The organism is Paenibacillus sp. SAFN-054, assembly GCF_051966755.1.
GTDB lineage: Bacteria > Bacillota > Bacilli > Paenibacillales > Paenibacillaceae > Paenibacillus_AQ.
Map to the genome: position 1 here is coordinate 631,611 of NZ_JBQCKS010000001.1, position 57,671 is coordinate 689,281.

Here is a 57,671-nt window from a genome sequence, read left to right on the forward strand (position 1 = left end):
GGCTCGGATGAACATGATTTTTCAAAAAAAATGACAGACGTTATAAATTGTTTAGAATTGCCCTCTAAGATCAATGGCAGGAGGGGATTGGACAATGAAAGTACTGGAAATCGAACATATTAGCAAAAAGGCAGGACGGCGCACGCTAATCGGCGACATGTCCTTCGATATTTTGAAAGGGGATGTCTGCGGCTTTGTCGGACCGAACGGTGCGGGGAAAACGACGCTGATTCGCATGATAACGGGACTCATCAGACCAGAGGAAGGAAGCATTCGTATCGAAGGGTTTGACGTGCAGCGGGATCGTATGAAGGCGCTTGGCCAGGTCGGAGCAATCGTGGAGTCGCCCATCTTTTTTCCATACATGTCCGGCAGGGATAACCTGCTGAATCTGGTTAAGCTGCATGCGAACATTCCGAAAAGCGAACGCCATTCGCGCGTTGATGAAGTCCTTCGGATCGTGGGTCTGGATGCTCGCGGCAAGGATAAAGTGAAGACATATTCGCTTGGCATGAAGCAGCGCCTTGGCATCGCTCAGGCTCTTCTGGGCGATCCGAAGCTGATTATATTGGATGAGCCGGCCAATGGACTGGATCCGATGGGAATCCGCGAGCTGCGGAATCTGATTCTGGAGCTGAACGAGAAGCATGGCATCACGTTTTTCGTATCCAGCCACTTGCTGGATGAATTGCAGCGGATATGCAGCCGCTTCGTCATCATCAAGGAAGGAAGACTGGTATGGCAGGGAACGCAGGAAGAATGGCAGGAAATTGCCGGCACCAGCAGTCTCGAAGATCATTTTGTGGAGATGATGACCTCATGATGAACCTGCTGCATAGTGAATGGGAACGTTTATGGAAACGGAAAATCGCATGGCTGGTCCTGATCGCCATACCATTGATCATTATAGCCACGGCTAAATATTACACAGGGCATAATTTGGCGGTCCCGGTGGGGAGCCCCGAGCATACGACCGCGGAGAATTTTCCGGTCATGGCCATGATCGAGCAGCTGATCATTGTGTTTAACGTGGTTGCGCTGATTCTGCTGACCTTGTCTTTTACAGAGGAATACCGGTCGGGACAGCTTCGCATGGTGATGCTGCGGGCATACAGCAGCAGCCAGCTGTTCTGGGCCAAGTGGCTGGCATTCGCGCTCATGATGGCGCTGTTCTTCATTGTGTATCTGCTCATGGCGGTTGCGGCCGGGTATCTGTTCTTTCCATCGTCGCCTCAGCAAATGCTGTTTTATTACGATCATGCCGTACCGAGCAAGGATATGATTGTATACACGCTCGGTTACTATGGGATGGCCTATACTTCGATCATCGCGATGGGTTCCGTGTTCATTGGAATCGGCGTGCTGTCTCGCTCATCGACCGCAGCTATCGGCCTTGGCATGGGGTTCCTGCTCTGCTCGCTCGGGTTTCCACTGGTGTTCGATCTGTCGAACCGCGTGCTGGGACTTGGTCTGCCGGGCATGCTGAAATATTTGTCGCTCTCCGAAATCCAGTTCAGCGGCATTGCCGTCATGATGTCGAGCGCGGATAAGCTGAAGGACATGCATGCCGGCGCATGGATGATCGGCGCCATAGCCGGTTACACGGCGATATTCTTGGCAGGCTCCCGTCTGCTTTTTACCAAATCAGATCGCTACACTTAAAAGGAGGACACAATAACATGCTACAGCTTATGCAAAGCGATTGGCAGCGGATGTGGAAGCGCAAGAAGACGCTTGTCAGCCTGCTGATCTTCGTCGGCATCGTTTTACTCGATTGTTTGTTTTTGAATATGCAGCACCTGGGGGCGTTCGATAACGTATCGACGGTTCCGCTGACAGCTCAAAACTTTTCACTGTTTTTGTTGAAGGAAGTGTCCTTTTTCCTTGTGCTGATTATCGGCCCGATTCTAATGATTGACAGCTTTAACGGCGAATACCATGCAGGACAGCTTCGCCTGGTTCTGATCAGACCGATTTCGGTCATGCGGATGCTCGCTGCCAAATGGATCAATTTGGCGATCGTGATGGCCTTGTTTCTCCTCGTGACCTTTGCGGTCGGCGAAATCTTCGGCCATTTGTTCAAGCCAAGCGTGGACACAGTCGTATTCTTGAATCCGGACCGTTCTTATGACCCGGCTGGAGCCTTCCTGTACTGCTTGGAATCTTACGGATTGTTCATGCTGATTATGCTGGCCCAGCTTAGTCTGACGGGGCTCATCTGTACGGCGCTGCCAAGTCCGATCATCTGCTATCTTGGCTGGGTCGGAATTGCAGTCGGCTCGATGTACGTGTCGGATACGTTCAGCTTCCTGCTGTTCGGCATATCGACGGTCTTTGAGTGGATGGCGGGAAGCTATGCTCATGCCTTTGTGCTGCCGGTGATGATTTGTATGATTCTGGGGTTTGCCGTTACAATGTTGTGGTGGCACCGTAGAAACTGGGTGAAGTAATGCCCGGATAGCAGGAGAGTGGGTTATGCAGGAGAAAATTTTGATCGTAGACGACGAGGCTGATATCGTATCTCTGCTTGAGCAGGCGATGACGGCGGAGGGGTACGAGGTATGGACCGCTTCGGATGGGCAGCAAGCGCTGAATTTGCTGTCCAAGGCGCCGGATTTGATCATCCTTGATGTGATGATGCCGGGAATGAATGGCTTTGAGCTCTGCCAAATGATCCGGGACGAGGTCCATTGTCCGATTCTGTTCGTGAGTGCAAGACAGACGGAGGCGGACCGCATTCAGGGCTTGTCCATTGGCGGGGATGATTATATTACGAAGCCCTTCAGCCTGCGTGAGCTTAAAGCCCGGGTGGGCGCACATTTGAGAGGCAGCCGGAGGGGCCGGGATCACGCGCAGGATCGTTCCCTGCTTCGTTATGGCGTGCTTCGGATCGACCTTAAGGGACGGGAAGTGCATGTGAATCATGCGGTCGTGCCTCTGGCGGCAAAGGAATTCGATATCGTGGAAATGCTGGCGCTTCATCCGGGGCAGGTATTCTCCAAAGAGCAAATTTACGACCGGATCTGGGGACTCGAAGCCTGCGGCGATACCAGCACGGTCACGGAGCATATCAAGAAAATCCGTGCCAAGCTGGGCAGCCATGATCCGGGAAGCAGCTATATTTCAACGTTATGGGGGGTCGGCTACAAATGGGAAAGATCGGATTCATAGAACGACTCCCCCTGAAAAGGCAGCTGATTCTAACATTCATCTGGACGATGGTGCTGAGCGTCATCTGTTCGGTGATCACGATTGGGTTCGGATTATGGGGGCTGTCCAGAATAAGCTGGCTCCAGCCCGCGAACGCCTATGAAAATAAGCTTCCCCATATCGTGAATTACGCCCGCTCGCAGCATGAAGCGCTCATGGAGCCTGACAGCCGGGCGGAGCTTGAGCAGCGAATTCCACTTGAAGGAATCAAGTATCAGGTCGTGGATTTGGACGGCAAACCGGTGTATGGAACGTTACGCGAGCAGAAAATTCCAAACCGCTCAGCCCTGATGGATAAGCTGAACAAAACGGTATCCGTAGGCGGTTCCTTGCGTTTTGGAGGGCAGTATTTGCGTGTGGCCCCGATCATTTCAGCAAAAGGGGATTTGCTAGGCGCCCTCCTGCTTCAATATAAGCTGGAGGTTTCGGGTAAGCATACCTCAGCGTTTAATTGGGTCAACGTAGGGATGATATTGATTTTCCTGGTATCCCCGTTTATGTACATAGCGATTTTCACTTATTTATTCGCGGCGAGGTTCGGCAGAAGAATTGCCAGGCCGGTGCATGAGCTTATCGAGGCTTCCCAGCGGATTCGCGACCAGGATCTTGACTTTACGGTCAGTTATAAGGCCGATAACGAGCTTGGACTGCTGACGGAATCCTTTGAAAATATGCGGAGCGCGCTCAAGGACTCTTTGCTAAGAGAGTGGAAGCTGGAGCAGGAGCGCAGGGACATGATGGATGCGATTGCCCATGATTTCCGGACACCGATGACGGTGATCCAGGGAAACGTCGAAATGCTGGCTGACACGCCGGGCATGCCGCGGGATAAGGCCGAAGCCCATCTCAAGGTCACCCTAGACAATATCCAGCGCGTCAATCGTCTGATCCAAGATGTGCAGGTAGCATCCGAGAAAGACATGGAGTACTTCCCGCTCAGAGCCGCGAGGGTATCTTTGGCGGATTTTCTGCAGGACAAGGAACGCGAGATCGGTTATGTCTGCAGCTCTCAGCAGGCTGCTTTTTCATTTCAATATGAGGACGAGTCGCCGGATTATGGTCAACATCTATTCATGGATGTGCAGAGAATCAGTCAGGTACTGGACAATCTGATTTCGAACAGCGTCCGCTATCTTCCGGCCCGTAAAGGCTGGATCGGGGTCCATATCAGACGGCAGGCCGCATATCTGGTATTCGAGGTTTGCGACAACGGCACGGGCTTCCAAGCCAAGGATGTGCCTTATCTTTTTAACAAGTTTTACAGGGGGAATCAGGGGCAGTCCGGACTGGGACTTTATACCGCCAAGATGATCGCTCAGAAGCACGGAGGAAAGATTCACGCATTCAACCGGCAAGGAGGCGGAGCCTGTATCCGGTTTACGATTCGCACGGACGGTGCGGAAGCAAATCATGTGGAATTTTAAACCAAAACGTAACCGGCATGTAACCTTCAACCGTGATGATTCTACTAAAATGGAACTGTAAATAAATAACAGAGGTCCGTTAGGAGAATAGGAACGATGAAAAAAAGAAGCAAAATCATCATTGCGGCCGTTGCCGCATTCTCGCTGTTATCCGGTTCCGCTTTGGCCGTAACGGCAGGTCCCCGGCTTTATATCGATAAGGAAGAGTTCGCGAGCAGTTATTTGAAGCTGAAGATGGAAGACGGCACCGCTATGGTATCGCTACGTGCAATGATGGAACTGATCAAGGGGGAAGTCACTTATAAAGACGGCAGCCTCTACGTTTCCATGCCTGAAGCCACCGAGCTGGCAAGGCAGGTTCACAGCCTGCAGCAAGCGCTGAAGGCCAATACCCCTGAAGAAGCGGCCGAGTTCTGGATTCGCGGCATCCAGACAAGAAGTGGTTCACTGCAATATGCGGTGATGACGCCAGCCATGCAGGAGCGAACCAAACAGGAATTCTCCGATAACTACTGGGTTACGGGTGGCTCCAGTCCGCATATGGGTACGGTGACGCAGATGCAAAAACAAATCCTGTCAGCGGATAAAGTTCAAATCTCGTTTGACTATCCGCTGATCGTTTCCGGCGCAGTATACGATACGGGCAGAGCCAGTCTGGTGATTGAGAAGGAGAGCGGGGGAGCCCATGATATTTGGGCCATTTCGGAAATTTCGCTCCTTGATCCAGGCGATACAGGCTTGATGGTCGGTGCCAAGAAAATGGATACCAAGAAATAAGTATGCAGCTCAGAAAGGAAGCCAGGATGACAGCATCCCGGCTTTTTGTCATTTTATGATCGGTATCGCATCACATGGGATCAGGCTCGGTAGCGCTGGCGCCGATGCGCTTTGCGGAATAACCGCAAAGGGATGGCATACCACTTCCCCTTTATCGCCTTGCGTTCAATCGCTTGATATATAAGCAGCTTCTCCTGTTCCCTTTGGATGGTTACGGCGTTCTTACGGTCGGCTTGATCATATTCCAGCAGCTTTTCTACAGTAAAATACTCCAGCATACGTTTCTCCCTCGTTTCGTTCTATTTGTTTCCAATTATGAGCTATCCAAAAGGGACTAAAAAGTGTATACTTGCGAAAATGATTTTCCCCTTTTAGGCATTAAAGCTATCGAAGGAGGGTGAAGACGAATGCTGTTGAAGGAGCAATACCTGATGCTGTACAGCCGGTTTGCCGGCGGAAACGAAGCGGGAACTGCGGTTAAAGTCACATTAGAGGAGCTGGCGGATGCGTTATGTTGCACCGTGCGAAACGCAAAGCTCATTCTGAAAAAGCTTGTGGAGGAACAGCTGATTGAGTGGCTCCCGGGGCGGGGGCGAGGCCATTATTCGCAAATTACGTTTCAAGAAGGCAAGGAGGGCTTCCTCTATCAGCTTTCCATCGGGCTGGCCAAGAGCGGGGACTATAAGCAGGCCTTTGAGATGCTAAGCAATTATGGAATCGGAACTCAGGCCAAAGAGAGATTTATCGACTGGCTGAACGGGCATTTCGGGTATAAAAAGGAAGAAGGGAGCGAAGGGCTGCCCGGCAGCGATACGCTGATCTTCCCCGTTCTCCTTTCTCCCAAGACGCTGGATCCGGCGGAAGCCAATTATGCGTTTGATTCGCACTTGCAGCGGCAAATTTTCGACCGGCTGCTGTCATTCGATGAGCAGCTTGAACGGATCGTTCCAGGGATCGCCCATCACTGGAGGTCAGATAAGGATGCCACCGAGTGGACTTTTTACCTGCGCAAGGGCATCCGGTTCCATAATGGACAGGAGCTGACATCCAAAGACGTCACCTATACGTTCGAACGCTTGAAAAAAGGAGCTCAAAATGAGTGGATTCTGCGTGAGGTGGAGGCGATTGAAGCGTTAGGCCCGCGCGTGCTGCGCATCCGATTACGGAAACCAAACCGGATCTTCGACCGCTTTATGTGCTCAGTGGGTGCCTCGATACTTCCTTTTGAACTGGCCGGGATAGAAGAAAATTCCTTTTGGCTGCTGCCGATCGGCACCGGACCGTTCCGGGTCATATCGTATACGAAGCACCGGATCGAGCTCGCGGCGCATACTGCATACCATGATGGCAGGCCATATCTGGACGGCGTGGATATTGTCATTATGCCCGAAGATTGCAATCCGGAGTCCATCGGTTACCCAGCTGTCCTGCATACATGGGGGGAGTTCCGGCAAGAAGGAGCGGATGAGCAGGACTACAGCCGGAACAATCCCGGGAAGCTGAGGCAGGCCTGCACGTTACTGTCCTGGAATTTAAACCGGGATGGCGCGCAGCAATCCGAAGCCTTCCGCAGAGCGGTGCGCATGATTATCCAGCCGGGAGAAATGATCGCTGAGCTGGGCGGAGCTCGCATTCTTCCTGCCTTCGGCTTCCGGCCGGACGACAGTCACGCGCACGTCATTGATCCGCTTCGTCCGGAACGCGTTCGGGCTGCCTTGAAGGAAGCCGCATACAACGGGGAAACGATTCGAATTTCGATATACGATAAATACAAGGAAGATGCGGAGTGGATCCGGAAACGTCTGTCGGAATGGGGAATAAGCACGGAAATGGTGGATTACAAGTCATGGCATGTCGCCGACCTGACCATGTCAAGCATTGTGCTCGCCGAGGATGAGGTTTGCGAGATCGAAACCTATGAGAACCGGAGCAGCGTACTGAAGAAGTATCTGAATGAGGAGCGCATGAGCTGGATTCAGGCGAGAATCGATGATGCGCTGAGTGCAGGAAACGTTGAGACAAGACGGATGATTCTACGCGAAGTCGAACAGTATTTGCGGGACGAAGCGTCGGTGATCTTCCTCCACCACCGCCAGCTGAATACGTTTTTACATCCATTCGTACGCGGCATCAGCCTGAACGCCCTGGGCTTTATCGATTTTAAGGATGTTTGGCTTGAGAAGCATGATTAATTAAATGTAGAGTCATCCTCTTCACCTGCTGCCTGCATAGGCGGCTTTTTTTGTGCGGAATTTCATGCACATGCGTGGATGTCGACGATCACGCATCCGGCCGCGCCATATGGATACATAGAAGAAACCGAAGCTTCTGATGCTGTTGGAACAGCGGATTCAGAGTAGCGTTGATGTGGAAAGGAGCTGGGGAAATGATCATTTTTATACTAGGAGCAGACCGCACAACCGATGCGGGGCTGACTGTGGATTCAATCTCGCTGTTGCTGCCGCTCCACCGCGTCGTGCCGGTGCCGGCCGGCTCCGTGCATATAGCGAATGAAGCGCTCGAAGGCGCCTCGGATTCGGCATGCATGACGATTCGGGCGGGCAGCATCATTCATGAAGGCATGGAAGGAAGCATGGAGCAGTTCGCTGTGCAGCTGGAGCGGGACACGCTCCCATGGGTACACCTGTTGACTGATGAGGAGGCATCCGTTTTAAAGTCCAAATTCCGGCCTGGAGAGGCTGGGCCCATCCTATGGAATCTGCGTATGATGAAAGAAATGGGACTCTCATTTCTTTGTGGTTCACCTTATCCATTTGACGGTCTAATGGAATGGCAGCTGATGCATCTTATGTCGAGGACCACTGCCGGGCGCTCCGTTCGTTCCAAGGCATGGGCTCCTCCAAGACGCAAATTCAAGGACTGGCAGCGCAAGGAGCTGGAGTGGGTTAAGCTCGCGCCCTTCTTCAAGCCTTTAGACAATGCATTGAATCCCTTCGAGAATGCTGCTATTCCCAAGGTTTCCATCGTTCTTGCCGTATACAACGAGGCTGATTACTTCCGCTGGGCTGCGCAAAGCGTTATAAGCCAAACCTCTGCAAGTTGGCAGCTGCTGCTGATTGATGACGGATCGACCGATGACACGCCGGCATGGATGGAGCAGCTGGCAGCCGAAGAACCGGAGCGCATTCACTACGTGAGGCTCGCCCGTAACGTAGGCAAGGCGGCTGCCTTAAATGCAGCTCTCCCTCATGTTCGCGCCCCGTGGCTGCTGGAGCTGGACGCTGACGATTGGCTTGACGCCGATTGCGTGGAAAAATGGAACAAAATCGCATCAGTCTTGAACCGCGACACGGTGCTTGTCTATGGAAATCATGCGGAGTGGAGGCAGGATATCACCAGGAACCTGTCGTATCGGGGGACATATTCAAGTCCGGAGCGGCTGAACGGGAGCGAGCTGCTTCAAGCGGGGGTCCCGCTCGCTCCCAGGCTGATGCGGACCGAGACGCTGCGCATGCTGGGAGGCTGGCGCACGGATGATCCGGTTGCAGGACGCCTATATGAAGACATGCATATGATTCTCCGGCTGCTTCAAGCAGGGGGTGCATTTTGTTGGAACGAATGCGTCTATAATCGCCGAATCCGGTTCAACAGCATTACCCGAAAGAACCAGGAGCAATATGCAAAGTGGTGTGCATGGGCTCGAACGACGTATCTTATCTGATCGAAACTGATGACATTGAAGATAAAAGACATAGTGTAAAATACTTCACAAAATAGACGAATAAGTGTATACTTTCGTTGTAATCGATTACAACATTTCAGCAAGAATCATAGAGAGGAAGAGGATACATGGGACGACTAACAGGTAAAGTAGCCATCATTACAGGTGCAGCGAACGGCATGGGGGCGGCGGAAGCCAAATTGTTTGCAAGCGAAGGGGCGAAGGTGGTCGCCACCGATCTGAATGAAGCTGCACTGCAAGCGGTTGTGGATGAAATCAAACAGGCAGGCGGCGAGGCTGTCGGCATGAAGCATAACGTGGCGACCGAGGCAGAATGGAAGCATGTCGTGGAGGAGACGGTAAGACGTTATGGCAAGGTGGATGTACTCGTCAATAATGCAGGAATATCCACGACCATGACGATTGCCAATCTGGAGATGGAGCAGTGGAACAAGGTGCTGGATATCAATCTGAACGGATGCATGCTGGGGATGAAATACGCGATTCCGGAAATGCAGAAGAACCGCTCCGGCTCGGTCATCAATATTTCCTCGATCGGGGGCATCGTTGGAATGGCAGGCTCCAGTGCCTACACTGCGGCCAAAGGCGCGCTTCGTGCGATCACCAAAGGGGCAGCCGTGGAGTTTGCCAAAGAAAGCGTGCGGGTAAACTCCGTACATCCGGGCATCATTGAAACGCCGATGACTGCGCCAAGCTTCCAGGATGCCACTCCGTATTACAAAACGTTCACTCAGCTCCCTTACTTTGGCAAACCTGAAGACGTCGCCTATGGCGTGCTTTTCCTCGCATCGGATGAGTCCCGTTTCATGACGGGGGCCGAGCTTGTGATCGACGGCGGCTGGACAGCCTTGTAATCTTAACAATCCAGCTCAGATGTGCCCGAAAGCTGGAGCGGCAACATTCCATTGTCGGCTTCGGGTTAACGCAGAACATCCCTGAACGGATATCCATCCGTCAGGGATGTTATATTATGGCTGCATAATTCCATCGGGGCGCATACGATAGGGACCCATGATCGATAAATTCATGAGCATCTCGGCCATTTCCTCTTCCGGGTAGGGCATTTGATTCTCCACCCACCAGATGATGATCTCGAGGAATGCGGATTCGACATACTTGATAACGACATCCCTTCTTGCGGACAAATTAGAGTCATCGGGCTCCGTCCTATTGATGCCTTCCGATATGAAATGATGCAGCACGTCCAGAAGGCCTGCGGAGAACGCAGGGATGCGGTTATTCACGAGCAGTGCCTGATACTGGCAAAAATGCGCACTGACATGCTGAAACATCCGGATGAAGATCGGGTGGGCTTTCCCGCTGTGGAAATCGAAGGGCAAGTCGTCTTGCTGATTCAAGATGGATTCGCTGAGCTCGTTCAGCAGTTCTGCAATGCATTGCTGGACAAGATCTTGTTTATCACTATAGTGTAGATAGAACGTCGCCCGTTTGACCGTCGCTTGATCTGCGATGTTCTGGACGGTAACCTGTTCGTATTCCCGTTCCTCCAAAAGATCGAAAAGAGCATTTTTCAGCAGCCGCTGCGTTCTTATGACCCGGGGATCCATTCGTTGTTGGGAAGCCATTGATCCATACCTCCAAAATCCTGCTGGAATAAAAGGAACGAAAGCCCCTGGGGACTTTCGTTCAATTTCGTGTGAAGTGTCTATTCATCATATAACGGAATGGTAAACGGTTCAATAAGGGCGAAGGACCCAGGACTGCGTTATGCGGGAAATTTAGAATTTAAAAATCTGAATGGTTTTCTGTAGCTGGAACACAGCTTCTCTCATTGCTTCGGTTTCCTCCACGACAGCCTCGATGGACTTCATCTGTTCGTTCATGGAAGCCGATACTTGCTCGGTACCCGCGGAAGATTCCTCCGTAATGGCTGAAATATTCTGGATGGCACCGGAGATTTTCTGGGCGCTTTCGAGCATCATATCGCTTTCATTGGAGAGGGCAGTGATCTGCTCGGTTATGTATTGAACGCTTTCCACGATATTCGAGAAAATCTGCTCCGCTTCACGAATCATTTCATTCTGCAGGCGGACGACTTCCTCGTTGACTTGAATATTCTCGATGGCTTGATGTATGCCGAGCTCTATGCTCTTTACGAGCCCGAACACTTCCTGCGTTGAAGCTGTCGATTCCTCGGCCAGCTTGCGTACTTCCTGTGCGACAACGGCAAAACCTCTGCCATGTTCGCCGGCTCTGGCCGCCTCAATCGATGCGTTCAGAGACAGGAGGTTGGTTTGCTCTGCCAACTCGGAGATCGTTTTGGTAATCTTGTTGATGCCGTATGCATTCTTGGAGAGCGCATCGATGGTTTTGGCTACCTTTTCTGTCGCTTCCACGTTTTTGCGCATGCCGTCGGCCTGTCTTTCGACGGACTGGCGTCCTTTCTCGACGAAGCCCAGCGTCAAATCGGACTGCTTTTTCATTTCCTTGGTGGAGTGGACATAGTTGCCGACCTTGAGCTCGATATCCTGAATCGATTCGGTCATGCCGGAGACGTCTTCCGAGATTTCGCCTGCACCGATGGCAAGCTCGTTGGAAGCGGAGGCAACGGAAGCCATGACGGTTTTGAGCTCCTGGTTCTTGTCGGCAATGCCGCGGCTTGCTTCGATGACCTTACGTGTGATGCCGGATGCGTCGGTCAAAATTTTCTTGAGCTTGTCCACCATGCTGTTGAAGGAACGGCTGACGTCACCCATCGAGCCGGATTCGTCCACACGGTTGGTAAAGTCGCCCTTGGCGATCCCGGCCGTTACATTGGCAATGTTCTCAAATGAAGATGTAAGCGTTCTCTCGACAAACCGGGCAAGCGGGTATGTCAGCGCTGCCAACACAACCACGAAAATCAAACCGATGAGTATTTTGCCGATCAAGATAAAGATCACAAGGGCGGGTATGGCGAACAAAGCCGCAACCAGATAGCACCCCGCGATCACTCTCTGGGACAGCGGAAGATTTTGCAACCACGACATAGGAAAAAGGACCTCCTTAGTATGTACTAATTCTACCATATTATAGCACTCACCCGGATCAATGGTCTATAAACGTTTACAAAATAAGCTAAAATGTATAAATCTTTTGACATGATTCGATATACCTCTAGGCAGGTCATGAAAAAAGCTGACGCAAAATGCGGCAGCTTAAACAAAAGTAATGGACCGGAGAAGTGTGTTTCCTTTCTATAGATATATCAGGCACGCACATAACGGCGTCTTCCGATCCGGGAGGCAATCGCGCCTTCCTGTATGAATGCCTGGTGCAGCAGGTCGGGGTTCAGGCCTGAACCGCCTGCTTCGAACTGGGACAGATACAGGAAATCCGGGTGGATGACCTGGTCGGTCTGATAGGCGGATACCATACTCCCCGGTATGCGGTGCCGGTTCAGCTTGGTTATGATCGCCTGGGAAGGGACGATGCCGATCCCGTGTCCATAATACAGATCTTCCTCAATCTTGATTGTGTTCTCTCCTTGCCATTCAATTTGGGCCGGGTTGACGTCCGGATTTTTGAAATACAGCACATCTCCCGGCAACGATTGGGAAGCCCCATATTTCTCAATAAGCCGCAAGTCGCTGTCGTAATGCCAGTCGTAGAGCAGCAGGTCTGCAAACATCCGGTTAAAGTCACTTTCCTGAATGGAGTCCAGCACTCCCTTGTATAGAACAATGACTATCGCAGTTGCGCACTCGAAACCGTAAAGGGTTCCATTCGCGAAAATATCCCGGATGCCCTCCGCCGGAGTTACGTCCCGCCTCAGTTCAAATCCGCCCCTGCTGTTCAAATTCCAGTACTGCCCATTACAGTGGGAATGCTCGAAGTCTTCGAACTGGGCGCCGCTTCGTTTGAGCGCTTTGGCCGCTTCCACGATGGCCGTCCTGAGTCTCAGCTCGAATAACAGGTGGGAGAGCGAGACATAACGGTACACTTCAGGGCTGTTTTTCTTGGAAAGGTAAATTTTTTGCCATAATGCCGGCCAGTTTCCGACCTCCAGCACGGCTTCCTGATTACCGATCAGAATCAAAACCGCTTCACGCTCCTTTCTGCAGCCTAAGTAGAGCATATGATGCGGACAAACGTATAAATGTCATATTGGCGCATATTTTTGCGGCCGGGGTTATGACAGAAGCGGCATCCAAGGTTGCTATACTCCGGTTTCTACTATAATATTTTGTAAGGCAAGAACGATTATATGGAACAGACTGGAGCAACCCTAATGAAAAGATTCAAAAAGTTTTACGTTGAGCTGACCAGCCGCTGCAATCTGGCATGCACTTTCTGCCCGCCTACGCACAGGGCGACCAACTATATCACGATCGAACAATTTACCCATACGCTGGACGAGATCAAGCCTTATACCGACTATATTTATTTTCACGTCAAGGGTGAACCGCTGCTGCATCCCCATATCGATCAGCTGCTGGATATCGCCCATGAGAAGGGCTTTAAAGTTAACATCACTTCCAATGGAACCCTGCTGCATAAAGCGGGACCCAAGCTGATGAATAAGCCGGCACTTCGGCAGATGAACTTTTCGCTTCACAGCTTTGACGGCCATGAAGGCTCCAAGGACAAGGATTTGTACATCGCCAAGGTACTGAATTTCGTCAAGGAGGCGGTAACGGGTTCGAATCTGATCGTATCGCTGCGCCTGTGGAATCTGGATATGGACAACGCGACGAATCTGGAGAAGAGCCGCAACCGTGAAATGCTGGAATATATCGAACGGGAATTTAATCTGAATTACAGAATCGACGAGAAGGTTGAGCCGGGAAAAGGGATCAAAATTGCCGACCGCATCTACATCAATATGGATCACGAGTTTGAATGGCCCGATTTGCAAGCGGAGGAGGACTTCGGTCCGGGGTTCTGTCACGGTCTTCGCAATCAGGCAGGCGTTCTGGTCGATGGCACCGTCATTCCTTGCTGTCTGGACGGAGAAGGCGTGATTAACCTGGGTAACATTTATAAGGATGACTTTCACAATATTATTGAAGGCGAGCGCGCAAGGAACATTGTGGATGGTTTTTCCCGCCGCGAGGTCGTGGAGGAGCTATGCCGCAAATGCGGCTACCGGAAACGGTTCAATCATAAGGCGAACGGATTCGCCGACGATGCAGACAAGGAAGCAGTAACGGTCTGACAGCGATGAGTCGAAAGGGGAGAATGAATCCAACATGAACCATTCGTTTCTATTGAAAGCGGAGTGGGACGGCGGACGCAACAGCGAGGGAAGAATTGAAGCTGGGCAGCTGAAGACGGCTATATCCATACCGAAAGAAATGGGAGGTCCCGGCATCGGGACCAATCCGGACGAAATGCTGCTCGGCGCCGCAGCGACCTGTTACTTAATCACGCTTGCGGCAGTGATGGAGAGGGGCGGACTGCCGGTGGACAAGCTGAGCTTGGAATCGGAAGGGATTGTGGACGTGACGAACAACATCTTCACGTATGTCAGTATCACGCATAAACCTCATGTACTGCTAAAGGGCGAAGCATCGGAGAAGGACATCGAGCATGCGCGCCGGCTGGCGCTAAAAGCGGAAAGCTCCTGCATGATTTCGCGTGCAGTAGCCGGTAATGTGGCAATCAACACGGAGCCGCGCATTGAGAAAAATCCGGTATAGCTGAGTGTACAAGGCAAGGCAGCTTTAAACGTGACCGGTGAATGACAAATCCGGCAATGCCCGCCCAGAGCTGTTCGAGCTGGTTCGAGGCGAAGGAGCACAGGTTGTATGCGCGGCCGCGCAGATGCACAGCTTATAGATAGGACGTCCCAGAGTTCGTCTACGGACCTGAGGGCGTCCTTTTTGCATGGTTTCCATGCCGTACCACAAGAGGCGGCAAAACGCATCCCTGTGGCTCTTTCTTCTGCTGCGGGATTATGCAAAGATTAGCTATGGAGGGATGGCATGATGTTCACCGATTTTAAGATCATTGAAGGCCGGCCGCTTACGGTGCAGGTCAAAGAATATTTGAAGCAGTGGATTACCAAAGGCAAGGGCAGGGTCGACCAGAAGCTTCCGTCCACGAGGGAGCTGAGCACGATGCTGGGAATCAGCCGCAATACGCTGGTGACCGTATATTCGGAGCTTGAGGAAGAGGGATTCATCTATACGGTTCATTCCAAGGGAAGCTTCGTGTCCAAGGTGGGCATCGCTTCCGTACCTTCGTGGTCGCTCGATTGGGCCCAGAAGCTGAACGGAAGGACGAGACAGGCGGTAGAGAATGATCTGATGAAGCGCGACTTGCGCGGCGAAAAGGGTATGATTAATTTCGCGAGCATCGCGCCGGATGAGAAGCTGTTCGATCTGGCCAGCGTCAAACGGGCATTTCTGGACCGCATGTCGCTGGAAGGAGAGATTCTGCTTAACTACGGCTATGCCAAAGGCTACAAGCCTTTGATCGAATACCTGACCGGATACATGGAAGCGAAGGGCGTCGACATGGAGGGCAAGGACATTCTCATTACGAATGGCTTCACCGAAGCATACGACATGATCGTCTCTTCCCTGGAAGTGCCCCGGAAGCACATCCTGTGCGAGAATCCGACGCACCATACCGCGATCAAAATTTCCCGGCTTCACGGATACGAAGTTACGGGCATTCCCATGGATCAGGACGGCGTGCGGATGGACCTGTTCCAGAAAGCGCTGGAGGAGCAGGAATTCGGACTGGCGTATCTCACGCCTTCGTACCATAATCCGACAGGTGTCGTCATGTCGGCGGAGAAAAGGGTGGAGGTGCTGCGGCTGCTTGCCAAGCATCGGATTCCACTGATCGAGGACGGGTTCAATGAAGAGCTGCGGTATTCGGGCTCCCACATGGCGCCGCTTGCAGCCTTCGGCGGCGAAGGGAACAGCGTCATTTATTTGGGGAGCTTCTCGAAGATTTTATTCCCCGGCATCCGCATCGGCTGGATTGCGGCGGACCGTGAGCTGGTTGACGCGCTCGTGAGCGTGAAAAGGGCACGGAACATTCATACGTCCACGCTCGATCAGGCGGTGCTGTACCAGTATTTTCATAACGGCAATTTCGAGAAGTACTTGAAACGGGCAAAATCGGAATACAAGCGCAAACATGAGCTGGCGGTTGCCTACTGCACCGAGTTCATTCCCCATAAGCGCCTGACGGGATCGGGTGGGCTGCATTTGTTCATTGAGCTTGAGGAGGGGATGGATGCGCGTGAACTTCTTGCCGACTGTTACCGGCAGGGGGTCGTCTATACCGCCGGGGACGTTTTTTTCACGGATGGAGGCGGCTCGAACACGCTTCGGCTCGGTTTTTCAAGGGTAACCGACGACGAGCTTCGGCGGGGCATCGAAATCATCGGCCAAGCGGTCAAACAACGAATGGAGGCATAAGCATGAAAGTAGGAGTCATCATGGGCGGCGTTTCATCGGAAAGGGAAGTTTCGCTCGCCACCGGTAAAGAAATGCTGGAGCATCTTGATCAAAACAAATATGAAGCCGTTCCGATCGACATCAAGACCAAGCAGGATCTGCTTGAGAAGGCCCAGGGAATCGACATCGCGCTCCTTGCACTGCATGGCAGCTTCGGCGAAGACGGAACGATACAGGGCACCCTTGAAACGATGGGAATACCCTATACGGGCTGCTCGCTTCTCTCGTCAGCGATCTGCATGGATAAGGACTTGAGCAAACGCCTGCTTCGCTATGGAGGACTCGAAACACCGGACTGGACCGTTTTGCGTACGTTGGATGACGTGAATGACGGGCGTTTGGCTGCCTTGGACTATCCCCTGGTGATTAAGCCGAACGCAGGCGGCTCCAGTATCGGAGTGACGCTTGTGCGGAATGAGGAGAGCCTGCTGACGGCGCTGCGGACCGCCTTTTCTTACGGCGAAGAAGTGCTGGTTGAAGCTTATATTCAGGGCGAAGAGATCACCTGCGGTATTTTGAACGGTAAAACTCTTCCGATTGTGTCGATCAAACCTAACTCCGAATTTTTTGATTATGCGTCCAAGTATGAGCCGGGACAATGTGACGAGCAGGTCGCGACATTCGGAGAAGAACTCGATAAGCGCATCAGACAGGCGGCGGAAGCAAGTTATGCGGCCATGAAATGCAGCGTTTATGCCCGCATCGACATGATGCTGAAGAACGGCGTTCCCTATATCCTCGAGGTGAATACGCTGCCGGGCATGACAAAGACCAGCCTGCTGCCGCGCAGCGCCTTGGCTGCCGGGATCTCCTTCCCCGGATTGCTGGATGCCATTATTGAAGGCTCCCTGAACGAAAGAAAACCGTCCCCCTCAATGCCTGCCGCGAACGTTCCTCGATTTGCGTGACCTGGGAATGGCGCCAGGCGGCTGCTTGCGGATCCAGCGGATAAAAGCTTTCATGGCCGCATCCTGCTGAAGAGCGGCGACGGTAGTGAGACCGAGGTCGACGATCTGCTTGTTCGTATATAAATGATGAATCTGTTTATGGCAGGGAATGCACAACTGCGCCGTAGGCAGCTGCGCACCGCCCCTTTCCTTCGGGGTCAGATGGTGGACCGTCGTAACCACGCCTTCCCTTCCGCAGCACTCGCATTTACCATTGTCCTTCATTCAACGGATCACCGCTCCTTTCCTTATAAAATAACCCAAAACGCGCTACCTTAGCATCCCGTAAAAAAAGAGGACCTCTTTTAGTAAAAGAAGTCCTCCGTTAGCTTATACACTACAGAATCACATTAGTCCTTGTAACCCAGCTCTTTGGCAATCAAATCCGCAAGAGCTTTGCCCCCTTGAGGTTTCAAGTGAACCCCGTCCGGCTCGAAATACGATTTGCCTTTGCTAGCCGCATGCCAGTCGAGAAGCTTCGTATTCGGATAGGAAGCGGCGGCTTTTTTGAGCGCAGCATTCACGGAGCCTTCCCAGCTCCGCGGCACGCGGGCATTCACCAGCACGATGGTGCGCACGTCCTGAAGCGAACGAAGAAGCGAGCCCAGCTGCTTGCTGCTGAAAGGACCGTTCGTGCCCAGCTCGATGACGACCAGATCCCCCAGCTTCCCTTCCGAGCGCAGGTCGCTGATCAGCATCTCCGCATCAGCCATCTGCCTGCCGATTTTGCCGTCGATGACAGCCCCCGGAATCAGCTTGCTCAAATGGGACTGGGCATCCAGCAGGATTGAATCGCCGATGGCCGTGACGGGAATGGATGCTTTCCCATCCTTGGCGGCAGGTACGGATGCACCGCTTGGCTGTGATGGTGTAGAATCATGCCCGCTGCCGCCCGCTTTAACCGGGGTCTCCGATGTCACGGGGGTGCTTGCCTTCTGCGAATCCGAACGGCCGGCTTCAACCGAATGGGGCTGCTCGGCTGCTGCGCCTTCCCCGGGACTTACCTCCGAAGCGGCTGCAGTCGCATGTTCGCCTTGGGTTTGATCGGAGCTTCCGTCCTGCAGGTTTGTATCGGATGAAGGTGCCTGCACGGCGCTGACCGGGGCTGCCTCCTGCGGAATCATAGACGCATTCACCTGCGTATGAAGCGCGAATCCCGTGCAGGATATTACGATGAGCAGCAGTACCGAGGCCGATGTTATCCACCCTTTGAGCGGTACGAGTGTCAGGCTTGCCTGCCCCTTTCGGATTCTGTTCCAAGCCCTGCCGATCAAGCCGCCGCGTATCGGTTCCTCTATATATTTGTAGGAGATCGAGGCCAGGAAGACGCATGCTGCGGATTGCAGAAGCGCACGCCATATTTCGGGTTCCGTATTTGTCTTAGACGTAAGTATGATGACGGGGTAATGCCATATGTAAATGCTGTATGTCCTGACGCCAAGCCATCGCAGCGGCTTCATGCCGAGCAGCTTACCAACAAGGCTCGCAGGATGGGAGGCAGATGCGATAATAAGCGCAGCCAGCATCGAAAGAATCCACAATCCTGCAGGGTACAGGAAGGCGGCATATTCATTCGTTGTCCATACCATGATGAACACGGCTGCAAGAGCCGCGAGACCGAGGCCATCCAGCACCAAGCGGGATTTAAGCGGAATTGTTGCAGACAGCTTGCGGCTCGGCCACACGATGCTGAGCGCGGCTCCGATCAGAAGCGAAAAAGCTCGCGTATCGGTTCCGTAGTATACCCGGCTCGGATCGTTTCCCGGATCGTAGAGGAACAGCATCAGCAGCGCAGATATCGCGGCAGCCGCCAGAATGGCGAGGAATAACGGTCCGCGGCGTTTCAGCAGCTTCATGCCGAGCAGCAGCAGGAGCGGCCAGACCAGGTAGAACTGTTCCTCTACCGCCAGGGACCACATATGCCCGAGCGGGGAGATCGGACCAAACTTTTCGAAATAAGATACTTGATGAAAAATAAGATACCAATTGTTTGCATAGAGCAGCGATGAAACGGCATCTCCGCGCAGGACGGACATCTGCGAGGGTTTAAACAGCGTTACCCAAGCGCAGACCGCCGCCAGCATGACGAACATGGCCGGAAGCAGCCTTCTGCAGCGCCTCAGCCAAAATACCTTCAGATGAATGGTCTGGCTGCGGCTCCATTCCGAGGTTAACAAATCTGTAATCAGGTAACCGGATAAGACGAAAAAGATACTGACGCCGAGCAATCCCCCAGGCGCCCAATCGACGTTCAAATGATATAAAACGACAAAAAACACTGCTAATGTTCGGAGTCCGTCCAATCCGGGCATATAACGTTTATCCGATTTATTCTGATTATACATATGGACAAACCCCGTTTTGTGAGCGGAAAACGCCACGTGTATAAGCTGATATGTATGCAATGCGGTTCCTTCTTCTGATGTTCATGTCTTGATGCCCTCCGTATGTTATGGTGAAAGTCCTTATTCACAGGTACTAACTTTATCATATGGATATGGGGTTTAAGTTACAAAATGATTGCTTTCACTTCACATTTTATTCATTATGAAAGTGTTACCAATTATTCCTTGTACGGGGGGCGATCACAATGGAAATCAGGAATTTTACGGATTTTACGGCCGGAGAACTTACTCAGCTGTGGAATGAAGGTTTTAAAGGATATGCGTCTGACATGACGATGGATGTGGACATGTTTATGAAAAGAATTCCGGAGAACCACCTTTCTCTGGAATCATCTATAGCCCTTTGCGATGAAGGCAGGCCGATCGGTTTCGTCATGAATGGCTTCCGGAACGTAGACGGACGCCTGACAGCCTGGAACGGGGGAACGGGCATCATTCCCGAATACAGAGGCAGAGGCTGCGGCAGTCAGCTGATCGGCGCAGCTTTGGATTTATACCGGGAAAAGGGTGCAGGTGTAGCCCTTCTTGAGGCGATAAGCACGAATGAGCCTGCCATCAAGCTGTACTCCAAGATGGGGTATCAGCTCATCGATCAATTAAGATATTACGAACTGAAGGAGGGGCTGAGTCCAGGCGTTTTTGCAGTTGAAGCTGAGCAGCCATACCGGTTTTACACGGGACTGCCTCAAGACATTCAGCATTTTGCCCTCCCGGTAGGTGAAATGCCTTGGCAGACGCATTGGCAGAACATTATGAACGGGCAATCGGTCATTGCATTAAATGACCACGGACAGGTAGCCGGTTATGCATTGTTCAAGAGGACCTTCGATGCGCAGGGGGAGCATAGCGCGACGAATCTGTATCAATGCCGTACGGTTGATGTTTCTGACGAGGAAGCACCAGGGCTGCTGAAAGCGCTGCTGTCTCAAGTCTATGCGCCTTTGGATAAAAAAGTAGTACGGCGCACGGTGAATTTACCGTTATCCCAACAGCCACTCGTACGTATTCTGGAAGAGGCCGGCTTTAGGCCGTGGATTGACCAGGTCCATATGAAATGGTCGCTGAAGGAGACACCATAAACAGTCGGTTAAAGCAGCATGATGTCGAAGAAGAAAGTCGAAATATGTAAAATTTGCAAGAACACAAGCCATGGATGTATCATTGTCCATGGCTTTCTTATTTTTACACGATGACGGAAGATTAATCGAAGAAAGAAGGTGCCCGAGCTGGAACTGTATTTTAGAGATAACTTCTTCAACGCCGGCTATACGGAAATCGTGGATGCGGATCAGAAACCTGCCGGAAGTCTTGACCTTAAAAGTGCCTTTGGCTCATCGCTTGATGTGAATGGTGCTCATGGAGAACGGGTGTGCAGCGGCAAATTCCGGTTATTCTCGAATAAATGGGAGATTTCAGATAACGATGACCGGATTCTAGGTGTGTTGAGACATCGTCTGAGCTTTTTGTCCAAAAAATTCGAATACGAAACGGACAGCAGGGGAGCATATGAGATTTTCTCTCCCGCATTCTCCAAGGAATATACCATCACGGATGAATCCGGAAGGGCGGTGGCCCATTTTGCCAAAATCAACGGGTGGTTCGAATCGGGGGCATTTTGCCTTCGCAATGAATCTGAAAGCCTGGATAGCTACGAACTGATCGCCGTCATTATGGGCGTTCATGAAACGAATAAGAGGGAATCGAATGCCCACCACGCCAACATGCCATAACCTGCGGTAAGTATGCAGAAGTTAGCGGCAAAGGGAGTACGGACTTCAGACGCTTGTTTTGAAGTCCGCTGCCTGTTATGATTATGTCCGTATTGTAATCGGTTACAAAAGGAATCAAACCATAATAGGGGGAAGTCACATGGCGAACACAAGTATCATTTTGCGCGTTGAACTCAATCATGAAAAAGCCACCTTCGGAGATGTGGCAGCCGCGATCAGCAAATCGGGCGGCGACATCACGTCCATCGACGTCATCCGTCCGGGCAAGGACTTTTCTGTTCGTGACATCACCGTAGAAGTGGTGGATACGGAGGAGAGCAAGGTGGTCGAATCGCTCAAGCAGCGTGAAGGCATCAAGCTGATCAACGTGTCGGACCGTACGTTCCTTGTTCATCTGGGCGGAAAAATCAAGATTCAACCGACATTGCCGATTAAAAACCGGGATGACTTGTCCCGCGTATATACGCCTGGGGTTGCCAAGGTCTGCACCGCTATTCATGAGAATCCGGAAAAGGCCTATTCGCTTACCATTAAACGGAATACCGTTGCCGTGGTCAGCGATGGTACGGCGGTGCTCGGGCTGGGGGATATCGGCCCTTATGCGGCCGCTCCTGTTATGGAAGGCAAAGCCATGCTGTTCAAGCAGCTAGCCGGTGTGGATGCGTTTCCGATCTGCCTGGATACGCATGATACGGAGGAGCTGATCCGGACGATCAAGGCCATGAGCCCCATATTCGGGGGCATTAACCTGGAGGACATCAGCTCACCGCGCTGCTTCGAGATCGAAAGAAGGCTGACGGAAGAGCTTGAGATTCCGGTCTTCCATGATGATCAGCACGGCACGGCCGTCGTTGTCATTGCAGGCCTGCTGAATGCCTTGAAGGTCGTGAACAAACGCATCGAGAACATCCGCGTGGTTGTCAACGGGATTGGCGCCGCGGGTGTCTCCATTTGCAAAATGCTGCTCAGCGCAGGCGTGACCAAGCTTGTCCCAGTTGACCGGGATGGAGCGATTGTGAGAGGCGGAAGCTATTCGCACCCGATGTGGCAATGGCTTGCCGACCAGCCTCAGGTTGAGGCGAATGAAGGCTCGCTTAAGGAAGTGATCAAGGGCGCGGACGTATTCATCGGCGTATCCCGCGGCAACCTGCTGAATGGTGAGGATATCCGCGGCATGGGACCGGATCCGATCGTATTCGCGATGGCGAATCCTGTTCCCGAGGTATCGCCTGAAGAGGCGCTTCCCCATGCCAGAGTATACGCGACGGGCCGCAGCGATTATCCGAACCAGATTAACAATGTGCTGGTGTTCCCCGGGCTGTTCCGGGGTGCGCTGGACTGCAGGGCGCGCTGTATCAACGAACCGATGAAGCTCGCAGCCGCGCGTGCGATCGCGTCGGTCGTTACCGGTGGCGAGTTGAACGAGCTGTATATTATTCCGAGCATATTTAATGAGCAGGTCGTGATCGAAGTGCGTAAAGCCGTGGTACAGGCTGCTATTTTGACCGGTGTGGCCCGAAGAATACCTAAGGATTTCCGTTAATCCGGTGTATCTATGTCGGACATAAAGAATCCCCCTCTCTCATTAAGGATGAGAAAAGGGGGATTTTTTAGTGCCGATTAAGGAAGCAGGAGCGCCTTCGGATCGATCGGAGGTACCAGGCCTTCTTCGGCTGCTCGTGTAAGCAGGGAGGAGATCGCTGCGTAGCCATCCTCCCCCAAACTGGCGGTGAAGTCGTTCACGTATAATTGAATGTGGGCATCCGCTACTTCCGGGTCCATCTCCTGCGCATGCGCAAGCACGTACTCCCGGGACTCTTCCGGATGAGCCCATGCATACTCGACGGAGGCTCGGGCCCATTGCGAGATAGCCTTCAGATCAAGCGTCCGTTTGGCAATGATGGCGCCGAGCGGGATCGGAAGTCCGGTATCTTGTTCCCACCAGTTTCCTAGATCGGTCATTAACGTGAGGCCGTAATCGGGATATGTAAACCTGGCTTCATGAATGACCAGGCCTGCATCGATCTGGCCGTCCCGAACGGCTGGCATGATTTGATCGAATGGCATGACCACGATCTCACCTACGCCGCCCGGAACATTCTGGGCCGCCCATAACCGGAACAGCAGGTAAGCTGTTGAGCGTTCGCTTGGAACGGCAACGCGGCGTCCGGCCAAAGCGGCAGGGTCTGCATTGGCTTGCCCGCCGCCCGAAGTCAGAACGAGCGGACCGCACCCTCTTCCGAGAGCGCCTCCGCAAGGGAGGAGGGCATACCGGTCGAGAACCCAAGGCAGCGCAGCATATGAAATCTTGAGGACGTCATAATCGCTGTCCTCCTGGGCTGCCAAATGGTTCGTGATGTCGATATCGGCATAAGTCACATCGAGTTCCGGGGCACCGGGAATCCGTCCGTGCGTCCAGGCATGAAATACGAACGTGTCATTGGGACACGGGGAGAACGCTATCTTCATTCTGTCAATAACCTCCTTAGATGCGCGCCTGCGATTTCAAGCGCTTCAAAAGCCTCTTTCATGCGCCAGGCCGACCGATCCCTCGGACCGACGGCATTCGATATGGCGCGTACCTCAAGCACAGGCAAATTCCATAGGCCGGCTGCTGTAGCCACGCCGAATCCTTCCATGCCTTCCGCTGCCGCCTCGCTGATTCGGGCAGTCAGTGCGGCCGTTCTTTCTGCCGATCCCGTTCCTGTTGTCACGGTCAGTATCGGTCCGCTGTGGACGGAAATGCCGGCCGACCTCATCTGATCGGTTAAAGCCTGCACGAGAACGGGCTCGGGAATCGCCACGGAGCTCCCGAATCCAAGCTCGTCCACGCTGAGGAAACCATCAGGCGTTTCTGCGCCTAAATCCGCCGCGATGATCCGGTCGGCGACGACGATGGTGCCGATATCCGCTTTGCCGGGAAATCCGCCCGCGATGCCGGCGCTGATGACAAGACCGTATTGGGAGCAAGGGAGCGCGGCTGCTGTTCGCGCTGCGGCCGAAGCCGGCCCGAAACCCGCAAGCTTTACGTCAAAGATTGCGGAATCGCCGATGCCGCGGAGCACGGCCTGACGCTCTGCTTCGACGGCGGTCATGATGAGGATCCGTCCGGAATGCAGAGCCGCCCGACTCTGCTCTGAGACCTTTTCCAGGCTATTCATATTTGGTTTCAAGCTGGAACCTCCTTTCCTGTCATGCGGTAATAAGTATCTATGTCTCAATGCCAGTCAACATAAGACCACAAATATTACCTTAGCGCGATCCGGACGTCATGTAAAGCGGATCAGCCATTCCAGACACGAAGGTGGGACAGGCGTTTGACACCCCATGACTGGAGGTGAATAATGAAATGGTACATGTATCAACGTCATATCCAACTCATTCATGTCTCAAAGGAGGAAACCGCATGCTAACGGAACAGCAGATCAAATCAGCGATGCAATCGTATATGGACTGCTTTAACCAGGATGATTTGGAGGGGGTGCTTTCTCTCTTTGCGGAGGAAGCTTCCATCGAGGATCCCGTCGGGACGGCACCGATCCGAGGGAAGGCTGCCATTGCGGAATTTTACGGAAGAGTGGTCAACGGAAAAACCCGAATCCGCAGGGACGAGCCCATTCGGGGCTCGCACGGGAATTCGGGCGCGATGGCCATTCGTATCGAGAGTCAAACCGCGGATGCGATTATGCTCTTTCATGTCATTGAAGTCATGACTTTTGACGAAGAAGGGCACATCACCAGCATGAAAGCATACTGGGGACAAAGCGACATGGATCAAAAATAACCGGATTATGTTACATTTTATACGTGTTGGAATGGTCGATCTTTACCGTAACCTTGACATTCCCGATATCGATTGCCGGAAGCAGCGGACCTTCGCTGCTTTTTTGTTTCCACAACTTGTAATGGTGACGGTACAGCCATTCTTCAAAGCCATAGAGATCGGCCCCTTTTTGCTTGGCGTTTGCGAAATTTTCTATAATATCCCTCTGCAGAATCTGCTCTGCTTTGTTCTTCATTTGATGTTCGTCCATTCCTTTTTTCCACGCGGACTCTATTATACTGGCATGGACTGTGACTTTGACATCGACAGCGACCTTGCGGTTTCGGGTATTTAACCGAAAGTCAGAATGAGTATGCTGCATGATAAGCGTCGAAGGGGAGCCTCGGGTTGCATCCAAGTTGAGCGGATAACGTCTCATATGCCTGAAACTGATTATTCTGGCTCCGCTGAGCTCTTCTTCGCTGATCCAGCCTTTTTTCACTCCCCGTTGTATAACGAACGCACCTTTCAGTTCCAGCATCGGATCTTCCTTTTTGTTGGTTTTCCAATGCTTTGTCGTTAAGGATATGTCGGGTAACAGCATGGCTGCGGCAGGCTCGCGGATCCCGTCCATCAGCTTATGCAGACGGATGGGCTCGACGGCGGAGTGCTGCTTGTATACTTCCCGGGGTTCGAATATTTCCAGCATCAGGGGAGATTGGTTAAACGTCGTTTCTGTATTTAAAATTTCTTCGACAGGTTTGCGGGTTCCGAAAACCCAAGGGGTGTAACGAAGATCCCTTGATCTGAGCAATTCTTCGAAAATATCGGTTAAGTTCCCCAAGGCGGATTCGGTCAATACGATGGCTTTGACGTGGGTCCATAACGTTTGGTGCTGCGAGGATGCATATAAGTCATTAAAAGCCATCGACACGGTTGCTCCCTCGCCCCTGCCTACCCATGATGGGGAGGGGGTGGGACTGCTGCCTCCGCCGCTATCGCTGTTTGCAACCGCGCTGAAATCAGTCAGCTTTCCATATATCACGTAGTGGTCTTTCACATAATCGATCCCGACGGCCGTAATGATATTCATATCCTGTACAGCCTTCTGATCCCAGCAGCCGGTAAGTACGATCGAACAAAGCAGCAGCATGACCATGGCTCTCAAAGCACGATCACCGTCCTTTCCGGGTAGGATCCTGTGTGCGCAGTACTTTTGGACGTCGGAACATGTCCCTTACCGGCTTGCGCATCAAGCCCTCCCATACGTCGCGGCTGACGTATGGCGAAATCGGGGCGAGATAGGGAACGCCGTAGCATTCCAGCGTGGCGAGATGCAGAACGAGCGAGAACAAGGCAATGAAGAAGCCGAACATGCCAAGCAAAGAAGAGAGTGTTAATACATATAGCCGCACGATCGAGGTCGTCCCCGCCAACACCTGATTGACCAGCGTGAAGGTGGCGATAATGGTGACCGCAACCATGACTACCATGGTGGGGGAAGTGATGCCGGCACGTATGGCTGAATCCCCGACGATCAGGCCGCCGACCACAGTGATGGTTTGTCCGACGGACTTCGGAAGCCGGATGCCTGCTTCATGGAAAACTTCAAACAGAAACAGCATCATGAAGGCTTCAAGCGGTATGGATAATGGCAGCCCTGTTCTGGAATTCATAATGGTGGCAAGCAGCGGCGTCGGAAGCTGTTCAATATTGTAGCTGGTGAGGGCAATATAGAACCCGGGCAGAAAGATTGCAATCAGAAGTCCTGCCAGACGCATCGTCCGCTGGATGGTGACAATGTGAAAGGGCATGTTGGTATCTTCCGGCGACTTGATCAGGGATGTCAGGGTAATGGGAGCAATGATCGCCATGGGTGAACCGTCGAACAGCACCGCAAATCTGCCGCTCAGGATGCTGTCTGCCACATAATCCGGCCGTCCGACGTAATCGGTAAGCGGAAAGATGCTCCTCAGGCTTCCTTGGACTAGGTCTTCGATTTGCGACGTGCCGATAATGGCATCTCCATCGAAGTTCTCCAGGCGGCTGCGTATATCCGTAATGATATCCTCATTAATAATATCTTTGATGTAAAGAAGGGATACCTTCGTTTGGCCGCGCTCGGATAGCACGAAATGTTCTACGCTGAAGGACTGCGTTTTAAGGCGTTTGCGAACCAAAGCCACGTTGGTGGAAAGCGACTCGGTAAAACCGTCGTGAGGACCTTTAATGGAGGCTTCGGTGGAAGATTCCTCAGGTGAACGATTAGGCTGGTTGCTGACATCCATCGTGAAAAAGGCATGAAGCTCCTGAAAAAATACGACGAGCATGCCTCCGAAAACCTGGATGTCCAGTTCCTTCAGGAGCTGGTCGGTTTGGATTCGGCTGAGAGGGATATATTGGCAATCCTCAATGTCTTCCACCGCCGAAAAGCCAGTCTTTCCATACATTTTTTCAAGTCGGGGCAGCACGAACTGATTGATTTGCTCGGCATTCGTCATGCCATCGCAATAAATCAGCAGGATAGTCTGCTTATTTTCCTGCGTGCCTACATAAAACGGATGCAGGATCACATCCTGACACTTGGCATAGTATTGTTCAAGGAATGCTTTATCGATGGATTGATTGTTGTTAGCGAACGGATAAGGAGGGTTAACCGGATCCATGGTCCTGATGCGCCTTCTTTCTGGATGAGATATGAGCCAAGATGAACAAGATGCAAGTCAATAGACCCAACAAAACAAAAGATGCCGGGAAATAATAGTTTTTCAAAAACCTCAGGAAATGGATATCGTCCGGACCATAATGGTTCAGGCAATAGAGTACGATAACCAGTGACAAATAAGTTAAAATCCGGGTTCTCTTCTTGTTAATATCCCAAATATCCACCATTAAATACAGCGCAAGGGAAATACGGATAAACGCTCCGGACAGCCATTGGTAGATCGAGAAGAAATCCGTTTGTGAAATGTATTTGCCCAAGGTCGCGATTCTCCACTCTTCGTAAGCCGGATACCTCTGCCTTTCCGCCTCGAACGGGTCGAATATGGTTATAGCGCCAATCAGCGGTCCCAGGGTCAGGCCGACCAGCACCAGTGCAAGGATCAGAAGCTGCCAGCTCTTGGCGGGCTTACTCAGCTTGGGCTGTAGAAAAAGGTAAACGAATATTTCAAAGGATCCGGAGCAGGCATAAATGATTCCTGTGCCGACCGGTTTCCAGCCGTTTTCGAGAACGGGCAGCAGCTGGGAATAGTCCTTGTACTGCACGTTGACGATCATAATGAAAATGCCAAGCACAACGACAATCGGCAGCAGAATTCCCGAAGCCGTAGCAATCGCCTTAAAGCCTTTGACGACGGCATAAAAGCATAATGCTAGCAAAATGAGTGAAGTGACAAGGACGGGCGTTGCGGACAAAAAAGTGATTTTTGCCCAATTGGTCGTATCGAAAAGCGTGTAGTAACATATGGTAAACATAAATAGAGATATCAGCATTTTGAACACGAGTGCGACAGCTTTTCCAAAATGACGTTCTAACCAGACTTCAATTTTTTGGTCCTTCATTTGTCTGGCGATTGTATATATCATGCCTGTAAGCACAAGCAGGGGTACGACAGAAATAATGACAGAGATCCAGGCGTCCCGCCGCGTTGCCTGCAGCAGGAGAGGTATGATGAACACGTGGTTCATAATACCAATGGATAACAGAATGACCATGATTCCTTGAGAAAGCAGGGGTTTGCGCGAATTCATTGTTGTCACCTCGGAAATAATTTACATTTATAAGGAACATTATTGACGCACCGATGCCAATGGATACACGGGAGGTCATGAAATACATCCGGTGGAGCGAAAAAAGTCCTTTCCAAACTCTGCAAGCGATGATGAAATGACACATAGCGTTATGCCCGGCGATATATTAGAATAGATAGGTCTACACTAAAAAAGGTACTCATGCAGGATTGTAATCCTTAATTATGAAGTTGAAAGCGAGAAGGAACTCTAATGTTGAATAACCGGATGACTTTTGAAAATTTATGTGTGCGAAACGAATCGCTTGCAAGCCATTCTTCCTATCAAATCGGAGGAAAGGCGAATTTCTTTGCAATGCCGGAAACGGTTGAAGAGCTATTAACGCTGCTGCAGGGGTGCAGAACGCATGGCCTTGACTATTTTATTTGCGGCATGGGCTCCAATTTGCTCTTTCCGGATAACCCTCGGGAGGACACCCTCTATATTTCGTTGAAAAAATTCGTGTATTGGGACATTCAGCCGTCCCGTTGGTTTATATCATCGGGGACACCAATGTCTATGCTGGCCGTAAGCGGCCTTATGTTCGACATCCCCGGATACGAGTTTACGTACTTGCTTCCTGGCGGACTTGGAGCAGGGATCTATATGAATGCCAAGTACAATCACCACCAAATCAGCGACATTATCAAAACCGTTTATTACGTGGACCTGTCCGATCCGTCTTTGTCGATGCAGTCCATTGATGTATCCGAATGCAAATACGGTTACAAGCAGTCCATTTTCCAGATGAACCCCTGGTTAGTTGTTGGCGCGGATATGCTCGCAGTCCCTGGTGCGGAGCAGATCGCCGCTGGCCATGAGCTGCTTGCCCGCTGGAAAGGGAAGGAAGGCATGTCGACGCTCCAATCGTTCTATTCCTACATGGCTGAAGAAGCGTCGGCGTTAACGAAGAAAGGTCATGCGATACCGTCCGAAATGAGCGACATTGCCGTTTACCGTAACGGCAAGCGCCATTTTGAGTATCCTTCCTGCGGATCGGTGTTTAAAAACAACTATGACTACGGCGTGCCGGTCGGTGCGCTGGTGGATCGTCTGGATATGAAAGGCTTGGAGCATGGCGGGGCCATGATCTCCCCTTATCACGGAAATATGATCATCAACCACAACCACGCGACCGCAGAGGATATCAAGTATTTGATGAACACGATTATCGAAGGCGTCAATAAGGCATTCGGATTTGAACCGGAGCCGGAAGTTGTACTAGTGAAGTAGGTGCCGTATCTACAAAGTGGCAGCAACAGAAGAAACCTTTCCTTCCGGAAAGGTTTCTTCTGTTTTATTGAGGTGTAATAAACCAATAAGATTCTAAAAGAAAGTATTGCAAGAGAGAAGCTAGGAATATATAATAAAAAAGTAAGTAAATAAATTATTGGAGGTAACTATACATATGTCGAATGAATTTTTCTCTGTACTTAAAGGTAGACGCTCCATATATGCAATCAGCAAGGAAGTATCGGTATCTGACGAGAAGATCCAGGAAATCGTGAATGAAGCTGTCAAATATACACCATCGGCTTTCAACTCCCAAAGCGCCCGCGTTGTCGTTCTGCTCGGCGAACAGCATGACAAACTGTGGAACCTGACCGAAGAAACATTAAGAGCTGTCGTACCGGCTGAAAATTTCCAATCGACGGCTGATAAAATGGGGGCATTCCGCAGCGGCTACGGTACGGTGCTGTTCTTTGAAGACAACGCGGTGATCGAAGGTCTTCAGTCCCAGTTCGAACTGTATAAAGATAACTTCCCGATCTGGTCCCAGCAATCTTCAGGCATGCTCCAGCTGGTGATCTGGGCGGCGCTGGAGGCTGAAGGGCTTGGCGCAAGCCTGCAGCATTACAACCCGTTGATCGACCAAAGGGTAGCAAGCGAGTGGAACCTCCCTGCGAGCTGGAGATTGATTGCGCAAATGCCGTTTGGTAAAGTGGTAGCACCTGCAGGTGAAAAGCAGTTCCAGCCGCTTGAAGAGCGGATCAAAGTATTTAAATAAGATTTCATGGCCGGTGTGCCGGCGCATAGAAGAAAAGGACGGTATCCCAAGCCCTTGAGGCTTCACGGGAACCGTCCTTTTTGCTTGCATTTCCGTCAGGTAGAAGACTTGCCGCGTGCGGCGCTAAGAGACCGGATCTGTTCCTCCAGGATGCCGCTTGCCTTGCCCATAAAGTGGGTGATCACCTTCAGCTCCTCCTCGGAGTATGAGGAAATAAGTTCAACCATGGTATCATGCAGGGGGCGATAGATCCCTGTAACCTCTTCTTTATATTCATACTCCGGCACGATGATCACTCTCCGCCGGTCGCTCGGATCATTCTGTCTTCGCACATAACCTGCCTTTTCCAGCCGGTCGATCAGTGCGGTGATGCTGCCCGTTGCCATCCCGGTTATTTTGGACAGCTCGCCGGCGGTGATCGGGCCGGTTTCGCGCAGAATGTCAACTGATTTTAAATCATTGTTGTATAAGCCGAGTGAGGCAGCCACGTTTTGTTGGTATAAAACCGTGCGAGTTCCGAGTCCACGCATCAGGGAAATCAGCGGCTCCAGTTGATCCTTTGCTTGTACTGGCTGATGGCTTGACAAATGGCTTACCTCCTTTTAAAATCTCAATATCTCGATTATCGAGATATTTGATGAACGAGGGGAATGAACATGTTCATTCTATCGAAATCATGAATCAATTGTAAAGGGGTTAACGGATGGAAGCTTCGAAAAGCAACATAAAGCTCGTTGTGGCAGGCTTATTGCTTGCTATATTCATGTCAGCCATAGACAATACGATCGTCGCAACGGCGATGGGTACGATCGTTTCCAAACTTGGGGGCATGGACAAGTTCGTCTGGGTGACATCGGCCTACATGGTTACGACCATGGCAGGCATGCCGATCTTCGGCAAACTGTCCGACATGTACGGCAGAAAAAGATTTTTCATATTCGGGTTGACGGTCTTTCTGATCGGTTCGGCGCTGTGCGGACTCGCGCAGTCGATCGAACAGCTCAGCGTGTACCGGGCGATTCAGGGGATTGGCGGCGGAGCGCTGATGCCGATCGCGTTCACCATCATTTTTGACATTTTTCCGCCGGAGAAGAGAGGGAAAATGACGGGTCTGCTGGGGGCTGTATTCGGAGCGGCCAGCGTCGTCGGACCGCTGCTCGGAGCCTATATCACCGATTATTTCGGCTGGGAATGGATATTCTACATCAACGTTCCGCTCGGCATCGTATCATTTGCGCTGATCATGAAGAATTACAAGGAATCCCCGTCGCACACGAAGCAAAAAATCGACTGGTGGGGGGCTTCCACGCTCGTCATCGCGGTTATCAGCCTCATGTTCGCGCTGGAGCTGGGCGGAAAGCAGTATGACTGGAGTTCGGCTCCGATTATTTCGCTCTTCACGAGTTTTGCGGTCTTTTTCGTTATCTTTTTCTTTGTGGAGCTGCGGGCCAAGGAACCGATTCTGCCATTCTTCCTGTTCAAACGGCGTTTATTCGCTTCCTCGCAAATATTGGCGTTTCTGTATGGCGGCACCTTCATTATTCTGACCGTCTACATACCGATTTTTGTTCAAGCGGTGTACGGCGGCTCGGCAACCAACGCGGGATTGATCCTGACACCGATGATGCTGGGCTCGGTTGCGGGCAGCTCCATCGGAGGGATCTTCTCGACGAAAACGAGCTACCGGAACCTGATGATTATTTCGGTCGTCTTTTACATTGCGGGAATGATCCTGCTGAGTACGCTTACGCCGGATTCGGCGCGGATTCTGCTCACATTGTATATGATTATCGTAGGCTTCGGCATGGGCTTCTCGTTCTCGCTGCTGCCGACGGCGTCGCAGCATAACCTGGAGCCGCGCTTCCGCGGAACGGCCAACTCGACCAACCAGTTCCTCCGTTCGCTCGGCATGACGATGGGCATCACCATCTTCGGCACGATCCAGAATAACGTGTTCACGAGCCAACTGGCTGAAGGCTTTAAAGGCATGGGTGGGGGTGCCGGCTCGGCGGTATCCGACTTCGGTGAACCGCGACAAATTTTTGAGCCCAGCGTCCGCTCGAAAATTCCTGAGGACATCCTCAGCAAAATCGTCGATGCGATGTCGAGTTCGATTACGCATGTGTTCCTGATTGCCGTGATCCCGATTGCGATTGCCGTCATTTTCGTATTCATGATGGGCAAATCGCGTGTGACGATTGCGAAGCAGCAGAACAGCCCAAACAGTCGTGAAGCTTAAGCTGAAGAGAAGCGCCCGGTATACGGGCGTTTTTTTTGTTGGAAACATTCGTTTTTGGCAGAAAAATGACAGATTCATTGACTCATAGTAAAATGGGAAAAGGCAAGCTGAAACGACTTATAACATAATGAAAATTAATGTCGAGAGAGGATAATGATCATGTCGGACGAGAAATCCAATCGTGAGGTACAAAGTGATCACGTACATACCGGCGAATTGCTGAATGCACTCATGGCATTAAAAAAGGGTGATTTTTCTTATCGGATGCCCTATGACCACACCGGGATCGCCGGCAAAGTTGCGGATACATTCAATGAAATTATGGAAATGCAGGAGAACCTGGTCAACGAGATCCAGACGGTTGCCAAGGTGGTGGGCAAGGAAGGCAAGCTTACCCGCAGGTTCTCACATAAAAATACGGGCGGTTCCTGGCAGCAATCGGTCGAGTCGCTTAACGGACTGATCACCGATCTGATACAACCGACAAGCGAAATGGTTAGGGTAATCAATGCGGTCGCCCAAGGGGACCTATCGCAAACGGTGGAACTTGAATTTGAGGGCAGACCACTGACCGGAGAATATAAAAAATCAGCAAGCAACATCAACAAGATGGTAAACCAGCTCAGCAACTTTGCATCCGAGGTGACGCGGGTTGCCAGAGAGGTCGGGACAGAAGGCATTCTTGGCGGACAAGCGGATGTCAAGGGCGTATCCGGGACCTGGAAGGATCTGACGGAAAGCGTTAACAATATGGCGGCGAACCTGACGAATCAGGTGCGAAGCATCGCCCAGGTCACGACCGCCGTCGCCAAAGGCGATTTGACCAAGCAGATTACGGTGAACGCGAGCGGGGAAATTCTCGAGCTTAAAAATACGATTAACACCATGGTCGATCAGCTCTCGACATTCGCATCGGAAGTCACGCGGATGGCGCGCGAGGTGGGTACGGAAGGGAAGCTTGGCGGCCAGGCGAATGTGAAGGGCGTGTCGGGTACATGGAAGGATCTGACCGACAGCGTCAATGATATGGCGTCCAATCTGACCGATCAGGTCCGCAATATCGCCGTCGTTACAACGGCGGTCGCGAACGGGGATCTATCGAAGAAGATTACGGCCGACGTGCAGGGCGAACTGCTTGAGCTTAAAAACACCATCAATACGATGGTGGATCAGCTGAGCAACTTTGCTGCGGAGGTCACACGTGTCGCGCAGGAGGTTTCCGCAGAAGGCAAGCTTGGGGGCCAGGCGGAGGTTAAAGGAGTTTCCGGCACCTGGAAGTTCCTGACGGACTCTGTCAATACGATGGCGGGAACACTCACCGATCAGGTCCGCAATATTGCGGAAGTGACCACGGCTGTTGCGAAGGGCGACTTGTCCAAGCATATTACGGTCGACGCCAAAGGCGAGATTCTCGAAATGAAAAACACCATCAACACGATGGTGGACCAGCTCAGTACTTTTGCCTCCGAAGTGACGCGCGTGGCGCGCGAGGTAGGTACGCTGGGCATGCTCGGCGGTCAGGCGCAGGTCAAAGGGGTAGCCGGAACATGGCGCGATTTGACCGAAAGCGTAAACTACATGGCTTCGAACTTGACGAATCAGGTCCGGAATATCGCGGTTGTTACGACGGCGGTCGCGAACGGAGACCTATCGAAGAAAATTACGGCCGACGTGCAGGGTGAGATCCTGGAGCTTAAGATTACGATCAACACGATGGTGGATCAGCTCAGCACGTTTGCATCCGAGGTCACGAGGGTGGCGCACGAGGTCGGCACCGAAGGTAAGCTTGGAGGACAAGCTCAGGTAAAAGGGGTCGGAGGAACCTGGAAGGATTTGACCGAGGGCGTCAATAACATGGCCCGCAATCTGACCGACCAGGTTCGGAATATCGCGGATGTAACGACAGCCGTCGCCAAGGGCGATTTGTCCAAGAAGATCACGGTTGACGTTAAGGGTGAGCTGCTGGAGCTGAAGAACACCATGAATACGATGGTGGATCAGCTCAGCATGTTTGCTTCTGAGGTCACGCGCGTGGCGCGCGAAGTGGGAACCCAAGGGAAGCTTGGAGCCCAGGCGGACGTGAAGGATGTCTCCGGCACCTGGAAAGATCTAACCGATACCGTCAACAATATGACACGAAATTTGACGATTCAGATGCGTAACATTGCAGGCGTTACGACGGCAGTGGCAAACGGAGACTTATCGAAGAAAATTACGGTAGAGGTCAGCGGTGAACTGCTGGAGCTGAAAAATACCGTGAACACGATGGTGGACCAGCTGAATTCCTTTGCATCCGAGGTTATCCGCGTGGCCCGCGAGGTGGGCACCGACGGCAAGCTGGGCGGCCAAGCCCAAGTGCTAGGGGTTGCAGGAATCTGGAAGGACCTGACGGACAATGTCAACGTGATGGCGAACAACCTGACGGACCAGGTCCGCGGCATTGCAAAGGTCGTCACCGCGGTGGCGAACGGGAACCTGAAGCAGAATTTGACCGTGGAAGCCAAGGGCGAAATCGCCGAACTGGCGGATACGATGAACAATATGATCGAAACGCTCGCTACGTTCGCCGAGCAGGTTACGACCGTATCCAGAGAGGTTGGAGCCGAGGGCAAGCTGGGCGGACAGGCAAGCGTTCCAGGCGCTGCCGGTACGTGGCGCGATTTGACGGATAACGTAAACTACATGGCGAGTACCCTCACGACGCAGGTACGTGCCATCACCAACGTAGCTACAGCGGTAACGAACGGAGATTTGTCGCGGACCATCGATGTGGCGGCTGCCGGCGAGGTAGCATCCCTGAAAGACAATGTGAACGAGATGATCCGCAACCTCAAAGAAACGACGCGCATCAATACGGAGCAGGACTGGCTCAAAACGAATTTGGCCAAATTCTCGCGCCTGCTGCAGGGACAACGGGACCTGAACGCCATTGCCCGCATGATTCTGAGCGAACTGGCGCCTCTGGTTTCGATGCAGCATGGCGTCTTCTATATCAATGAGCCAGTGAACGGGGAACCGATGCTGTCGCTCTTTGCAAGCTATGCGTACCAGAACCGGAAGCATCTCTCCAACCGTTTCCGCGCAGGAGAAGGACTGGTCGGACAGTGCCTGATCGAGAAGCAGCGGATTCTGCTTACGAATGTGCCTAATGATTACGTTGTGATTTCCTCGGGACTCGGCGAATCGGCGCCGCTGAACATCGTGTTGCTGCCGATTGTGTTCGAGGAGCAGGTTCTGGGCGTGCTTGAGCTTGCTTCATTCCGGCCGTTCAGTGATATTGATCTGGCTTTCCTTGACCAGCTGACAGAGTCGATCGGTATCGTGGTCAATACGATGCAGGCCAACCGCCGTACGGAAGAGCTGCTGAAACAGTCACAGTCCTTGACGGAAGAGCTGCAGAAGCAGCAGCTGGAACTGCAGCATACGAACGACGAGCTGGAGGACAAGGCGAAGCTGCTTGTCATTCAAAAGGCTGAGGTGGAGAGCAAGAACAACGAGGTGGAGATCGCCAAGAAGTTCCTGGAAGAAAAAGCCGAGCAGCTTGCCTTAACGTCAAGATACAAGTCGGAGTTCCTGGCCAACATGTCCCATGAGCTGAGAACGCCTCTGAATTCACTGCTCCTGCTGGCGGAGCAGCTGGCGGATAATCCGGATGCCAATCTGACCGATCATCAGGTGAAGTTCGCGAAGACGATTCAAGACTCCGGTGTCGAGCTCCTGAACCTGATTAACGACATTCTGGATTTGTCGAAGATCGAATCGGGTACCGTGTCGCCAGACTACAGTGAAACGTCCGTACCTGCGATGATGGACGGACTCGACCGCTCCTTCCGCCACATGGTGGATGACAGCAGGCTGGAATTCAACATCAAAATGGACAGCAATGTGCCGGACGTGATCGTGACGGATCCGAAGCGGCTTCAGCAGATTCTGAAGAATCTGCTCTCCAATGCCTTCAAATTTACGGAGGAAGGACAGATTCAGGTTCATCTGCGTACAGCCAAGGATGGCTGGAACACCGAGAATGAGCAGCTGGAACAGGCTGCTACGGTGCTGTGCTTCTCGGTCAGCGACACAGGCATCGGCATTGCGGATGAAAAGCAGCAGATCATCTTCGAAGCTTTCCAGCAGGCTGACGGCAGCACGAACCGCGAATATGGCGGTACCGGTCTGGGCCTCGCCATCTCGCGGGAAATCGCCGCGATGCTGGGCGGTGAGCTGACCCTGTACAGCGTTGTCGGTAAAGGCAGCATTTTCAACTTGTATCTGCCGATCGACACGGAAGTGCCTCACAAGGAAGAGCCGGTCAAGTATGTTCCGGAAGTCATCGACGTGACACCGCCGGAGCAAAAAATATCGTTCACACGCAAAAGCGATCATATCAATGATGACCGTGACCGGATTGAACCGGGAGACAGAGTATTTTTGATCGTTGAGGACGATACCAAATTCAATGAAATTTTGCTGGAGATTCTTCATAAGAAGAATATTAAGGCCGTCATTACGACCAAAGGCTCGAATGCGCTTGAGCTGGCTCGCAAATACAATCCGCTGGCAATCACGCTGGATTTGCGGCTCGGCGATATGGACGGATGGATGGTAATCGAGCATTTGAAGAACGACATCCACATCCGGCATATTCCGGTTTGCGTAATCACCGTCGAGGAAGACGAAGTCGCTCTGATGCAAAAAGGAGTTTATGATTACATTTGCAAGCCGGTGACGAATGAGGACCTGGAGAATACGCTTGACAGGCTGAACCAGTTTGCCGACGAAAAGGTTCATCGGCTTCTGATCGCCATGTCGGACGAGAGCCGCCGCCGGGAAGCGATTGAGTTGATCGGAAATGCGGACGTGGAAATCACGGCAACGGATTCCGCGGAAGAGGTGCTCTCGAATCTGAAGCAGAACCAATATCACTGTGTGCTGGTGGATAATGACCTGAAAGACATGGACGTGCTGCAACTGATCCGGGAGATGATCCGGATGCCGAAGAACAAGCATGTGCCGATTGTCCTGAACCGCAGCAGCAAATGGACCCACTCGGAAGAAGAGGAGCTCGAGGATCTCATGAAATACGCGGTCCTCAAAGAGGTCAAAAATGCGGTTCAGATGCTGGACGAAACGAGCATCTTTCTGCACCGGGACGCAGAGGACCTTCCGGAAGAGGCCCGGGCGACGATTACGAAGCTGTATCAATCCGACGACATGATCAAATACAAAAAGGTGCTCGTCGTTGATGATGATATCCGCAATGTGTTTGCCTTGACGACGATTCTGGAACGCCACAATATGATGGTTATTCCGGCAGAGAACGGTTATGAAGCGATCCGATTGCTGGAAGAGACCCCTGATATCGAGATCGTGTTGATGGACATCATGATGCCGGTGATGGACGGGTACGAAACGACGCGCGCCATTCGTGAGAAACAAGAATTCAAGGATCTGCCGATCATTGCTTTAACCGCGAAGGCGATGAAAGGGGACCGGGAAGAGTGCCTGGAAGCGGGAGCTTCCGACTACATTACGAAGCCGGTTAACAGCGCGCAGCTGTTATCGATGATACGCAGCTGGCTGGGCACGGAGACGGAGACGGATTCCTCTGGCCGAAGCGATTCGGAATAACAATGAATTTAGGAGATACGCGCTGCAGGGTGATAAGAGCCCGCAACGCGTATTTTTTATAAGAAACCAGAAAGATACCCTCCAAGTCTGGCTTCCTAACTTGTCAGCCTCTCCGATCTCCGACCTTTGAATGTTTTGCCTGCAGGCGTAATGGTTAGACTCTTAGTAGGCAGAATACTGAGAAGACCACTCCAAAGAAAGAAGGGCTTAATCATGAGCGAGCAACTGAATTCGGTTAGAGAATGGCTTGATAAGCATATGAATCAAACAGTGTTAATCCGCAAGGAGGAACAGGACGATCTGGATGAAACCCGGGTTCAACTGGAAGGTGTCGAATACAAGGAGAGCGTGGAGACCATCGACGATTATGCCGAAGGCAGCTCCCTGATTCTGCATGGTCCCGGCAGCGTGCTGAATGAACAAGGGGATATCCCGCTTCCACAGAGCGCCTTTCAGATTTATGTTGACGGCTTGTCGGAATGTAAGGTGGAAGACAGCAGCTTGACGATGACAACCGAAAGGGCAAAATATATGATTTCAGTACAATCTTAATTCCGTTTTATCCGACGGAGAAGGCTCAAAGGCAAAACAAGAAAAAATTTCTTATATTAAAACTTTGTCATATGGTCGCGAACGTGGTAAAGTAGATGATGACCTTTTGACTGAATTTGTTTTATGGTCATGCATACGGAATAGATGAATGATGGGAGGGGAAAAGCATAGGAACGGTGGATCGCAAAAAACAGGTGCTGGAAGCCGCTTCGAGATCGTTTGCCCTGTTCGGATACAAGGCGACGACCATGGAGCAGGTTGCCAAAATCGCAAACGTGGGAAAAGGTACCATATATACGTTTTTTGATACGAAGGAACGGTTATTCGATGAGATACTGCATGGGGTCATTTCCGAAATGAAAACCATTATTCAGCGGGAAGTCGACCACGACAAAACGTTCTTCGATAATCTGTTCCGCGTACTGGATTCTCTCCTGGAATTCCGCAGTGAGCACGAACTCCTCATGAAGCTGTCCCAGGAAGTCAGGGACGTGGGCACTCCTCAATCACAGGAAGCGATGAACCGGGTCGAAAGCGTCATTTTGGGCTATATCGAGAAAGAAATCCGGCATGCCATTGCACAGAAGGAACTGCGGGATTGCGATCCGGGCATTGTTTCTTTTCTCATGTTCAAAATGTACGTGGCTTTAACATCCGAATGGAACAAAAATCACGAACCGCTGACAAAAGATCAAATCAAAGAGCATATCCGTCTCTTTTTGGAGGATGGGCTCGCAGTGCATGCATAAAGCATAGGGCACAGACAACGAAGTAAAGACCACCAAGACTTAAAGCGAATACGGGCGAATCAGCTTCGGACGGTTTCACTTTCGGGGCTGCTTTCGTCTGCGTATGCATGACCAATCGGATAAATCAGTCAGAGATATGGTGAGAACACAAACTTGGAAAAGGGGGACTACCACGACATGAACGCAATATCCGTGTTTTTCAAAGATTTGGGCGCGGCGTTGAAAAACCCGAAAGTGCTGATCCCCGTGATCGCCGTCATGTTTATTCCGATTATGTACAGCGGTGTATATCTGGCAGCCTTTTGGGATCCATACGGTCATTTGGACCGTTTGCCTGTAGCCGTGGTGAATAAGGACAGCGGTGCCGAGTTCAAAGGCAAGGAGCTGCAAATCGGTTCGGATTTGGTCGATGAACTGAAGAAGAACAAAGATTTCGGCTGGGAGTTTGTCAGCGACAGGGATGCAGATAAGGGTATCCAGGAGAACCGCTATTATATGAAAATTACGATTCCCGAAAATTTCTCCAGTCAGGCGACAACCCTGATGGATGACCAGCCTCACCCGGCTACGATCCTGTATGAGCCGAACGGCGATTACAACTTTATCGCTTCACAAATCGGCAATACAGCGATCAAGGACATCAAAGCCAAAGTCTCTGCGAAGGTGACCGAGTCTTATACGGAGAATTTGCTGGACAATTTCGAGGATGTGTCGAACGGTCTGGCAGATGCGGGCGAAGGAGCCGGGAAGATTCATAACGGCAGCACCGATCTGGATGACGGAGCCGTTAAACTGAAGGATAACCTGAACAAGCTGGCTGCCGGTACGCTGGAAGCCAAGGACGGCGTGCAGCCCCTTGCCAAAGGCGCAGGAGACCTGAACAAAGGGGCGGGCCAATTGAGCGCCGGTTCCAGTAAGCTCGCAAGCGGACTGGATCAGCTGAATGCTGCAAGCGGGCAGCTGATTCAAGGGGCGCAGCAGGCTGAGCAGGGAGGGCAGCAGCTGCATACCGGACTCCAAAGCTCGCTGGACGGCGCGAAAAAGCTGAACACTGGTCTTCATAGCTCTGAACAAGGAGCGGGCAAGCTGGAAACCGGCCTGAAGTCATCCGAGCAGGGAAGCGCGGATTTGGCTTCCGGATTAAAATCCTCCGTTGACGGAACAACGAAAGTTTCCGAAGGCGCGAAGGGGGTTGCGGATGGGCTGCAGCAGCTGGCCAAATCCAGCCCAGAGCTCGCGCAAAGCGCAGACTTCCAAAAGCTACTGGCTGCCAGTCAGGCAGTGGCGGATGGAAGCGCCAAGGTTGCGGCAGGTCAGCAGAAGCTCTCCGAAGGCGCTGAAGCTCTGCATGGCGCACAAAAGCAGCTTCTTGACGGCGCGTCCGAGCTCCACAGCGGACAGAAGCAGCTGCTGGGCGGAAGCGGTCAATTAGTCGAAGGCCAAGAGCAGCTCGTTCAAGGGGCTGCGAAACTGAATGATGGACAAAAGACATTGACTGCCGGGCTTACAACCTTCGGCGAGAAGCTGAACGAAGCGGCCGGGGGCAGCAAAGCGCTCGTTACCGGCTCGCAGCAGCTTGTGAACGGCACTTCGCAGCTGGAAGGTGGCGTCAGCAAGCTGTCCGGCGGTTTGACGACGCTCGCCGACGGCTCGCAGAAGCTGAATAACGGAGCTGGCGACCTGGAGAAGGGAATCACCAAGCTGGATGACGGCTCTAAAGAGCTGCAAACGAAGCTGAACGACGCGGCGGACAAAACGTCTGAGCTGAAAAAGTCGGATGAGCTTGTCAAAATGTTCGCCAAGCCGGTCGAGTCCCAAGAAGACGAGTCGCGCAAAATTCCAAACTACGGAACGGGCCTGACACCATATTTCATGTCGCTCGGCTTGTTCGTCGGAGCACTGATTTCGACGCTTGTCATTTCGCTTAAAGGCACGACGGTAGAAGGCGCATCCGGCTTCAGCCGGTTTGTCAGCCGTTCCCTTTCCTTTGCGGGTATGAGCTTGTTCCAATCGGTTGTCGCAGCAGCCATTATTCTGCTTGGACTTGGCCTGAAGGTACAAAGCGTGCCGCTGTTCTTCCTGTTCACGTTCATTACGAGCTTGACGTTCATGTTCATCGTGCAGGCCGTCGTGACGTGGCTGGATATGCCGGGTCGGTTCCTGATCATCATTCTGCTGATTTTGCAGCTGACCACAAGCGCGGGCACATTCCCGCTCGAGCTGATTCCGAATTGGCTCAAGCCGCTTAATCCGTGGCTGCCGATGTCGCACAGCGTTTTGGGTTATAAAGCAATCATATCAAGCGGCGATTTCGATCTCGCATGGAAGCAGGCAGGCATTCTTGGCCTGGTTGCAATCCTCTTCCTCGCGCTCACGCTGGTCTACTTCTTGTGGCGCGGGCGTCAAAACAAAGAGAATGCACAGCATCCGGCGGAAGCTGTCTAAAAGGAATTTCAAGTCCTGATCCCTTAGGGATCAGGACTTTTTCCCGAGATCAGGGTATAATATAGAAATCTGAAAGGAATGAGGGATTACATGATTACGATTAAGAGTAAGGCACAGATTGAGCACATGAAAGAAGCCGGGGCAATTCTTGCTGCCTGCCACCGGGAAATCAAGAAAATGATCGTACCCGGCATCACTACCATAGAGATCGACCGTTTTGCTGAGCAATTCATCCGCAAGAACGGGGCGACCCCGGAGCAAAAAGGGTATAACGGATTTCCCTACGCGACATGCACTTCGGTGAATGATGTCATCTGCCACGGCTTCCCTGGCAAAACGGTACTTAAGGACGGCGACATTATTACCGTGGACATGGTCGTGAACCTGAACGGCTGGCTCGCTGACTCCGCGTGGTCTTATACCGTCGGCCAAGTCTCCGAGCAAGCGCAGCATCTGCTCGACGTGACGAAAGAGTCGCTATATAAAGGCATCGAGCAGGCTGTGATCGGAAACCGGATCGGCGACATCTCCCATGCCATTCAGGTGTACGCCGAGTCGGAAGGCTTCTCGGTTGTCCGCGAATTTATCGGCCATGGTATCGGCAAGGATATGCATGAAGAACCGCAGGTACCTCACTACGGACCGCCGAATGTGGGACCACGACTGAAAGAAGGTATGGTGATCACGATCGAGCCGATGCTGAACACAGGCACCTACCGCAGCAAGATGGACAGCGACGGCTGGACGGCCCGCACGATGGACGGAGGCCTGTCCGCCCAATATGAGCACACCCTAGCCATTACCGCTAACGGTCCGGAAATATTAACGATGCAATAAACGTAAAAAAAGAGAGGCTCCTTAGCCTCTCTTTTTTTGTACCCGAGTTCTTTAATTTAACGAAACCGCCACAAAAGCAACTATTGCGATAACGATGGTAACAGCGTATATCGTTGTCAGCTTGGCGATATTATGCTTGGTCTTTTTGACATAGTTCGGATTTTTCTTCTTGTTCTCTGCAGAAAATCCAACCCAAAAGGTCGTGACGAGTGCCAAAACGGCTACACCGATCACGAGAACATACATCCACATGCAGTTCACCGTCCCCTGAAATGTTCAATAGCATAACATTTCTATCATAACACGGAACAGATCGTTATTTCACTCTTTGTTTGTATTTTCCCGAGCTGTCAATCTTGACTCTCACGTCAATCGATTTGATCGATTGCTCGTCAAGGGTGAAGGGCTTGAGACGGTGAAGTTCGCGCCATTTCTTCGGGTATTTGCGGTACAGCTTCTCTTCCAGCATAAAGACGTCGGCATGTTGTTTCAGCCCCTTTTTATAGCTCATCAGAATTTCATTTTTTACGACGACGCCAGCCATTTTCTCCAGCGTATCAGAGGAATTGTTCTTGATCAGCTCATCAATATAGGCATTGATAGACACGCGGATCACGTATCGGGCCTGACCGTTATCGATCACAGGCTTGATGTACAGATGCGGTTTGACCAGTATCAAGGAAGCGACCGGCCTTCCGGCGTTGGCATCGGGTATGTTAATGGGGGAACGTTGGAGCTTTCTTTGAATCCAGCGGGTGCCTTTGAGGTCATCTTCGCTCAACAATCCGCGATACTCCTTATTGTGGAAGAAGTAAGCTCCGTTGATGCGGAACATCGGTCGTTCCTCCTTATCCTCGTACCAGATGCCGTTATCAATCTCAAGGGAGGGGATCATGGCAAGACCGCTGGGCTCGTCCATTTGGGCAATAATCTTGAATGCGTACACTGGCAAAATGAATGACCTCTGCGAGTAGATCTGCTGCGGCAAATTCATTATTGTCTCGAGCGGCGAGAGATTCAGGATCGATTTTTGCGTCAAAATATCCTTCAGCGGCTCTTTCGTCCCGTATAGCAAGATGTTGTAACGGATTTCGCGGTAGCGGTTCAGCATCTCGTATATTTCCACCATACCGTGCTGCATCGTATTTTCCGTAACGATGACGGATTTCAAATGTCCCCAAAACACCCTCAGCTGGGATGTGGAATACATCGTCGTAAGTGCCTCCGTCACGGTTCGTCCTTCCCCGGTTCCGACCCAGATGGGTACAGGCTTGCCAATTTCCGCATTGTCTGCCTTGGCTACATTGGTAAAATTGAGAATCTGTGCATAGCTCTTGTATTTGCCATCCTCGTAATCGATTCCGAGCGCAGTCACGTATGCCATATTCTGAATGTCTTTGGAATTCCAGCAGCCCGGAATCAACATCAAGATCAGGAGGCACAGGGTTATATGCGCAAATTTTCTCATGTCGGATTCTCTCCTTGATGCTCGGAATCTACGGTATTCAGAAACGTCGGCTTCTTGCGGAGCCATTTCCAAGGGGCGCGCAGGACAGACTTCAGGAAGTCCTTGGGCATCATGGGGGACAAGGGAGCCAGATAGGGTATCCCGAACGTCCGCAGTCTGGACATGTAGGCAAGCAGAAGGATCAAACCAAGGATCAGCCCGTACATTCCTAAAATCGACGAAACAAAAAACAGGCCAAAACGAAGGACGCTGACAACGGAGCTTAAGGTCTGGTTTACAAGGGTCGCTCCGGCGACCGCCGTTATGGCGCCGACAACGACGGAGGATGGAGAGACCAATCCGGCCCGGATCGCGGCATCTCCGATGATCAGACCGCCGATGACCGTCAGGGTTTGCCCGATGGAGCTGGGCAGCCTCACCCCCGCTTCCCGGAATATCTCCAGCAGGATTAGCAGAAGAAACAGCTCCATCTGAGCGGAGAAGGGCAGTCCCATCCTGGCTGTCGATATCGTTGCCATGAGGCGGAAGGGGATTTGATCCTGATGAAACGCCGCCAAAGAGACCCAGAACGAAGGCAGAACGATGGATATAATCAAGCTGATGCCACGGATCATCCTTACGAAGGAGACATAGATGTAGTTGAAATGAACATCTTCCGGTGATTTCATAAGGAGCGACAGCGATCCCGGGCCGATCAGAACCATGGGATTACCATCAATCACGATGACGAATCGCCCGCTAAGCAGGCAGGTAACGACGTAATCGGGGCGACCCGTGAAATCGAGAAGCGGGAACAGGGAGTACTTCGAATCGGAGATCATCTCCTCCAGCTGATTGATCGTGTACAGACCGTCGATATCGATTTGGGACAAACGTTTTCTTACCTCGGACAGTAGTTTCGGGGAAATGATATCATCGAAATACAATAGGCCAACTTTGGTTCTTGTACGTCTCCCTATAATGGATTCTTCGCAGCAAAGCGAATTGCTCCGTATCCGTTTGCGGATCAGCGCGACATTCGTGACAAAGTCTTCGTTAAATCCGTCTTTGGGTCCTTTAATGGATATTTCAACGGTCGATTCTTCAGGCGAGCGCTTCGGAACGCTGCTGATATCCATGGAATACACTTCATTGGTCAACGGGAAGAAGAGGATAAGCCCGCCTTGATAGACGGTATCCTCGAGATCCTGGGGTTTGACGGGTTTTTCCAATGCAGTTAAAGGAAGCCTTCCGTACAGTTCATCCTGCTGTTTGATGTCGAAACCGTTCATATGGTACATCTTTTCAAGCTCGGGCAGGATGACGAGGCTAATTTGGTTCGAATCGGCAAGCCCATTGGCAAAAATCATGACGATCTCGGAAGAGGCTGAATCCTTTTGCATCCGGTACTTCCGTATGACCACATCAGCGGATTTGGAGAAGAGCTGTTGTAATTTTTGCAGCGTCCATATGGGCTGTTGGGTTACGGTTTCGGTAGAGTTCATGCGGCTCCCTCCTTATTTTTGCGGGGCAAGAATGTGATGCCAAACCAGATTAAGGACAGCAGCAGGCTGGAAAACAAGGTGATGGGAAAATAATAGTGATACATCGTTTCATAGTATGTGTCCTGGCTGATCGGAAACATGGCGATCAAGATATAGCTGAAGGTGACCGCAAGAATAAAACGATCGGCCATGACGCGGTTCTTGAAGGGCAGCATTTCGGCGAGCAGAAACTGGGCAAGGCTGATCCGGACCGAGGCCCCCGCGAGCCATTGATATACGGACAGGAAATCCACATGTTCCACGTATTCACCGATTTTTACCAGTCTCCACTGCTCATAAGGCGATTCCATTTGTTTAGCTGCTTCAGCCGGGCCGAATTCGGTGATAGCACCGATGACGGGGCCTAGCGTGATATAAGAAATAATTAATCCATAGACGACCATCTGCCACGGCTTAACTTTGGATTTGATCCGGTGCTGCATGGTCAGCAGGACGAGCATCTCCACAAACCCGCCGCCGACATACACCATTCCATGAATGGGGGGGTATAGTCCGTGTTCGAGAACAGGGGTCAACATGCTGAAATTTTTCTCGGAGCCATTGGCAATGGCAACGAAAAATCCCAGGACCACCACGATGGGAAGCAGAATGCCGGCACCGATCGCAATCGAATTGATGCCGAGCTTGGCTGTATAGAAGCATACAAACGCGAGCGTTGCGATCAGCACAATTTTAGGTGTTGCAGGCAGGTAATTGCTGATCGTCCAACTGGACGTATGATAGAGGGTTACCCCTCCAATCAGGTACAGATGAACAATCATCGGGGCAACCAATATCCAGGAGATGACCGGGTTTGTCCGTTCTGCAATCCAGGGCTGTAGCTTTTGTTGATTGGATCTTTTCATGAAAAAGGCCAGCAGTAACGTCCATGGAACAAGCAGGACCGTCGTGAACAATACGGAAATCCATGCATCTCTGCCCGAGGCGTCCAGTACCATCGGGTTAATCACAACATGACTGGTCAGGCCGTTCATGAGCATGAGCAGCAGGCAAATCTGAGTGACGGAAACCTTGGTTGAATTTTTCATGTTAATCTCATCACCCATTTCATACCGTGTTATTGATATCAACTGTATTATGCCTTGATTCAGCCAAATTTATGTAGGAAAAGTAGTAAAAGGGAAGGAAACTTACAACAACTAAAAAAATCAACATATGAAAAATTCACAATAATAAACCATAATCTGAATCTAGCACCACATCACAAATCTTCAACTCTCTACCTTTCTTGCTGAAAAAGGAAGTCTCATTCCAGCCTCTCTTTGTCAATTTATTTATTATCAAAAAAAGGACAGCGCGCTAAGATAGCGTCGCTGCCCATGAGGTATTTTGCTGTTATTCTTTGTTCAACAGCTCTTCTCCCGCAATTCCCGGGTTTGTCATTTGGTAAGGATCGAGAATAATATTCAGCTCTTCCTCCGTCAGAACATTGTATAGGAGGCAAAGCTCGCGTACGGGTTTGCCGGTCGTGATCGCTTCCCGGGCGATACGGGATACGACCTCGTAGCCTAGATGAGGATTCAGCGCGGTAATAATGCCGACGCTGTTCTCCACATATTCGCGGCAGCGCTCCACGTTGGCCTGAATGCCTTCGATGCAATGCTCCCTGAAAACACGGAAACCGTTATTCATGATTTCGAGGGATTGCAGAAGATTATAAACCAGAACCGGTTCCATCACGTTCAGTTCCAGTTGGCCTGCTTCAGAAGCAAGACAGATCGTATGATCATTGCCGATGACCTGGAAGGCAATTTGGTTGATGACTTCGCACATGACCGGATTGACTTTGCCAGGCATGATGGATGATCCCGGCTGTCTTGAAGGCAGGGTCAGCTCGCCGAGCCCTGCCCGGGGGCCGGAAGCCATCAGCCGAATGTCGTTGGCTACTTTGGACATGTTCATCATGCAGATTTTGAGCGCTGCGGATACTTCGGTATATGCGTCCGTATTCTGGGTCGCGTCGACAAGATGATCAGCCGGTTTGATCGGGAATCCGCTCAGGTCAGCCAACACCTCTGCGACATGCTCGATATAACGGATGTCTGCGTTAAGCCCTGTTCCCACTGCTGTTGCGCCCATATTAATATGGAGCAGGTTGTACTTGGTTGCGCTAAGACGCTGGATATCCCGATCCAGTACGCGTGCATAAGCCTGGAATTCCTGGCCTAGACGAATCGGAACCGCGTCCTGAAGGTGGGTGCGTCCCATTTTAATGACGGAATCGAATTCCTCAGCCTTCTGCTGGAATGCCTGACGAAGGTCGCCCATCGTCGTGAGCAGCTTTTCAATCATCGTCAGCGTCGCCAGATGAACCGCAGTGGGGAAGGAATCATTGGTTGATTGCGCCATATTGACGTGATTATTCGGACTGATATCGGCATAGCTGCCTTTATCTTTGCCGATCAGTTCAAGTGCGCGGTTCGCGATGACTTCGTTGGTGTTCATATTAATAGACGTGCCAGCTCCGCCTTGAATCGGATCCACGATGAATTGATCGAGCCATTTGCCGCCGATGATTTCATCGGCCGCTTGCACGATCGCATCGCCTTTGGCTGGGAGCAGCCGTTTAATCTCCATATTTGCGATTGCAGCACCCTTTTTGACCATAGCCATCGCGCGGATCAGCTCCGGATGGATTCTTTGGCCCGTAATCGGGAAATTTTCCGCTGCACGCATCGTTTGTATGCCATAGTAAGCTTCTTCGGGAACTTCTTTGGTGCCGAGAAAATCTTTTTCTAATCTCATGAATACATTCCTCCGAGTTTTGTGAACTGGATATTAGAGTCAGATGAGAACGCTTTAGATATCGGACCCGCTACCATTATACGGGTTAATATCCGGAACTGCTAGTCCTATGTCATTAGAGAATGAAAAAAAGGCGGATTTGTCCGCCGGTGAGCTACACTTGTACAACATTGAGCCAAACATGCTGGTTTTGCGTACCGGGAGAGGGCGAAATACAGCAAAAGACCTGCCGCTTATCGGCAGGTCTTTTGATCAATCCTTCATCTGATTAGATGGAATTCAGAACCTTGACATCGGGGTCCACGTCGGCTTCATAATCCACGCCATCCGTCTCAAATCCGAAGAGCTGGAAGAACTCGCGTCGGTAGCCTTCAAGATCCGTAAGCTCATATATATTATCCGTTGTCACGCTGTCCCATAGCTTCACCACTTCGGCTTGTACATCCTCGCGAAGCTCCCAGTCATCAATACGGATACGGCCGGATTCATCAACCGGCGTTTCACCGTCGAGATACAGGCGATCCGTGAACAGGCGGTACGTTTGCTCGATACAGCCTTCATGGAGCCCTTTCTCCTTCATGATCTTGTACAACGAAGAGATATAGAGGGGAACCACCGGAATCGCCGAGCTGGATTGGGTAACCAGTCCTTTGCTGACGACCACGTAAGCCCGTCCGCCGGTAGCCTTCAGCTGCTCATTCATTTTCAGTGCTGTCGCTTCAAGATGGTCTTTCGCCTGGCCGATGGAACCTTCGCGGTAGACGGCTTGCGTAATTTCCGAACCTATGTACGAGAACGAGATCGTCGTAGCATCCTCCGTGAGTACTTCAGCACCGCGCAGCGCCTGGATCCAGTCTTCCCAGTCATCGCCGCCCATGACAGCGACCGTATCATGAATTTCTTTTTCGGTAGCGGGCTCCAATGTGATTTCTGTGACTTCACCGGTATGGAAATTGACGGTTTTGTTGGTGAAAGGTTTACCGATGGGCTTCAGGACGGAGTTGTATACCTCTCCGGTTTCGGCATCGGTTTTGCGGGCGGAAGCCACGCTGTATACGACGAGATCCACTTTGCCCAGCTGTTCTTGGATCAGCTGGATCGTTTTTTCCTTCGTTTCCTTGGCGAAAGCGTCCCCGGTAACGCTGAACGATTTCAGACCGGCAGCTTGGGCCGCCTTTTCGAATGCTGCGGAATTGTACCAGCCTGCCGAAGCCGTGCGTTTTTCGGAGCCGGCGCTCGGGCGGTATACGCCAACCGTATTGGCGTGGGCGCCAAAGGCTGCGGTGATTCTCGCTGCAAGTCCGTATCCCGTGGAAGCGCCGATCACAAGCACGTTTTTCGGACCCTGGATTTCCGGTTTGGACTGCACATAGTCGATTTGTTCCTGGACTTGTGCCGCGCAGCCTGCAGGATGCGAGGTGGTGCAGATGAATCCGCGTGTTCTCGGTTTAATGATCATATTGTACGTGTCCTCTCTTCCAATAAAGAATACTAAATGAGATTTTCAGAAATACTCCTTCCTATTGTATCAATTTTTTGCAAAACGACAAACCGCAAGACGGAGAATGTGGAGAATATAAAGATGAACTAGAATTTTAAATTGACATTGATAATCATTATCAAATAAAATAACCAGGATGGATGAAATCAATTGTTCATATATAACTCATACATAGAAGGAGGCAGTATACATGTTTATTCAAATGCGGCGAATCGTTGTAACGGCAGGCAGCGCCGAGCAAGTGGTGGCAAGGTTTAGTAAACCTGGACCAATCGATGCCATGGAGGGGCTGGTCGATAAGACGATCATGAGTTCCAAAATCAGCAGGGAAGAAGAGGAAGTTCTCGTCATGATCCGCTGGGAATCGCGGGATGCTTGGAAGAACTGGGAAAAGAGTGACGTACATCTGCAGGGGCATCGGGCTAAAAAGGGACAGGAGCCTCCGGCACACGTCATCAGCACCAAAGTAACCATGTACGAAGTGCACGGTGTAACCCAAGGCCAAGCATCTGTGGACCAAGCCTAGCAAGCTTAGATGGCAGTCTCAAAACCTCGGGAGAGGGCGTTAAGCCCCCAATCCTGAGGTTTTTTGCATTCATCCCGAATTTAGATTCCTCTGAGTTTGATAGATTGATAGATTGATAGATTGATAGAATATGGATAGAATGACCATGAAAGATAAGCTTGCCTGGAATAGGGGGTGTCGACGATGGAAAGCATGACGAAAGCGAAATTGACAAGGGATCAAATCAGAAGACTGGTTGACGAACATTTCGGCAGGGAGATCCGCATCCATGATTATGCCGAACTTCATAATGGTTGGTTTAATACAGCGTACGATCTGCTGCTTAGCGATGGCAGAAGCGTGATTCTGAAGGTGGCGCCGGAGAATCAGGTGGAGACACTCACCTGTGAGAAGCACATTATGAGTAATGAAGTGGGCGTATTGAAGCTGCTTCATGAGAAGGGGGCCATCCCGGTACCGGAGGTCTATGCATATGATACGAGTTTTAACTTGATTCCAAGCGAGTATTTCTTTATGGAGAAGGTCGCGGGCCAACCATACAATCTCGTTAAGGATTCTCTAACCGAGGATGAGCAGGATGCGATCGAAGAGGAGCTGGGGCGTTACAACCGGCAGATCAATGAGTACGCGGGCAGCGCTTTCGGACCATTTTTTGAAAATAGTGAAGATGCCTATCCGACTTGGCGGGAGGCTTTCAGCGGCCTGATGTCCGATTTGCTGTCGGATGGCAGGAAATTCGGCGTCCGGCTGCCTATTGTATACGAGCAGATTGAAGAGGCGGTTGCAGCTAAACTGCCGATCTTGAATGAGGTGACAGAGCCGAGGCTCGTTCACTGGGACTTATGGAGCGGAAATGTGTTCGTGGATCAAGGCCGCATCACGGCAATTATCGATTGGGAACGCGCATTATGGGGAGACCCTTTGTTTGAGTATTACTTCAGCCATATGGAGAATTCAAACGCATTTTATCGGGGATACGGCAGCCGGTTTGATGCTCCGCACGAGAAAGAGCGGCGAAAGCTCTATGACCTGTATTTGGATTTGATTTATGTCATTGAGTGCCGTTCCCGGAAATACGAGGATCCGGATCACCTCCAGTGGGTGGAAAAGAATTTCATTACGGGCTGGAATACATTCCAAGGTTAATCGATGAATAATAAGGAAGGCGACCCCTCACGCATATGCGTTGCAAGGCCGCCTTTGATTGTTTCCAAGCTCGCATCCGATCAGCTATGGGAGGCATGGATGTCACGGATGCTGCGGCCGCGCGCGAAAGCGTGAACCGACTTCAGGCTGTCCAGCGTATGGAAGCCGTACTTGCCATAAATTCGCTCGACAGATTCATTGATGGGGAACACCCATAATTTACGCATCCCTTGCCTGGAGGATTCATGCTGAACGAACCGGATCAATTGACCAATGAATCCCTTTCCCCGGTATGCTTCCAGGGTGGCCACGCTCTCTAGTCTCGCTTGATTTTCATGTACAAAGATGCAGGCGGTAGACACCGCAGTTCCATCATGACGGAGGAGAAAGTGCATATAGTTGGGATGATTCCACTGCTCCATAAACACCTTTTCCATCGTTTCCTTGCCACCGAACTCCGATATGCTGCATTCGATATGCAGCGCTTCATGCACGTTATGGGCATCAACGCGCTCGATTGTCGTTGTGGGCGGTTGCAGGCTCATGGATTCGAGATGCCCGTCCCACAGCTGGACAGGACTGATTAATTCTTCGGTAAGAAAATGATGATGGGCCAGCGCCTCGAGTAAACGGCCTTGCTGCTCCGGATTGTAAATATAGAACCTCGGTATAATTCCCTTTGACTCGTAAAATGTTACGACTTCATCGATGACGGTATCCGGATCGAGCACTTCGCTGCTAATGTGGGCATGATTGGCATCATAGTAATTCACCTGCCGTTCATTGCAGAACAAAGCACCCCATTCGGTATCGATGCGTTCCGTGAAAGTCTCTAAATAAGCAAAATCCATTGCCAGGATATCCTCTACATGGCCCATAAGGCACCTCCTTAAGCGGTTGTGAATCTATGAAACTTCACCCGACTTCTTTCTTCCATACATTCGATAGAGGAATATGCCGAAAAGCATGCCGATGAATGACATGACGGAAATGGTGAGATACATCGTTTTGCCTCCGAACGCCTGATACAGCGCACCACCCGCAAAGGAGGCGAGAATGCCTGATACTCCGAAAAAAAGCAGTGCAAGCACGGTTTGACCGGTTGCTCTCCATTCAACGGGAACGATGCTGTACAAATACTGAATGGCCGCCGTATAGAATACCGGGAACGTCATAATTTGCAGAAGCTGGATATATGCCAGCCAATTCGGGTCCGTAATCCATGCAGAGATAAAGAACCGGACGAAATAGAAGGCTCCGGCAATGGAGATGATCGCGAGCTCTTTATTCTTGCGCAGCCACCAGAAACTTAAGGAGAACACAATAATTTCGCTGCCTGCAGCAAGGAACCATGCCAGGCCGAGCAAATCAGGTTTGCCTCCCAGGTCCTTGATGTAGAGTCCGAGGAACGTGTCGTTCATCCGTGCCGGAATCGAGCTGATGAAGACCAGGACGAGAAACAGCAGCGTTTCCTTGTTGCTCAGAAAGCTCTTCAAGCTTTTCATCGTTACGGGCTTGCTCGAAACTGGCGCATCCGGCATGAAATAGGTCACAATCAGGCTGAGTAAGCCGAGTCCTGCAAAGGTGTAACCGAGACTATGCGCACCATAACGTGTCATCAGATATCCGGCAAGCAGCGACATGACGGCGTAACCCAAGGCACCGAAGGTCCGGAGAGAGCCATAGCTGATTCCCGCAGATTCGGCCACCCGGAAGTTCAGGCTTTCCGTTAACGGATCGATGGGCATGAGAAAGAAGTACGTCAGCATGACGAAGACAATAATCAAGGCATAATGATCGGTGCTGTATAGCAGATAACCCGTCACTGAAGTACACAGTACGAGAATGAGCAATACTTTGCGGATGGTTCGGGTCCGGTCGCTGATCATTCCCCAGAGCGGCTGGGCGATCAGGGTAATGAAACCGCCAATCCCTACAATCGTGCCGATTTGCGATTCATTCAAACCCTGTTCGCTGAAATAGAGCGGCAGGAACGGGATAAACATCGACAGGAGAGCAAAGAAAAGAAAATTAAAAGATTTGACTGTTACGGATGATCTCATGGATTATTCAGTTCCTTCTTTTCAAGATGTGAAGACAGCAGTTCTGCTATTTTACCATAGGAACGTACATATGGCGTGAAGAAGTTGTAATTAGCCGAGATAAACGTGCGTGGGGCAGATATGGTACACTATGATAAGTTGTACGGTTTCAAGCGATTAGCATAAAGAATTCATAGAATAGAATAATACTTGGGAGAATATAACGATATGAAATTGGTGTCATGGAATGTCAACGGCTTGAGAGCCTGCGTCAATAAAGGATTCAACGAGTATTTCAAAGAAATGGACGCGGATATGTTCAGCGTGCAGGAAACGAAGCTGCAGGAAGGGCAAATTTGCATGGAGACAGGTGAAGAATACAGCCAATATTGGAATTATGCGCTGAAAAAAGGGTATTCCGGTACAGCGGTCTTCACGAAAAGGAAGCCTCTTTCGGTCTATTATGGCATGGAGGAGAATGAAGAAGCCGAAGGACGTCTGGTCACTTTGGAGTTTGAACATTTTTACCTGGTCAACGTGTACACGCCGAATGCCAGAAGGGATTTGTCCCGTCTGGAACTGAGAATCGAGTGGGAGGAGCGCTTTCGCCAATATGTGACGACACTCGATTCGAAGAAACCGGTCATCATTTGCGGTGATCTGAACGTCGCCCACCAGGAGATTGACCTCAAAAACTGGAAGTCCAATGTGGGCAACTCCGGGTTCACGCATGAGGAACGCGGCAAAATGACGGAGCTTCTAGGCGCAGGCTTCGTGGACTCCTTCCGGCATTTCAACCCGGAGCGGAATGATGCATTTACGTGGTGGTCCTTCATGCCGAAGGTAAGGGAGCGGAACATCGGTTGGCGGATTGATTATTTCCTCGTCTCCGCACGGCTCGTGCCCGCGCTAATAGATGCGCGGATCGACCCGCAGGTGATGGGAAGCGATCACTGTCCGATCATACTGGAGCTTGATGAGTCGAAGCTTGAAATGATTGCTTCTCAACACTGATTTTTATTGAAAAAAGGACTGCTCCGGCATACACCGGAAAGCAGTCCTTTTAAAGTTATGCTAGTGTTCAGTTTCAGTTAGCCCATACCCCGTTCCGGAACACCGGCTCAATCGTGCCGTCCGGCAGTTCGCCGTCAATCTCCAGCTGCTCGGAGCCGACCATGAAATCGACATGCGTCAGGCTGACATTTGCGCCGCGCGCAAGCAGTTCTTCCTTGCTAAGCTTTGTGCCGCCTTCGATGTTCACCGGATAGGAGCTGCCGAGCGCAAAATGGCAGGAAGCATTCTCATCGATACCGGTGTTGTAGTATACCCGCTTCATCTTGGAGATGGGCGAGTCGAAAGGAACAAGCGCCATTTCCCCAAGGTAAGAGGCACCTTCATCGGTTTCGAGCAGGGATGTCAAATGCTCACGACCGGAAACGGCGTCATATTCCGTCACCTTGCCATCCTTGAACGTTATCTTTATTCCTTCTACCAGGCGGCCGTTCAGGTTCAGCGGAAGCGTGCTCGTGACGGTGCCGTTCACGCCGGTACGGTGAGGCATGGTGTAGATTTCTTCGGTCGGCATATTGGCGACAAAGTAGTTGCCTTCTTCATTATGATCCCCGCCGCCTAGCCACAGATAGCCTTCAGGCATCTCTACGTGCAGATCGGTTCCAGGAGCACGGTAATGCAAGGCTTTGTAGCGCTTGTTATTCATAAATTCCTGTTTCTGTTTCAGCGTCTGGATGTGTTCCTTCCAGGCAGCGACCGGATCATTGTCTTCTGTCACCCGGTTCATTTGGAAGACGGCCTCCCACATCGCGTCGACACGCTGTTCCTCCGGAAGATCGGCGAACACCTTGTCGGCCCACGCTTTTGTCGGGGCTTTGATCAGCGACCACGTGACCTTGTTACTGCGCACATAGGATTGGTATTTTTCCCGGGCAACGGCAGCCGCTTTCACGGCTGTGGAAACCTTGGAAGAATCGATGCCGCGGAACAGCTCAGGATCAGGCACTTTAATATGTAAAACCGCGCCGCGGCCTTCAGCAAGCTGTTCCATCGTGTCTGCCTGCCATTTCGGATAATATCCGAATGAATCGTCAGCCGCTTTTTCGTAGCGGATTCGGGTGATCTTCTCATCATCCCAATCGACCTGAACGAATTTAGCTCCGGCCTCATAGGCTTTCGCAACAACATGGCGAGTGAAGTCCACGGCTTCCAACGGAGATTGTACCAGCAGCACCTGTCCGGGCTGAATGTTGACGCCCACTTGGATGACGAGTTCAGCGTATTTTTCAAGCATGTGATTGAAGTTTTTCATCAGCGATAAGTCCTCCAGTTTGTTCGGTATCCCTTTTAGTATAACCCCAATCGTTTCCCCGTGCCTTTGAATTTTGAAGACTCGCCCGTCAGCTCTTGATCGCGCCTGCGGCAATGTCCGAAATGAACTGCCGGCTGACGAACAGGAACATGATGATGAGCGGGATGACGGCAAGCAGCGTGCCGGCGATAATCATTGCGTAATCGGTTGTGTATATTCCGTTCAAGGAAGCTAAAGCCACCTGCAGCGTAAATTTCCGTTCATCGTTCAGAATGATCAGTGGCCATAAATAGTCGTTCCAGGCGCCGATGAAGGTAAAGGCTCCAAGGAAGGAGAGAGCAGGCCGCAAAATGGGCAGTGATATGCTCCAGTAGAGCCGGAAAAAGCCGCAGCCGTCGATTTTGCCTGCATCCAGTAGTTCCGAGGGCACGGAGTCCTCCGCGTACTGGCGAATCCAGAATATGCCGAATGCATTCGCCATGCCCGGGATGATCAAGGCCTTAAATGAGCCCACCCAGCCCAGTTTGGTCATAATGACGAAGGAAGGGACGAGCGACAGCTGGGCGGGGGCCATCATGGTGGCGAGCAGAAGCACGAACAGCCACTTTTTGCCCGGAAACGTGAATTTGGCGAATGTATAGCCGGCAAGCGAATCGAAGAACAGCACCAGAATCGTACTTGCCGTTGCGACGAACAACGTGTTCAGCAGCGTCCGAAAGAAATTGATGTTATCGAAAACGCGGGAAATATTA

The 57,671-nt window shown here is 51.5% G+C and carries 50 protein-coding genes (1 of these 50 only partly in view); 28 read left to right on the top strand and 22 right to left on the bottom strand.

The window, feature by feature from the left end; translation table 11 throughout:
- Positions 1-94: 94 nt before the first annotated feature.
- The 6 genes from ACTHPM_RS03090 to ACTHPM_RS03115 all read left to right on the top strand — a co-directional run bounded on the left by ACTHPM_RS03090 (position 95) and on the right by ACTHPM_RS03115 (position 5,411).
- Positions 95-823 carry an ABC transporter ATP-binding protein gene (locus tag ACTHPM_RS03090; protein WP_440393711.1) on the top strand — a complete coding sequence of 243 codons (729 nt, stop codon included), beginning with the start codon at positions 95-97 and terminating at the stop codon, positions 821-823.
- Positions 820-1,662 (top strand): ABC transporter permease, encoded by an 843-nt coding sequence (locus ACTHPM_RS03095; RefSeq protein WP_440393712.1) that lies wholly within the window; start codon positions 820-822, stop codon positions 1,660-1,662. Before ACTHPM_RS03090 ends, ACTHPM_RS03095 begins: the two co-directional genes overlap by 4 nt.
- A gap of 17 nt (positions 1,663-1,679) precedes the next feature.
- Positions 1,680-2,450, top strand: a complete 771-nt coding sequence (locus tag ACTHPM_RS03100; protein WP_440393713.1) for an ABC transporter permease — start codon at positions 1,680-1,682, stop codon at positions 2,448-2,450.
- A 25-nt stretch (positions 2,451-2,475) separates the two neighbouring features.
- Positions 2,476-3,171, top strand: coding sequence for a response regulator transcription factor (locus ACTHPM_RS03105; protein WP_440393714.1), 696 nt, complete (start codon positions 2,476-2,478; stop codon positions 3,169-3,171).
- Positions 3,150-4,634, top strand: a complete 1,485-nt coding sequence (locus tag ACTHPM_RS03110; protein WP_440393715.1) for a HAMP domain-containing sensor histidine kinase — start codon at positions 3,150-3,152, stop codon at positions 4,632-4,634. The genes ACTHPM_RS03105 and ACTHPM_RS03110 overlap by 22 nt, the downstream gene beginning before the upstream one ends.
- A 96-nt stretch (positions 4,635-4,730) precedes the next feature.
- Positions 4,731-5,411: a hypothetical protein gene (locus tag ACTHPM_RS03115; protein ID WP_440393716.1), complete on the top strand. Its 681-nt coding sequence runs from the start codon at positions 4,731-4,733 to the stop codon at positions 5,409-5,411.
- Between the two features lie 80 nt (positions 5,412-5,491).
- On the opposite strand, the gene ACTHPM_RS03120 is transcribed toward ACTHPM_RS03115, so the two are convergent.
- Positions 5,492-5,689, bottom strand: coding sequence for a hypothetical protein (locus ACTHPM_RS03120; RefSeq protein ID WP_440393717.1), 198 nt, complete (start codon positions 5,687-5,689; stop codon positions 5,492-5,494).
- Between the two features lie 129 nt (positions 5,690-5,818).
- Between ACTHPM_RS03120 and ACTHPM_RS03125 the strand changes: the two genes are divergently transcribed.
- From ACTHPM_RS03125 to ACTHPM_RS03135, 3 genes are all read left to right on the top strand, one after another.
- Positions 5,819-7,603, top strand: a complete 1,785-nt coding sequence (locus ACTHPM_RS03125; RefSeq protein ID WP_440393718.1) for an ABC transporter substrate-binding protein — start codon at positions 5,819-5,821, stop codon at positions 7,601-7,603.
- Between the two features lie 194 nt (positions 7,604-7,797).
- Positions 7,798-9,093: a glycosyltransferase family 2 protein gene (locus ACTHPM_RS03130; RefSeq protein ID WP_440393719.1), complete on the top strand. Its 1,296-nt coding sequence runs from the start codon at positions 7,798-7,800 to the stop codon at positions 9,091-9,093.
- Between the two features lie 128 nt (positions 9,094-9,221).
- Entirely contained in the window at positions 9,222-9,968 is a 747-nt protein-coding gene (locus ACTHPM_RS03135; RefSeq protein WP_440393720.1) for an SDR family NAD(P)-dependent oxidoreductase, read from the top strand.
- A gap of 114 nt (positions 9,969-10,082) precedes the next feature.
- Here ACTHPM_RS03135 and ACTHPM_RS03140 read toward each other — a convergent pair whose 3' ends face one another.
- The 3 genes from ACTHPM_RS03140 to ACTHPM_RS03150 all read right to left on the bottom strand — a co-directional run bounded on the left by ACTHPM_RS03140 (position 10,083) and on the right by ACTHPM_RS03150 (position 13,153).
- Positions 10,083-10,700 (bottom strand): TetR/AcrR family transcriptional regulator, encoded by a 618-nt coding sequence (locus tag ACTHPM_RS03140; protein WP_440393721.1) that lies wholly within the window; start codon positions 10,698-10,700, stop codon positions 10,083-10,085.
- A gap of 153 nt (positions 10,701-10,853) precedes the next feature.
- The gene (locus ACTHPM_RS03145) at positions 10,854-12,104 is read right to left on the bottom strand and encodes a methyl-accepting chemotaxis protein (protein ID WP_440393722.1); all 1,251 of its coding nucleotides are present in this window, start codon (positions 12,102-12,104) and stop codon (positions 10,854-10,856) included.
- Between the two features lie 218 nt (positions 12,105-12,322).
- Positions 12,323-13,153, bottom strand: a complete 831-nt coding sequence (locus ACTHPM_RS03150) for a protein-glutamine gamma-glutamyltransferase (RefSeq protein WP_440393723.1) — start codon at positions 13,151-13,153, stop codon at positions 12,323-12,325.
- A 192-nt stretch (positions 13,154-13,345) separates the two neighbouring features.
- Here ACTHPM_RS03150 and ACTHPM_RS03155 point away from each other — a divergent pair, with 192 nt between their 5' ends.
- From ACTHPM_RS03155 to ACTHPM_RS03170, 4 genes are all read left to right on the top strand, one after another.
- Entirely contained in the window at positions 13,346-14,272 is a 927-nt protein-coding gene (locus ACTHPM_RS03155; RefSeq protein ID WP_440393724.1) for a radical SAM/SPASM domain-containing protein, read from the top strand.
- Between the two features lie 34 nt (positions 14,273-14,306).
- The gene (locus ACTHPM_RS03160) at positions 14,307-14,756 is read left to right on the top strand and encodes an OsmC family protein (protein WP_440393725.1); all 450 of its coding nucleotides are present in this window, start codon (positions 14,307-14,309) and stop codon (positions 14,754-14,756) included.
- A gap of 288 nt (positions 14,757-15,044) precedes the next feature.
- Entirely contained in the window at positions 15,045-16,493 is a 1,449-nt protein-coding gene (pdxR, locus tag ACTHPM_RS03165) for a MocR-like pyridoxine biosynthesis transcription factor PdxR (RefSeq protein WP_440395334.1), read from the top strand.
- A 2-nt stretch (positions 16,494-16,495) separates the two neighbouring features.
- On the top strand, positions 16,496-17,440 hold the full coding sequence (locus ACTHPM_RS03170; protein WP_440393726.1) for a D-alanine--D-alanine ligase: 945 nt from the start codon (positions 16,496-16,498) through the stop codon (positions 17,438-17,440).
- Here the strand turns inward: ACTHPM_RS03170 and ACTHPM_RS03175 are convergent.
- Both ACTHPM_RS03175 and ACTHPM_RS03180 read right to left on the bottom strand, forming a co-directional pair.
- A complete protein-coding gene (locus ACTHPM_RS03175) occupies positions 17,405-17,704 on the bottom strand; it encodes an HNH endonuclease (RefSeq protein WP_440393727.1) in 300 nt (99 codons plus the stop codon). The two genes, ACTHPM_RS03170 and ACTHPM_RS03175, sit on opposite strands and share 36 nt — an antisense overlap.
- Before the next feature lie 125 nt (positions 17,705-17,829).
- Positions 17,830-19,824 carry an acyltransferase family protein gene (locus ACTHPM_RS03180; protein WP_440393728.1) on the bottom strand — a complete coding sequence of 665 codons (1,995 nt, stop codon included), beginning with the start codon at positions 19,822-19,824 and terminating at the stop codon, positions 17,830-17,832.
- Positions 19,825-20,069: 245 nt separating this feature from the next.
- On the opposite strand from ACTHPM_RS03180, the gene ACTHPM_RS03185 reads away from it, so the two are divergent.
- The 3 genes from ACTHPM_RS03185 to ACTHPM_RS03195 all read left to right on the top strand — a co-directional run bounded on the left by ACTHPM_RS03185 (position 20,070) and on the right by ACTHPM_RS03195 (position 23,157).
- Entirely contained in the window at positions 20,070-20,963 is an 894-nt protein-coding gene (locus tag ACTHPM_RS03185; RefSeq protein WP_440393729.1) for a GNAT family N-acetyltransferase, read from the top strand.
- A 138-nt stretch (positions 20,964-21,101) separates the two neighbouring features.
- A complete protein-coding gene (locus tag ACTHPM_RS03190; RefSeq protein WP_440393730.1) occupies positions 21,102-21,614 on the top strand; it encodes a hypothetical protein in 513 nt (170 codons plus the stop codon).
- 139 nt (positions 21,615-21,753) lie between these two features.
- A complete protein-coding gene (locus tag ACTHPM_RS03195; protein WP_440393731.1) occupies positions 21,754-23,157 on the top strand; it encodes an NAD-dependent malic enzyme in 1,404 nt (467 codons plus the stop codon).
- Between the two features lie 77 nt (positions 23,158-23,234).
- Here the strand turns inward: ACTHPM_RS03195 and ACTHPM_RS03200 are convergent, their stop codons facing one another.
- Positions 23,235-24,083 (bottom strand): 1,4-dihydroxy-6-naphthoate synthase, encoded by an 849-nt coding sequence (locus ACTHPM_RS03200; protein ID WP_440393732.1) that lies wholly within the window; start codon positions 24,081-24,083, stop codon positions 23,235-23,237.
- Positions 24,080-24,775, bottom strand: a complete 696-nt coding sequence (locus ACTHPM_RS03205) for a futalosine hydrolase (RefSeq protein ID WP_440395335.1) — start codon at positions 24,773-24,775, stop codon at positions 24,080-24,082. The genes ACTHPM_RS03200 and ACTHPM_RS03205 overlap by 4 nt, the downstream gene beginning before the upstream one ends.
- A gap of 245 nt (positions 24,776-25,020) precedes the next feature.
- Here ACTHPM_RS03205 and ACTHPM_RS03210 point away from each other — a divergent pair, with 245 nt between their 5' ends.
- Positions 25,021-25,398, top strand: coding sequence for a nuclear transport factor 2 family protein (locus ACTHPM_RS03210; protein WP_440393733.1), 378 nt, complete (start codon positions 25,021-25,023; stop codon positions 25,396-25,398).
- Between the two features lie 10 nt (positions 25,399-25,408).
- Here the strand turns inward: ACTHPM_RS03210 and ACTHPM_RS03215 are convergent, their stop codons facing one another.
- From ACTHPM_RS03215 to ACTHPM_RS03225, 3 genes are read right to left on the bottom strand one after another with little or no spacing between them, the layout of a single operon-like run.
- On the bottom strand, positions 25,409-26,536 hold the full coding sequence (locus ACTHPM_RS03215) for a Ger(x)C family spore germination protein (protein WP_440395336.1): 1,128 nt from the start codon (positions 26,534-26,536) through the stop codon (positions 25,409-25,411).
- A 16-nt stretch (positions 26,537-26,552) separates the two neighbouring features.
- Positions 26,553-28,043, bottom strand: a complete 1,491-nt coding sequence (locus ACTHPM_RS03220; protein WP_440393734.1) for a spore germination protein — start codon at positions 28,041-28,043, stop codon at positions 26,553-26,555.
- Positions 28,030-29,130, bottom strand: a complete 1,101-nt coding sequence (locus ACTHPM_RS03225; protein ID WP_440393735.1) for a GerAB/ArcD/ProY family transporter — start codon at positions 29,128-29,130, stop codon at positions 28,030-28,032. Before ACTHPM_RS03225 ends, ACTHPM_RS03220 begins: the two co-directional genes overlap by 14 nt.
- A gap of 354 nt (positions 29,131-29,484) precedes the next feature.
- Between ACTHPM_RS03225 and ACTHPM_RS03230 the strand changes: the two genes are divergently transcribed.
- Together ACTHPM_RS03230 and ACTHPM_RS03235 are read left to right on the top strand one after the other, a co-directional pair.
- Positions 29,485-30,402, top strand: coding sequence for a UDP-N-acetylmuramate dehydrogenase (locus ACTHPM_RS03230; protein WP_440393736.1), 918 nt, complete (start codon positions 29,485-29,487; stop codon positions 30,400-30,402).
- A 175-nt stretch (positions 30,403-30,577) separates the two neighbouring features.
- The gene (locus tag ACTHPM_RS03235; protein ID WP_440393737.1) at positions 30,578-31,177 is read left to right on the top strand and encodes a nitroreductase family protein; all 600 of its coding nucleotides are present in this window, start codon (positions 30,578-30,580) and stop codon (positions 31,175-31,177) included.
- Positions 31,178-31,272: 95 nt separating this feature from the next.
- Here ACTHPM_RS03235 and ACTHPM_RS03240 read toward each other — a convergent pair whose 3' ends face one another.
- Positions 31,273-31,707, bottom strand: coding sequence for a MarR family winged helix-turn-helix transcriptional regulator (locus ACTHPM_RS03240; RefSeq protein WP_440395337.1), 435 nt, complete (start codon positions 31,705-31,707; stop codon positions 31,273-31,275).
- Positions 31,708-31,880: 173 nt separating this feature from the next.
- Here ACTHPM_RS03240 and ACTHPM_RS03245 point away from each other — a divergent pair, with 173 nt between their 5' ends.
- The 6 genes from ACTHPM_RS03245 to map all read left to right on the top strand — a co-directional run bounded on the left by ACTHPM_RS03245 (position 31,881) and on the right by map (position 43,624).
- A complete protein-coding gene (locus ACTHPM_RS03245; protein WP_440393738.1) occupies positions 31,881-33,416 on the top strand; it encodes an MDR family MFS transporter in 1,536 nt (511 codons plus the stop codon).
- Between the two features lie 159 nt (positions 33,417-33,575).
- Positions 33,576-39,041, top strand: a complete 5,466-nt coding sequence (locus ACTHPM_RS03250) for a HAMP domain-containing protein (protein WP_440393739.1) — start codon at positions 33,576-33,578, stop codon at positions 39,039-39,041.
- A gap of 213 nt (positions 39,042-39,254) precedes the next feature.
- The gene (locus ACTHPM_RS03255; RefSeq protein ID WP_440393740.1) at positions 39,255-39,593 is read left to right on the top strand and encodes a hypothetical protein; all 339 of its coding nucleotides are present in this window, start codon (positions 39,255-39,257) and stop codon (positions 39,591-39,593) included.
- Between the two features lie 167 nt (positions 39,594-39,760).
- Complete coding sequence (locus ACTHPM_RS03260) at positions 39,761-40,342, top strand: TetR/AcrR family transcriptional regulator (RefSeq protein ID WP_440395338.1); 582 nt, start codon at positions 39,761-39,763, stop codon at positions 40,340-40,342.
- A gap of 177 nt (positions 40,343-40,519) precedes the next feature.
- Positions 40,520-42,787: a YhgE/Pip family protein gene (locus ACTHPM_RS03265; RefSeq protein ID WP_440393741.1), complete on the top strand. Its 2,268-nt coding sequence runs from the start codon at positions 40,520-40,522 to the stop codon at positions 42,785-42,787.
- A 90-nt stretch (positions 42,788-42,877) separates the two neighbouring features.
- A complete protein-coding gene (gene map / locus ACTHPM_RS03270; RefSeq protein WP_440393742.1) occupies positions 42,878-43,624 on the top strand; it encodes a type I methionyl aminopeptidase in 747 nt (248 codons plus the stop codon).
- Between the two features lie 51 nt (positions 43,625-43,675).
- Here the strand turns inward: map and ACTHPM_RS03275 are convergent, their stop codons facing one another.
- The 6 genes from ACTHPM_RS03275 to fabV form a co-directional block, all read right to left on the bottom strand.
- Positions 43,676-43,876 carry a hypothetical protein gene (locus tag ACTHPM_RS03275; RefSeq protein ID WP_440393743.1) on the bottom strand — a complete coding sequence of 67 codons (201 nt, stop codon included), beginning with the start codon at positions 43,874-43,876 and terminating at the stop codon, positions 43,676-43,678.
- A 64-nt stretch (positions 43,877-43,940) separates the two neighbouring features.
- Complete coding sequence (locus ACTHPM_RS03280; RefSeq protein ID WP_440393744.1) at positions 43,941-45,092, bottom strand: Ger(x)C family spore germination protein; 1,152 nt, start codon at positions 45,090-45,092, stop codon at positions 43,941-43,943.
- Complete coding sequence (locus tag ACTHPM_RS03285; RefSeq protein WP_440393745.1) at positions 45,089-46,576, bottom strand: spore germination protein; 1,488 nt, start codon at positions 46,574-46,576, stop codon at positions 45,089-45,091. Before ACTHPM_RS03285 ends, ACTHPM_RS03280 begins: the two co-directional genes overlap by 4 nt.
- The gene (locus ACTHPM_RS03290; RefSeq protein WP_440393746.1) at positions 46,573-47,664 is read right to left on the bottom strand and encodes a GerAB/ArcD/ProY family transporter; all 1,092 of its coding nucleotides are present in this window, start codon (positions 47,662-47,664) and stop codon (positions 46,573-46,575) included. Before ACTHPM_RS03290 ends, ACTHPM_RS03285 begins: the two co-directional genes overlap by 4 nt.
- A gap of 307 nt (positions 47,665-47,971) precedes the next feature.
- Complete coding sequence (gene aspA, locus ACTHPM_RS03295; RefSeq protein WP_440393747.1) at positions 47,972-49,381, bottom strand: aspartate ammonia-lyase; 1,410 nt, start codon at positions 49,379-49,381, stop codon at positions 47,972-47,974.
- 268 nt (positions 49,382-49,649) lie between these two features.
- Positions 49,650-50,840, bottom strand: coding sequence for an enoyl-ACP reductase FabV (fabV, locus tag ACTHPM_RS03300; protein ID WP_440393748.1), 1,191 nt, complete (start codon positions 50,838-50,840; stop codon positions 49,650-49,652).
- Positions 50,841-51,072: 232 nt separating this feature from the next.
- Between fabV and ACTHPM_RS03305 the strand changes: the two genes are divergently transcribed.
- A complete protein-coding gene (locus ACTHPM_RS03305; protein WP_440393749.1) occupies positions 51,073-51,408 on the top strand; it encodes an antibiotic biosynthesis monooxygenase in 336 nt (111 codons plus the stop codon).
- Positions 51,409-51,591: 183 nt separating this feature from the next.
- A complete protein-coding gene (locus tag ACTHPM_RS03310; protein ID WP_440393750.1) occupies positions 51,592-52,554 on the top strand; it encodes a phosphotransferase family protein in 963 nt (320 codons plus the stop codon).
- Between the two features lie 80 nt (positions 52,555-52,634).
- On the opposite strand, the gene ACTHPM_RS03315 is transcribed toward ACTHPM_RS03310, so the two are convergent.
- Together ACTHPM_RS03315 and ACTHPM_RS03320 are read right to left on the bottom strand one after the other, a co-directional pair.
- Positions 52,635-53,432 (bottom strand): GNAT family N-acetyltransferase, encoded by a 798-nt coding sequence (locus tag ACTHPM_RS03315; protein WP_440393751.1) that lies wholly within the window; start codon positions 53,430-53,432, stop codon positions 52,635-52,637.
- Between the two features lie 27 nt (positions 53,433-53,459).
- Positions 53,460-54,617: an MFS transporter gene (locus ACTHPM_RS03320; protein ID WP_440393752.1), complete on the bottom strand. Its 1,158-nt coding sequence runs from the start codon at positions 54,615-54,617 to the stop codon at positions 53,460-53,462.
- Positions 54,618-54,824: 207 nt separating this feature from the next.
- Here ACTHPM_RS03320 and ACTHPM_RS03325 point away from each other — a divergent pair, with 207 nt between their 5' ends.
- Entirely contained in the window at positions 54,825-55,610 is a 786-nt protein-coding gene (locus ACTHPM_RS03325; RefSeq protein WP_440393753.1) for an exodeoxyribonuclease III, read from the top strand.
- Between the two features lie 73 nt (positions 55,611-55,683).
- Here the strand turns inward: ACTHPM_RS03325 and ACTHPM_RS03330 are convergent, their stop codons facing one another.
- Together ACTHPM_RS03330 and ACTHPM_RS03335 are read right to left on the bottom strand one after the other, a co-directional pair.
- Entirely contained in the window at positions 55,684-56,919 is a 1,236-nt protein-coding gene (locus ACTHPM_RS03330; protein ID WP_440393754.1) for an aminopeptidase, read from the bottom strand.
- Positions 56,920-57,007: 88 nt separating this feature from the next.
- Positions 57,008-57,671: the 3' portion of a carbohydrate ABC transporter permease gene (locus ACTHPM_RS03335; protein ID WP_440393755.1), read on the bottom strand. Its footprint extends 158 nt past the window's final position; only the last 664 of its 822 coding nucleotides appear in the window; its start codon lies beyond the right edge, outside the window — the gene reads right to left on this strand; the stop codon is at positions 57,008-57,010.

Bases quoted from the DNA above. Each gene is read 5' to 3' on its own strand.
- ACTHPM_RS03285 (WP_440393745.1), bottom strand. From the start codon at position 46,576: ATGAACTCTACCGAAACCGTAACCCAACAGCCCATATGGACGCTGCAA.
- ACTHPM_RS03120 (WP_440393717.1), bottom strand. From the start codon at position 5,689: ATGCTGGAGTATTTTACTGTAGAAAAGCTGCTGGAATATGATCAAGCC.
- ACTHPM_RS03265 (WP_440393741.1), top strand. From the start codon at position 40,520: ATGAACGCAATATCCGTGTTTTTCAAAGATTTGGGCGCGGCGTTGAAA.
- ACTHPM_RS03305 (WP_440393749.1), top strand. From the start codon at position 51,073: ATGTTTATTCAAATGCGGCGAATCGTTGTAACGGCAGGCAGCGCCGAG.
- ACTHPM_RS03110 (WP_440393715.1), top strand. From the start codon at position 3,150: ATGGGAAAGATCGGATTCATAGAACGACTCCCCCTGAAAAGGCAGCTG.
- ACTHPM_RS03195 (WP_440393731.1), top strand. From the start codon at position 21,754: ATGGCGAACACAAGTATCATTTTGCGCGTTGAACTCAATCATGAAAAA.
- ACTHPM_RS03245 (WP_440393738.1), top strand. From the start codon at position 31,881: ATGGAAGCTTCGAAAAGCAACATAAAGCTCGTTGTGGCAGGCTTATTG.
- ACTHPM_RS03175 (WP_440393727.1), bottom strand. From the start codon at position 17,704: ATGAAGGACAATGGTAAATGCGAGTGCTGCGGAAGGGAAGGCGTGGTT.
- ACTHPM_RS03130 (WP_440393719.1), top strand. From the start codon at position 7,798: ATGATCATTTTTATACTAGGAGCAGACCGCACAACCGATGCGGGGCTG.
- ACTHPM_RS03125 (WP_440393718.1), top strand. From the start codon at position 5,819: ATGCTGTTGAAGGAGCAATACCTGATGCTGTACAGCCGGTTTGCCGGC.
- ACTHPM_RS03140 (WP_440393721.1), bottom strand. From the start codon at position 10,700: ATGGCTTCCCAACAACGAATGGATCCCCGGGTCATAAGAACGCAGCGG.
- ACTHPM_RS03160 (WP_440393725.1), top strand. From the start codon at position 14,307: ATGAACCATTCGTTTCTATTGAAAGCGGAGTGGGACGGCGGACGCAAC.
- ACTHPM_RS03090 (WP_440393711.1), top strand. From the start codon at position 95: ATGAAAGTACTGGAAATCGAACATATTAGCAAAAAGGCAGGACGGCGC.
- ACTHPM_RS03235 (WP_440393737.1), top strand. From the start codon at position 30,578: ATGTCGAATGAATTTTTCTCTGTACTTAAAGGTAGACGCTCCATATAT.
- ACTHPM_RS03225 (WP_440393735.1), bottom strand. From the start codon at position 29,130: ATGAATTCGCGCAAACCCCTGCTTTCTCAAGGAATCATGGTCATTCTG.
- ACTHPM_RS03185 (WP_440393729.1), top strand. From the start codon at position 20,070: ATGGAAATCAGGAATTTTACGGATTTTACGGCCGGAGAACTTACTCAG.
- ACTHPM_RS03325 (WP_440393753.1), top strand. From the start codon at position 54,825: ATGAAATTGGTGTCATGGAATGTCAACGGCTTGAGAGCCTGCGTCAAT.
- ACTHPM_RS03115 (WP_440393716.1), top strand. From the start codon at position 4,731: ATGAAAAAAAGAAGCAAAATCATCATTGCGGCCGTTGCCGCATTCTCG.
- pdxR (WP_440395334.1), top strand. From the start codon at position 15,045: ATGTTCACCGATTTTAAGATCATTGAAGGCCGGCCGCTTACGGTGCAG.
- aspA (WP_440393747.1), bottom strand. From the start codon at position 49,381: ATGAGATTAGAAAAAGATTTTCTCGGCACCAAAGAAGTTCCCGAAGAA.
- ACTHPM_RS03320 (WP_440393752.1), bottom strand. From the start codon at position 54,617: ATGAGATCATCCGTAACAGTCAAATCTTTTAATTTTCTTTTCTTTGCT.
- ACTHPM_RS03330 (WP_440393754.1), bottom strand. From the start codon at position 56,919: ATGAAAAACTTCAATCACATGCTTGAAAAATACGCTGAACTCGTCATC.
- ACTHPM_RS03100 (WP_440393713.1), top strand. From the start codon at position 1,680: ATGCTACAGCTTATGCAAAGCGATTGGCAGCGGATGTGGAAGCGCAAG.
- ACTHPM_RS03205 (WP_440395335.1), bottom strand. From the start codon at position 24,775: ATGAATAGCCTGGAAAAGGTCTCAGAGCAGAGTCGGGCGGCTCTGCAT.
- ACTHPM_RS03180 (WP_440393728.1), bottom strand. From the start codon at position 19,824: ATGTATAATCAGAATAAATCGGATAAACGTTATATGCCCGGATTGGAC.
- fabV (WP_440393748.1), bottom strand. From the start codon at position 50,840: ATGATCATTAAACCGAGAACACGCGGATTCATCTGCACCACCTCGCAT.
- ACTHPM_RS03250 (WP_440393739.1), top strand. From the start codon at position 33,576: ATGTCGGACGAGAAATCCAATCGTGAGGTACAAAGTGATCACGTACAT.
- ACTHPM_RS03290 (WP_440393746.1), bottom strand. From the start codon at position 47,664: ATGAAAAATTCAACCAAGGTTTCCGTCACTCAGATTTGCCTGCTGCTC.
- ACTHPM_RS03210 (WP_440393733.1), top strand. From the start codon at position 25,021: ATGCTAACGGAACAGCAGATCAAATCAGCGATGCAATCGTATATGGAC.
- ACTHPM_RS03240 (WP_440395337.1), bottom strand. From the start codon at position 31,707: ATGCGTGGACTCGGAACTCGCACGGTTTTATACCAACAAAACGTGGCT.
- ACTHPM_RS03215 (WP_440395336.1), bottom strand. From the start codon at position 26,536: ATGGTCATGCTGCTGCTTTGTTCGATCGTACTTACCGGCTGCTGGGAT.
- ACTHPM_RS03255 (WP_440393740.1), top strand. From the start codon at position 39,255: ATGAGCGAGCAACTGAATTCGGTTAGAGAATGGCTTGATAAGCATATG.
- map (WP_440393742.1), top strand. From the start codon at position 42,878: ATGATTACGATTAAGAGTAAGGCACAGATTGAGCACATGAAAGAAGCC.
- ACTHPM_RS03105 (WP_440393714.1), top strand. From the start codon at position 2,476: ATGCAGGAGAAAATTTTGATCGTAGACGACGAGGCTGATATCGTATCT.
- ACTHPM_RS03220 (WP_440393734.1), bottom strand. From the start codon at position 28,043: ATGGATCCGGTTAACCCTCCTTATCCGTTCGCTAACAACAATCAATCC.
- ACTHPM_RS03280 (WP_440393744.1), bottom strand. From the start codon at position 45,092: ATGAGAAAATTTGCGCATATAACCCTGTGCCTCCTGATCTTGATGTTG.
- ACTHPM_RS03155 (WP_440393724.1), top strand. From the start codon at position 13,346: ATGAAAAGATTCAAAAAGTTTTACGTTGAGCTGACCAGCCGCTGCAAT.
- ACTHPM_RS03170 (WP_440393726.1), top strand. From the start codon at position 16,496: ATGAAAGTAGGAGTCATCATGGGCGGCGTTTCATCGGAAAGGGAAGTT.
- ACTHPM_RS03315 (WP_440393751.1), bottom strand. From the start codon at position 53,432: ATGGGCCATGTAGAGGATATCCTGGCAATGGATTTTGCTTATTTAGAG.
- ACTHPM_RS03275 (WP_440393743.1), bottom strand. From the start codon at position 43,876: ATGTGGATGTATGTTCTCGTGATCGGTGTAGCCGTTTTGGCACTCGTC.
- ACTHPM_RS03145 (WP_440393722.1), bottom strand. From the start codon at position 12,104: ATGTCGTGGTTGCAAAATCTTCCGCTGTCCCAGAGAGTGATCGCGGGG.
- ACTHPM_RS03310 (WP_440393750.1), top strand. From the start codon at position 51,592: ATGGAAAGCATGACGAAAGCGAAATTGACAAGGGATCAAATCAGAAGA.
- ACTHPM_RS03230 (WP_440393736.1), top strand. From the start codon at position 29,485: ATGCCGGAAACGGTTGAAGAGCTATTAACGCTGCTGCAGGGGTGCAGA.
- ACTHPM_RS03200 (WP_440393732.1), bottom strand. From the start codon at position 24,083: ATGAAGATAGCGTTCTCCCCGTGTCCCAATGACACGTTCGTATTTCAT.
- ACTHPM_RS03095 (WP_440393712.1), top strand. From the start codon at position 820: ATGATGAACCTGCTGCATAGTGAATGGGAACGTTTATGGAAACGGAAA.
- ACTHPM_RS03135 (WP_440393720.1), top strand. From the start codon at position 9,222: ATGGGACGACTAACAGGTAAAGTAGCCATCATTACAGGTGCAGCGAAC.